The 54,263-nt window shown below is 62.9% G+C and carries 59 protein-coding genes, 1 tRNA gene, 1 other RNA gene and 2 pseudogenes (1 of these 63 only partly in view); 20 read left to right on the forward strand and 43 right to left on the reverse strand.

The features are described from left to right. A partial coding sequence (locus AC0L3I_RS01155; protein ID WP_473525683.1) for an ABC transporter transmembrane domain-containing protein occupies window positions 1-562 on the reverse strand: 562 nt, incomplete at its 3' end. A 204-nt stretch (window positions 563-766) separates the two neighbouring features. Between AC0L3I_RS01155 and rpmE the strand changes: the two genes are divergently transcribed. Next, window positions 767-988 (forward strand): 50S ribosomal protein L31, encoded by a 222-nt coding sequence (gene rpmE, locus AC0L3I_RS01160; RefSeq protein ID WP_006327661.1) that lies wholly within the window; start codon window positions 767-769, stop codon window positions 986-988. Between the two features lie 66 nt (window positions 989-1,054). Here the strand turns inward: rpmE and AC0L3I_RS01165 are convergent, their stop codons facing one another. Further along, window positions 1,055-1,696 (reverse strand): TetR/AcrR family transcriptional regulator, encoded by a 642-nt coding sequence (locus tag AC0L3I_RS01165; RefSeq protein ID WP_473525684.1) that lies wholly within the window; start codon window positions 1,694-1,696, stop codon window positions 1,055-1,057. Between the two features lie 112 nt (window positions 1,697-1,808). On the opposite strand from AC0L3I_RS01165, the gene AC0L3I_RS01170 reads away from it, so the two are divergent. Both AC0L3I_RS01170 and AC0L3I_RS01175 read left to right on the forward strand, forming a co-directional pair. Then, complete coding sequence (locus AC0L3I_RS01170) at window positions 1,809-2,642, forward strand: Rossmann-fold NAD(P)-binding domain-containing protein (protein ID WP_473525685.1); 834 nt, start codon at window positions 1,809-1,811, stop codon at window positions 2,640-2,642. Window position 2,643: 1 nt separating this feature from the next. Next, on the forward strand, window positions 2,644-3,123 hold the full coding sequence (locus AC0L3I_RS01175) for an anthrone oxygenase family protein (protein ID WP_473525686.1): 480 nt from the start codon (window positions 2,644-2,646) through the stop codon (window positions 3,121-3,123). 29 nt (window positions 3,124-3,152) lie between these two features. Here the strand turns inward: AC0L3I_RS01175 and AC0L3I_RS01180 are convergent, their stop codons facing one another. From AC0L3I_RS01180 to AC0L3I_RS01190, 3 genes are all read right to left on the reverse strand, one after another. Beyond that, window positions 3,153-3,485 (reverse strand): Rdx family protein, encoded by a 333-nt coding sequence (locus AC0L3I_RS01180; RefSeq protein WP_473525687.1) that lies wholly within the window; start codon window positions 3,483-3,485, stop codon window positions 3,153-3,155. Between the two features lie 17 nt (window positions 3,486-3,502). Next, a complete protein-coding gene (locus tag AC0L3I_RS01185) occupies window positions 3,503-4,252 on the reverse strand; it encodes a YebC/PmpR family DNA-binding transcriptional regulator (RefSeq protein ID WP_023800014.1) in 750 nt (249 codons plus the stop codon). Window positions 4,253-4,480: 228 nt separating this feature from the next. Further along, on the reverse strand, window positions 4,481-4,804 hold the full coding sequence (locus tag AC0L3I_RS01190) for an ArsR/SmtB family transcription factor (RefSeq protein WP_029348930.1): 324 nt from the start codon (window positions 4,802-4,804) through the stop codon (window positions 4,481-4,483). 51 nt (window positions 4,805-4,855) lie between these two features. Here AC0L3I_RS01190 and AC0L3I_RS01195 point away from each other — a divergent pair, with 51 nt between their 5' ends. The 3 genes from AC0L3I_RS01195 to AC0L3I_RS01205 are packed head-to-tail and all read left to right on the forward strand — an operon-like array spanning window position 4,856 to window position 6,212. Beyond that, window positions 4,856-5,338 (forward strand): SRPBCC domain-containing protein, encoded by a 483-nt coding sequence (locus AC0L3I_RS01195; protein ID WP_473525688.1) that lies wholly within the window; start codon window positions 4,856-4,858, stop codon window positions 5,336-5,338. A 16-nt stretch (window positions 5,339-5,354) separates the two neighbouring features. Further along, a complete protein-coding gene (locus AC0L3I_RS01200) occupies window positions 5,355-5,717 on the forward strand; it encodes a hypothetical protein (RefSeq protein WP_292576361.1) in 363 nt (120 codons plus the stop codon). 27 nt (window positions 5,718-5,744) lie between these two features. Further along, the gene (locus tag AC0L3I_RS01205; RefSeq protein ID WP_473525689.1) at window positions 5,745-6,212 is read left to right on the forward strand and encodes an SRPBCC family protein; all 468 of its coding nucleotides are present in this window, start codon (window positions 5,745-5,747) and stop codon (window positions 6,210-6,212) included. Between the two features lie 293 nt (window positions 6,213-6,505). Here AC0L3I_RS01205 and AC0L3I_RS01210 read toward each other — a convergent pair whose 3' ends face one another. The 6 genes and pseudogenes from AC0L3I_RS01210 to ssrS form a co-directional block, all read right to left on the reverse strand. Beyond that, window positions 6,506-7,273 carry a TerC family protein gene (locus AC0L3I_RS01210; protein ID WP_473525690.1) on the reverse strand — a complete coding sequence of 256 codons (768 nt, stop codon included), beginning with the start codon at window positions 7,271-7,273 and terminating at the stop codon, window positions 6,506-6,508. 72 nt (window positions 7,274-7,345) lie between these two features. Then, a complete protein-coding gene (locus AC0L3I_RS01215; protein WP_292160016.1) occupies window positions 7,346-8,170 on the reverse strand; it encodes a TIGR00282 family metallophosphoesterase in 825 nt (274 codons plus the stop codon). An 83-nt stretch (window positions 8,171-8,253) separates the two neighbouring features. Beyond that, window positions 8,254-8,340, reverse strand: a pseudogene (locus tag AC0L3I_RS01220) (5-formyltetrahydrofolate cyclo-ligase); the annotation flags it as partial. A 29-nt stretch (window positions 8,341-8,369) separates the two neighbouring features. Then, on the reverse strand, window positions 8,370-8,819 hold the full coding sequence (locus AC0L3I_RS01225; RefSeq protein WP_473525691.1) for a DUF3592 domain-containing protein: 450 nt from the start codon (window positions 8,817-8,819) through the stop codon (window positions 8,370-8,372). A 69-nt stretch (window positions 8,820-8,888) separates the two neighbouring features. Beyond that, entirely contained in the window at window positions 8,889-9,473 is a 585-nt protein-coding gene (locus tag AC0L3I_RS01230) for a 5-formyltetrahydrofolate cyclo-ligase (protein ID WP_473525692.1), read from the reverse strand. Window positions 9,474-9,569: 96 nt separating this feature from the next. Next, a non-coding RNA gene (gene ssrS / locus AC0L3I_RS01235) (6S RNA) lies at window positions 9,570-9,725 on the reverse strand. A 157-nt stretch (window positions 9,726-9,882) separates the two neighbouring features. Between ssrS and AC0L3I_RS01240 the strand changes: the two genes are divergently transcribed. From AC0L3I_RS01240 to msrB, 6 genes are all read left to right on the forward strand, one after another. Then, on the forward strand, window positions 9,883-10,722 hold the full coding sequence (locus AC0L3I_RS01240) for an AAA family ATPase (RefSeq protein ID WP_292576373.1): 840 nt from the start codon (window positions 9,883-9,885) through the stop codon (window positions 10,720-10,722). Window positions 10,723-10,898: 176 nt separating this feature from the next. After that, entirely contained in the window at window positions 10,899-11,345 is a 447-nt protein-coding gene (locus tag AC0L3I_RS01245; RefSeq protein WP_473525693.1) for a GNAT family N-acetyltransferase, read from the forward strand. Between the two features lie 46 nt (window positions 11,346-11,391). After that, window positions 11,392-11,796: a type II toxin-antitoxin system HicB family antitoxin gene (locus tag AC0L3I_RS01250; RefSeq protein WP_473486313.1), complete on the forward strand. Its 405-nt coding sequence runs from the start codon at window positions 11,392-11,394 to the stop codon at window positions 11,794-11,796. A gap of 10 nt (window positions 11,797-11,806) precedes the next feature. After that, the gene (locus AC0L3I_RS01255) at window positions 11,807-12,997 is read left to right on the forward strand and encodes a vWA domain-containing protein (protein ID WP_473525694.1); all 1,191 of its coding nucleotides are present in this window, start codon (window positions 11,807-11,809) and stop codon (window positions 12,995-12,997) included. Next, window positions 12,998-13,819 (forward strand): MBL fold metallo-hydrolase, encoded by an 822-nt coding sequence (locus AC0L3I_RS01260; RefSeq protein ID WP_473525695.1) that lies wholly within the window; start codon window positions 12,998-13,000, stop codon window positions 13,817-13,819. Window positions 13,820-13,929: 110 nt separating this feature from the next. Continuing rightward, window positions 13,930-14,334 carry a peptide-methionine (R)-S-oxide reductase MsrB gene (msrB, locus tag AC0L3I_RS01265; RefSeq protein WP_473525696.1) on the forward strand — a complete coding sequence of 135 codons (405 nt, stop codon included), beginning with the start codon at window positions 13,930-13,932 and terminating at the stop codon, window positions 14,332-14,334. A gap of 60 nt (window positions 14,335-14,394) precedes the next feature. Here the strand turns inward: msrB and AC0L3I_RS01270 are convergent, their stop codons facing one another. Next, window positions 14,395-14,739 carry a hypothetical protein gene (locus tag AC0L3I_RS01270; protein ID WP_473525697.1) on the reverse strand — a complete coding sequence of 115 codons (345 nt, stop codon included), beginning with the start codon at window positions 14,737-14,739 and terminating at the stop codon, window positions 14,395-14,397. 216 nt (window positions 14,740-14,955) lie between these two features. On the opposite strand from AC0L3I_RS01270, the gene AC0L3I_RS01275 reads away from it, so the two are divergent. Further along, the gene (locus AC0L3I_RS01275; protein WP_473525698.1) at window positions 14,956-15,465 is read left to right on the forward strand and encodes an arsenate reductase ArsC; all 510 of its coding nucleotides are present in this window, start codon (window positions 14,956-14,958) and stop codon (window positions 15,463-15,465) included. 129 nt (window positions 15,466-15,594) lie between these two features. Here the strand turns inward: AC0L3I_RS01275 and AC0L3I_RS01280 are convergent, their stop codons facing one another. From AC0L3I_RS01280 to AC0L3I_RS01335, 12 genes are all read right to left on the reverse strand, one after another. After that, window positions 15,595-16,050: a hypothetical protein gene (locus AC0L3I_RS01280; RefSeq protein WP_473525699.1), complete on the reverse strand. Its 456-nt coding sequence runs from the start codon at window positions 16,048-16,050 to the stop codon at window positions 15,595-15,597. A gap of 51 nt (window positions 16,051-16,101) precedes the next feature. Continuing rightward, a complete protein-coding gene (locus AC0L3I_RS01285) occupies window positions 16,102-16,362 on the reverse strand; it encodes a DUF2312 domain-containing protein (protein WP_023800031.1) in 261 nt (86 codons plus the stop codon). Between the two features lie 270 nt (window positions 16,363-16,632). Continuing rightward, complete coding sequence (gene pyc, locus AC0L3I_RS01290; protein ID WP_473525700.1) at window positions 16,633-20,091, reverse strand: pyruvate carboxylase; 3,459 nt, start codon at window positions 20,089-20,091, stop codon at window positions 16,633-16,635. A gap of 235 nt (window positions 20,092-20,326) precedes the next feature. Next, complete coding sequence (locus AC0L3I_RS01295) at window positions 20,327-21,457, reverse strand: branched-chain amino acid ABC transporter substrate-binding protein (RefSeq protein WP_473525701.1); 1,131 nt, start codon at window positions 21,455-21,457, stop codon at window positions 20,327-20,329. A gap of 139 nt (window positions 21,458-21,596) precedes the next feature. Then, entirely contained in the window at window positions 21,597-21,944 is a 348-nt protein-coding gene (locus tag AC0L3I_RS01300) for a DUF6867 family protein (RefSeq protein WP_352955213.1), read from the reverse strand. A gap of 17 nt (window positions 21,945-21,961) precedes the next feature. Continuing rightward, window positions 21,962-22,690, reverse strand: coding sequence for an ABC transporter ATP-binding protein (locus AC0L3I_RS01305; protein ID WP_192361325.1), 729 nt, complete (start codon window positions 22,688-22,690; stop codon window positions 21,962-21,964). Beyond that, the gene (locus tag AC0L3I_RS01310; RefSeq protein ID WP_473525702.1) at window positions 22,690-23,853 is read right to left on the reverse strand and encodes an ABC transporter ATP-binding protein; all 1,164 of its coding nucleotides are present in this window, start codon (window positions 23,851-23,853) and stop codon (window positions 22,690-22,692) included. The genes AC0L3I_RS01305 and AC0L3I_RS01310 overlap by 1 nt, the downstream gene beginning before the upstream one ends. Beyond that, window positions 23,853-25,448, reverse strand: a complete 1,596-nt coding sequence (gene livM, locus AC0L3I_RS01315) for a high-affinity branched-chain amino acid ABC transporter permease LivM (protein WP_473525703.1) — start codon at window positions 25,446-25,448, stop codon at window positions 23,853-23,855. The genes AC0L3I_RS01310 and livM overlap by 1 nt, the downstream gene beginning before the upstream one ends. Window positions 25,449-25,452: 4 nt before the next feature. Then, window positions 25,453-26,355 (reverse strand): branched-chain amino acid ABC transporter permease, encoded by a 903-nt coding sequence (locus tag AC0L3I_RS01320; protein ID WP_192361331.1) that lies wholly within the window; start codon window positions 26,353-26,355, stop codon window positions 25,453-25,455. A gap of 336 nt (window positions 26,356-26,691) precedes the next feature. Continuing rightward, window positions 26,692-27,693: a 4-hydroxyproline epimerase gene (locus AC0L3I_RS01325; protein ID WP_473525704.1), complete on the reverse strand. Its 1,002-nt coding sequence runs from the start codon at window positions 27,691-27,693 to the stop codon at window positions 26,692-26,694. A 12-nt stretch (window positions 27,694-27,705) separates the two neighbouring features. Then, a complete protein-coding gene (locus AC0L3I_RS01330) occupies window positions 27,706-28,956 on the reverse strand; it encodes an NAD(P)/FAD-dependent oxidoreductase (protein ID WP_473525705.1) in 1,251 nt (416 codons plus the stop codon). A 196-nt stretch (window positions 28,957-29,152) separates the two neighbouring features. Beyond that, window positions 29,153-30,046: a dihydrodipicolinate synthase family protein gene (locus tag AC0L3I_RS01335; RefSeq protein WP_473525706.1), complete on the reverse strand. Its 894-nt coding sequence runs from the start codon at window positions 30,044-30,046 to the stop codon at window positions 29,153-29,155. Between the two features lie 69 nt (window positions 30,047-30,115). Here AC0L3I_RS01335 and AC0L3I_RS01340 point away from each other — a divergent pair, with 69 nt between their 5' ends. Next, window positions 30,116-30,808, forward strand: coding sequence for a GntR family transcriptional regulator (locus tag AC0L3I_RS01340; protein ID WP_473525707.1), 693 nt, complete (start codon window positions 30,116-30,118; stop codon window positions 30,806-30,808). 81 nt (window positions 30,809-30,889) lie between these two features. Here AC0L3I_RS01340 and AC0L3I_RS01345 read toward each other — a convergent pair whose 3' ends face one another. The 3 genes from AC0L3I_RS01345 to AC0L3I_RS01355 all read right to left on the reverse strand — a co-directional run bounded on the left by AC0L3I_RS01345 (window position 30,890) and on the right by AC0L3I_RS01355 (window position 33,586). Further along, on the reverse strand, window positions 30,890-31,204 hold the full coding sequence (locus AC0L3I_RS01345) for a hypothetical protein (RefSeq protein WP_473525708.1): 315 nt from the start codon (window positions 31,202-31,204) through the stop codon (window positions 30,890-30,892). 275 nt (window positions 31,205-31,479) lie between these two features. Further along, a complete protein-coding gene (locus tag AC0L3I_RS01350) occupies window positions 31,480-31,779 on the reverse strand; it encodes a hypothetical protein (protein WP_473525709.1) in 300 nt (99 codons plus the stop codon). Between the two features lie 310 nt (window positions 31,780-32,089). After that, window positions 32,090-33,586, reverse strand: coding sequence for a CoA-acylating methylmalonate-semialdehyde dehydrogenase (locus AC0L3I_RS01355; protein ID WP_473525710.1), 1,497 nt, complete (start codon window positions 33,584-33,586; stop codon window positions 32,090-32,092). A 380-nt stretch (window positions 33,587-33,966) separates the two neighbouring features. Between AC0L3I_RS01355 and AC0L3I_RS01360 the strand changes: the two genes are divergently transcribed. After that, window positions 33,967-34,848 (forward strand): LysR family transcriptional regulator, encoded by an 882-nt coding sequence (locus AC0L3I_RS01360; RefSeq protein ID WP_473525711.1) that lies wholly within the window; start codon window positions 33,967-33,969, stop codon window positions 34,846-34,848. Window positions 34,849-34,944: 96 nt separating this feature from the next. On the opposite strand, the gene AC0L3I_RS01365 is transcribed toward AC0L3I_RS01360, so the two are convergent. The 8 genes from AC0L3I_RS01365 to rsfS form a co-directional block, all read right to left on the reverse strand. Further along, window positions 34,945-36,201, reverse strand: a complete 1,257-nt coding sequence (locus tag AC0L3I_RS01365; RefSeq protein ID WP_473525712.1) for a D-amino acid dehydrogenase — start codon at window positions 36,199-36,201, stop codon at window positions 34,945-34,947. Window positions 36,202-36,360: 159 nt separating this feature from the next. Beyond that, on the reverse strand, window positions 36,361-37,512 hold the full coding sequence (gene alr, locus AC0L3I_RS01370; protein ID WP_473525713.1) for an alanine racemase: 1,152 nt from the start codon (window positions 37,510-37,512) through the stop codon (window positions 36,361-36,363). Window positions 37,513-37,601: 89 nt separating this feature from the next. After that, entirely contained in the window at window positions 37,602-38,123 is a 522-nt protein-coding gene (locus AC0L3I_RS01375; protein ID WP_473525714.1) for an RNA pyrophosphohydrolase, read from the reverse strand. 2 nt (window positions 38,124-38,125) lie between these two features. After that, a complete protein-coding gene (locus tag AC0L3I_RS01380) occupies window positions 38,126-39,295 on the reverse strand; it encodes a divergent polysaccharide deacetylase family protein (RefSeq protein ID WP_473525715.1) in 1,170 nt (389 codons plus the stop codon). Window positions 39,296-39,427: 132 nt separating this feature from the next. Then, a complete protein-coding gene (locus tag AC0L3I_RS01385; RefSeq protein WP_095495435.1) occupies window positions 39,428-40,753 on the reverse strand; it encodes a S41 family peptidase in 1,326 nt (441 codons plus the stop codon). 1 nt (window position 40,754) lies between these two features. Continuing rightward, a complete protein-coding gene (locus AC0L3I_RS01390) occupies window positions 40,755-42,131 on the reverse strand; it encodes a murein hydrolase activator EnvC family protein (protein ID WP_473525716.1) in 1,377 nt (458 codons plus the stop codon). 136 nt (window positions 42,132-42,267) lie between these two features. Beyond that, a complete protein-coding gene (rlmH, locus tag AC0L3I_RS01395; protein ID WP_473525717.1) occupies window positions 42,268-42,750 on the reverse strand; it encodes a 23S rRNA (pseudouridine(1915)-N(3))-methyltransferase RlmH in 483 nt (160 codons plus the stop codon). A gap of 82 nt (window positions 42,751-42,832) precedes the next feature. Continuing rightward, the gene (rsfS, locus tag AC0L3I_RS01400) at window positions 42,833-43,210 is read right to left on the reverse strand and encodes a ribosome silencing factor (protein WP_023800052.1); all 378 of its coding nucleotides are present in this window, start codon (window positions 43,208-43,210) and stop codon (window positions 42,833-42,835) included. A gap of 240 nt (window positions 43,211-43,450) precedes the next feature. On the opposite strand from rsfS, the gene AC0L3I_RS01405 reads away from it, so the two are divergent. Next, the gene (locus tag AC0L3I_RS01405; RefSeq protein ID WP_473525718.1) at window positions 43,451-44,305 is read left to right on the forward strand and encodes a mechanosensitive ion channel family protein; all 855 of its coding nucleotides are present in this window, start codon (window positions 43,451-43,453) and stop codon (window positions 44,303-44,305) included. Window positions 44,306-44,328: 23 nt separating this feature from the next. Here the strand turns inward: AC0L3I_RS01405 and AC0L3I_RS01410 are convergent, their stop codons facing one another. The 5 genes from AC0L3I_RS01410 to obgE form a co-directional block, all read right to left on the reverse strand. Further along, entirely contained in the window at window positions 44,329-45,624 is a 1,296-nt protein-coding gene (locus AC0L3I_RS01410) for an MFS transporter (protein WP_473525719.1), read from the reverse strand. A 95-nt stretch (window positions 45,625-45,719) separates the two neighbouring features. Further along, window positions 45,720-46,307, reverse strand: coding sequence for a nicotinate-nucleotide adenylyltransferase (locus tag AC0L3I_RS01415; RefSeq protein ID WP_473486382.1), 588 nt, complete (start codon window positions 46,305-46,307; stop codon window positions 45,720-45,722). A 266-nt stretch (window positions 46,308-46,573) separates the two neighbouring features. After that, a complete protein-coding gene (locus AC0L3I_RS01420) occupies window positions 46,574-47,860 on the reverse strand; it encodes a glutamate-5-semialdehyde dehydrogenase (RefSeq protein WP_473525720.1) in 1,287 nt (428 codons plus the stop codon). A 3-nt stretch (window positions 47,861-47,863) separates the two neighbouring features. Beyond that, on the reverse strand, window positions 47,864-49,027 hold the full coding sequence (gene proB, locus AC0L3I_RS01425; protein WP_473525721.1) for a glutamate 5-kinase: 1,164 nt from the start codon (window positions 49,025-49,027) through the stop codon (window positions 47,864-47,866). A gap of 2 nt (window positions 49,028-49,029) precedes the next feature. Beyond that, entirely contained in the window at window positions 49,030-50,058 is a 1,029-nt protein-coding gene (obgE, locus tag AC0L3I_RS01430; protein WP_473525722.1) for a GTPase ObgE, read from the reverse strand. Window positions 50,059-50,172: 114 nt separating this feature from the next. On the opposite strand from obgE, the gene AC0L3I_RS01435 reads away from it, so the two are divergent. After that, the gene (locus AC0L3I_RS01435; RefSeq protein ID WP_473525723.1) at window positions 50,173-51,042 is read left to right on the forward strand and encodes an endonuclease/exonuclease/phosphatase family protein; all 870 of its coding nucleotides are present in this window, start codon (window positions 50,173-50,175) and stop codon (window positions 51,040-51,042) included. A 10-nt stretch (window positions 51,043-51,052) separates the two neighbouring features. Here the strand turns inward: AC0L3I_RS01435 and AC0L3I_RS01440 are convergent, their stop codons facing one another. The 3 genes from AC0L3I_RS01440 to AC0L3I_RS01450 form a co-directional block, all read right to left on the reverse strand. Continuing rightward, window positions 51,053-51,640 carry a GNAT family N-acetyltransferase gene (locus AC0L3I_RS01440; RefSeq protein WP_123151138.1) on the reverse strand — a complete coding sequence of 196 codons (588 nt, stop codon included), beginning with the start codon at window positions 51,638-51,640 and terminating at the stop codon, window positions 51,053-51,055. A 118-nt stretch (window positions 51,641-51,758) separates the two neighbouring features. After that, complete coding sequence (rpmA, locus tag AC0L3I_RS01445) at window positions 51,759-52,028, reverse strand: 50S ribosomal protein L27 (protein WP_023678077.1); 270 nt, start codon at window positions 52,026-52,028, stop codon at window positions 51,759-51,761. Window positions 52,029-52,127: 99 nt separating this feature from the next. Next, entirely contained in the window at window positions 52,128-52,778 is a 651-nt protein-coding gene (locus AC0L3I_RS01450; RefSeq protein WP_473525724.1) for a 50S ribosomal protein L21, read from the reverse strand. A 336-nt stretch (window positions 52,779-53,114) separates the two neighbouring features. Here AC0L3I_RS01450 and AC0L3I_RS01455 point away from each other — a divergent pair. The 3 genes and pseudogenes from AC0L3I_RS01455 to AC0L3I_RS01465 all read left to right on the forward strand — a co-directional run. Beyond that, window positions 53,115-53,204 (forward strand) — tRNA-Ser (locus AC0L3I_RS01455). A gap of 86 nt (window positions 53,205-53,290) precedes the next feature. Next, window positions 53,291-53,473 (forward strand): annotated as a pseudogene (locus AC0L3I_RS01460) (DUF6538 domain-containing protein); the annotation flags it as partial. A 27-nt stretch (window positions 53,474-53,500) separates the two neighbouring features. After that, a protein-coding gene (locus tag AC0L3I_RS01465; protein WP_473525985.1) for a site-specific integrase crosses the window boundary here: on the forward strand, window positions 53,501-54,263 show its 5' portion. 722 nt of this gene lie beyond the right edge of the window; 763 of the gene's 1,485 nt are visible here — the first part of the coding sequence; it begins with the start codon at window positions 53,501-53,503; its stop codon lies off the right edge, out of view.

Raw genomic sequence — 54,263 nt, forward strand, 5'->3', positions numbered from 1 at the left:
CCAGCGCCACCACTACCCCGGGGTGGGCGGCTATCACAACCCCCCCCAGCTGGGGGTTGTTCAACACAATCACCCCCCGGGCGCCGCCCCCCTTTTTGCCGTGGCCCCGCGCCCCGGGGGGGGGGGCCCCGACCGCCGACTTGACCTGCGTCGTGTCGGCGGCGAGGCGCGAGACGATCTCGCCCGACTGGGCGGTGTCGAAGAAGGATGGCGACAGCGTCGTGACATGGCGGAACACATCGCTGCGGATGTCGGCGACGACGCGCTCGCCCAGCGTGATGACGAAATAGTAGCGGCTGGCTGACGCCGCAGCGAGCAAGGCAGCCATCACCACCAGCATGGCGAAGTACTCGGCGATGAAACTGGAATTGGAGGCGGAAAAGCCGTGATCGATCATCCGCCGTACGGCGAGCGGCAGCGCCAGCGTTGTCGCCGCAGCAATGGTCAGCGAGACGACCGCGCCAATGATCATTTTCCGGTAGCGGGTGATGTAGGGGAACAGGCGCCGCAGCGGCTTGAGCGAGCGCCTACGCTCGTCTGCATCGCCGCTGGTGTGCGCCATGACCGTTTCCTCTGGCTCTTCTGGGCATGCGCCTCAATATGCGCTTACCGCGGCCTTGTGATTCAATTCCGGCTGATGTATAGGCTCGCCGACCGTTTTTAAAAGCCGTGGCTCCTCAATAGCTGCGGCTTCGAGTTTTAAAAAGGGGCGCATCGACGCAGGCTTTATGCCCGTCAGCAGCCCCAGCGAACCAGGAATAGCACAATGAAGACCGACATCCATCCCGACTACCACACCATCAAGGTCGTCATGACCGACGGCACCGAATACATGACCCGTTCGACCTGGGGCAAGGAAGGCGATACGATGAACCTCGACATCGATCCGACCACCCATCCGGCCTGGACCGGCGGCCAGCAGACCCTGCTCGACCGCGGCGGCCGCCTGTCGAAGTTCAAGAAGCGTTTCGAAGGTTTTGGGCTCTAAGCCGCAGGCCTTTCGTAGATCAAGAACCCGCCCTCGTGGCGGGTTTTTTGTTGCCGGAATGCGGCTCTATTCGTCGACCAGCTCGCGCAGCGCCATGCGCTTGTAGGCGGCGACCAAGTCGTCGCCTTCCTTTCGACCGACCGAGATCGCCAGCCGCATGGTGGCCTCGCCCATCTGCCAGATGAGAAGCGCCGTCGTTTCCAGCGCCGCCGGATCGGCGGCAGGCCGCAGCCGCTTCAGCACCGCTGTGAGGAATTCGGCATTGGCCCGGCTGTCCGCAAGCTCGAGTTCGCGCAGCGCCTTGTCGGCTTGTGTACCCGACCAGATGTCGCGCATCACCGGCTCCGCCAGGAACAGCCCATAATAAATATCCACCAGCTCGGAAAATGCCCGCCGCAGCCCTTCGGCGTCGCTAACCTGTGCAAGTGCTGCCGCGATGCAGGCCTGGCTTTGAACGGTGTAGCGCTCGGCCAGTGCCCAGATGATCGCCCGCTTGTCCGGGAAGAACTGGTAGAGTGAACCGATCGACACGCCGGCCCGTTCCGCCACTTCGCCCATGCGCATGGCATCGCTGCCTTGCTCGGCGATCAGCGCGGAGGCGGCAGCCAGCATCCGCTCGACCCGCTCGCGGCTGCGCTGCTGGCTTGGTGCCCGGCGTGGCGATGCGATCTGACCATCCTGTGAACTCGATAAGGTCGAGCCTTCCATCACTGTCTCCTGACGAACAATCAACAAATTAGCTTGACTCACAAAATACGAGGGTTTATCACGTTTTGCAAATGTGAGGATTGCTCATGTTTGTAAACAAAGGAAAATCACCATGATCGACACAGCAAGGAAACCGACTTTGATCCTCGGCGGCACCGGCAAGACCGGCCGTCGTCTCGCGGACAGGCTGACGGCGCAGGGCTTGCCGGTACGCATCGGCTCGCGCTCGGGCACGCCGCCCTTCGACTGGGAAAACGACGCGACCTGGGCCCCCGCACTTGACGGTGTCGGCGCCGTCTACATCAGCTACTATCCTGATCTTGCGGTGCCCGGTGCGGCCGAAGCGGTCGGCGCCTTCGCCAACCTTGCCGTGGCAAGCGGTGTGCGCCGGCTGGTGCTGCTGTCGGGGCGCGGCGAAACGGAAGCGCAACGCGCCGAAGAGATGCTGAAAGCCTCAGGCGCCGACTGGACGATCCTGCGCTGCGCCTGGTTTTCCCAGAACTTCAGCGAGAGTTTTTTGCTTGATCCGCTTCTCGCCGGTGAGGTGGCTTTGCCGGTCGGCACTGTCGGAGAACCGTTCGTCGACGCCGACGACATTGCCGACGCCGCCGTGACGGTGCTTACCCGGCAAGGCCATATCGGCCAGCTTTACGAGTTGACGGGACCACGGCTGCTGAGCTTCGCCGACGCGGTCGCCGAGATCAGCAAGGCGAGCGGTCGTGACATCCGGTTCAAACGGATTTCGCATGCCGAGTTCACCGCCGCAGTAGCCGGGTACGAGTTGCCGGCCGAGTTCGCCTGGCTGCTCAACGAACTGTTCACCGAGGTGCTCGACGGCCGCAACGAGGCGCTGACCGACGGCGTCGAGCGGGTGCTCGGCCGCGCGCCGAAAGACTTTTCCGCCTATGCAACCGAAACCGCCGCTACGGGCACCTGGAGTGACTGACATGATCATGAAGCTGCTCCCCACCCTCACCTTCATCGCCGCGCTCGGCTCGGGCGTCGTCGCTGGTGTCTTCTTCGCCTTTTCCAGCTTCGTCATGCCGGGCCTCGCCCGCATGCCGGCCGCGGGCGGCATCGCCGCCATGAATTCGATCAACGTCACTGCGGTGACGCCGATGTTCATGACCGCGCTTTTCGGCACCGGGCTGGTCTGCCTTGTCCTCGCCGCCGGCGCTGTCATCGGATGGGGCCAACCGGGCTCGTTGTGGCTTCCCGCCGGCGCCCTGATCTATCTCGTCGGCAACCTGATCGTGACGATGATTTTCAACGTGCCGCTCAACAACGCGCTGGCCGCCGTCGATCCGGCAAGCGCCAACGGCGCCGCCGTGTGGGCCACCTATCTCAGGGACTGGGTGATGTGGAACCACGTCCGCACCATCACCGCCATCGTGGCGCTGGGCTGCTTCATCGTGGCGTGGCGGTGAATTAGGGCAGAAATCTAAGAGACCTTGCGTCAGGCAGGGTCTTTTGACTTGTGGCCCTTACGATCGGCATGGCCGAGATCGCGATCCGGATCAATCACGTCGCGAACCAGTTGCTTGAGCCTTGCGGCATCGGGAAAGCCGCCATCGCGCTTGCGGTCCCAGACCAGCGTGTCGTTGCAGGAAATGGTGAAAATGCCGCCGGTGCCCGGCACCAGCGTGACCTCGCCCAGATCCGTTCCGAAGGTCGACAGCAGCTCCTGCGCCATCCAGCCGGCCCGCAGCAGCCACTGGCACTGCGTGCAATAAGTGATGCGGACGCGGGGCAGCGCCTGTCCGCTCATGTCGGACTGAGCTCCGCTCATGTCTGGCTGAGCTCCGCTCATGCCGCGCTGAGCTTCGCCATGGTCTCGTCGTCGACCTCAAAATTGGCGTAGACGCTCTGCACGTCATCATCGTCCTCGAGCGTGGCGACCAGCTTCATCAGCGACTGTGCCCGCTCCTCGTCGACCGCGATGTTGGTTTGCGGCTTCCAGATCGGCTTCACCGATTCAGCCTCGCCGAGCGCGCCTTCCAGCGCCTTCGACACCTCGCCGAGGTTCTCGAACGCGCAATAGATCGTGTGGCCTTCCTCGTCCGACTGGACGTCGTCGGCCCCGGCCTCGATCGCCGCGTCCATGACCTTCTCGGCGCTGCCGACTGACGCCGGATAGAAGATCTCGCCGACACGGTCCCACATGAACGACACCGAGCCAGTTTCGCCCATCGCCCCGCCAGCCTTGGTGAAGGCGGCGCGCACATTCGACGCCGAGCGGTTGCGGTTGTCGGTCAGCGCCTCGACGATCAGCGCAACGCCACCCGGCCCATAGCCTTCGTAGCGCACAGCTTCGTAAGTCTCGGCGTCGCCCATCGACGCCTTGTTGATGGCGCGCTGGATATTGTCCTTCGGCATCGACACCGCCTTGGCGTTCTGCACGGCAAGACGCAGGCGCGGGTTCATCGACGGATCCGGCGTGCCGCTCTTGGCGGCGACGGTTATTTCGCGCGCCAGCTTGGAAAACATTTTCGACCGCACCGCGTCCTGGCGGCCCTTGCGGTGCATGATGTTCTTGAACTGTGAATGGCCAGCCATGGCACCCCTGTCGTCTTCTCGGCTAGAGCATCCTGCAGCGAAGTAATTACCTCGCCTTTTGCCAAAATGCTCGAAGTCAAAATTTCAGAACGTCCCTGGTGCGTCCGGATGGACGTACGGCGCTCTATGTCGGAATGGCCGGCTTATAGATAAATCGGCTCAATTCGTCCAGCCGCGCCGTGAGGGTGGTGCGGCAACGTAACCGCCAGCTGCTTTCCTGCGGCCATTTCACCCCTCCAGATCGGATTTCAGCCGGTCGAGAATGCTGATCGCATGCGTGGCGTACTGGCTGATCCAGCGGTCGTGGATCTGCTTGATCGGCAGCGCATTGAGATGGTTCCAGCGCTCGCGCCCCTCGCGCCGCGCCACCACCAGGTCGGCTTCCTCCAGCACTTTCAGATGCAGCATGACGGTGCAGCGGTCCATGTCGGGAAAGGCATCGCACAGCATGCCGGTGGTCCGCGGCGCGTCTTTCAACTCGTCCAGCAGCGCACGCCGGCGCGGATGCGCCAGCGCCTTGAAAACATTGTCGTCCTGCGCTTTGCTTGACATGTTATATTTTTATAACACAATATCGATCCGATCAAGGAAGGAGCTGTGGATATGTCTCTTGGATTCAGAGTTTCGGGCCGCATCGGCAAACCGGTCGCCGAAGTTTTCGACGCGGTCGTCAACCCGAACAAACTCAGCGGCTATTTCACCACAATCGGCGGCGCCAGTGCCCCGCTGGTGGCCGGCGCCAAGGTCGTCTGGTGGGGCAAGGTCCCGGTCGAGGTCGACGAAGTGGATAAAGACATCCGCATCGTGCTGCGCTGGGACGCCACCGACGCCGACGGCAAGCCGGCTTACAAGACGCGCATCGAGATGAATTTCGAGCCGCTAGACGACGGCGGCACCTTCGTCACCATCGCCGAGGCCGGCTGGCACGAGGACGCGGTCGGCCTGAAGAAGTCCTACCTCAATTGCGAGGGCTGGTCGCAGATGCTGGCCTGCATGAAGGCCTATGTCGAATACGGGATCAATTTGCGCGACGGCTACTATCGCAGCGAGATGAAGGGCGAGCCGGCGAGCGAAGACAATATCTGAGAAGACGGAGGAAAGAATGGCTGCGAAGATCAACGGCGGCATCAACATCGCCATGAAGGTGCCGCCACACCAATACCAGGAGACGATCGCCTTCTACCGCGATGTCGTCGGCCTGAAGCCGTTCACGGCCAAGGCGCCGGCGATCGGTTTCGAACTCGGTCCCAATCGCCTGTGGATCGACGAGGCGCCGATGCTGAGCCAGGCCGAGGTCTGGCTGGAGCTGTTCACCGATGATTTTCCGGCCGCCGCCGATCATCTCGCCAAGGCCGGCGTCGTGCGCTGCGACGCCATCGAGGCGCTCGGCGAAGGTTTTCGCGGCGGCTGGATCACCAATCCGGCCAACATCATTCACCTGGTGCGCGAACCCGACGCATGGTGACGGAGACCTGTTCGGAAGGAGGACGAAATGGACATCCGTGAGACACCGACCGCCGAAGCCGGCATGCTGATCCGGCGGCCGGTCGCAGAAGTGTTCGAAGCCATCGTCGATCCGGCGATCACGACGAAATTCTGGTTCACCCATGGCAGCGACAGGTTGGACAGCGGCAACGAGGTTCGCTGGGAATGGCGCATGTATGGCGTCTCGACGCCGGTCACGGTCAGCGAGATCGTCCGGGACGACAAAATCGTCATGCAATGGAGCGATCCGCCGACAACGGTGGTCTGGACCTTTACCGAGCTGCCGGGCGGCACGACCTTTGTCGAGGTTCGCAATTTCGGTTTTGCCGGCAGTGCCGACGAGCAGGTCAAGCAGGCGATCGGCTCGACCGATGGCTTCGCGCTGGTGCTCGCCGGCGCCAAGGCGTGGCTGGAGCAAGGCCTGACGCTTGGCTTGATCGGCGACCGTCACCCGAAGGGCGTGCCGACCGACTAAGGTCTTCGGGTGCCAAAAGCCATTCTGCAGCGATCCTTCCCACCCCCCTCTGTCCTGCCGGACATCTCCCCGATGAGGGGACCCGCAAGGGGGGATTGGATATCACTTCGGCTTTCGCCAGTCTCCAACGCTGCAGGACGAGCGGAGCGCTAAAGCTGCCAATCTCCCTCCTTGCGGGGGAGATGTCCGGCAGGACAGAGGGGGCTGTCCCTCCGACGTCTCAAAGGTTCTGCATGGCCGCGACAATTGAGGCAGAGCTCAGGCCTTCGCGCCGTCGCTTCGCTCCGCCAACTTCAGTGCCCCGCGCCCGCCTTTGCCCTCCTCCGACGCCGCGCCAGCATGTTGAAGCCCTCGACAAGGGCGGAAAAACCCATGGCGGCGTAGATGTAGCCCTTCGGCACATGGAAGCCCATGCCGTCGGCGATCAGCGTCATGCCGATCATCAGCAGGAAGCTCAGCGCCAGCATGACAATGCTGGGGTTCTTGGCGATGAAATCGGCGAGCGGCCCGGCCGCCAGCATCATCACGCTGACCGCCACGATGACGGCGATGTACATGATGGCGATCTCGTCGGTCATGCCGACCGCGGTGATGATCGAATCGATCGAAAAGACGAGGTCGAGCAGCAGGATCTGGAAGATAGCGCCGGCCAGCGAAAGCTGCAGCGTCGAGCCCATCATCGTATCCTGGTGATCCTCGAGATCGACCGTGTGGTGGATCTCCTTGGTCGCCTTCCAGACGAGGAACAGGCCGCCGGCGATCAGGATCAGATCGCGCCAGGAAAAGCCATGGCCGAAAGCAGTGAATACCGGCGCCGTCAACTGGACGATGATCGAGATGGTGGCAAGCAGAACCAGCCGCATGATCAGCGCGGCAGAAATGCCGAGCCGCCGGGCGCGGGCCCTTTGTGCCTCCGGCAATTTGTTGGTGAGGATCGAGATGAAGATCAGATTGTCGATGCCGAGCACGACCTCCAGCACAATCAGCGTCAGCAACGCTACCCATGCGGTCGGATCGGAGACAAAGGCGAAATGCGGCGCCAGGAATTCGATGAGCTGCATGGAGGTCGTCCCCTCTTACGATCTGAAGCAGGCGTAGCCGGCAATTAGGTAGTACAATCGCTTACATCAATGTCATGACCAGAACGATGGCGCCGTTTCCTCCAGCCGCGGTCCGCGACGAAACGGCGCAATCCGCTCGGTCAGGCCGCTGCGATCCGAAATGTCGACGCCGACGCCGCACAATGTCGCCGGGCCGGTCGCCGCCTCGAAGCGCCCTTTCGGCACCTTCGACAGAAACCGGTTGAGCGGCTCCTCCTTGTCCATGCCGAGCGAAGAATCGTAGTCGCCGCACATGCCGGCGTCGGAGATATAGCCGGTGCCGCCATTGAGGATCTGGTGGTCGCCGGTCGGCTGGTGCGTGTGGGTGCCGACGACCAGGCTGGCGCGGCCGTCGACGAAATGCGCAAAGCACATTTTTTCAGAGGTCGCCTCGGCATGGAAATCGATGACCACCGCATCGGCCTGCTCGCCGAGCGGGCAGGCGGCAAGCTCGCGCTCACCGGCCTGGAACGGATCGTCGAGTTCAGGATGCATGAACACCCGGCCCATGATGTTGGCGACCAGAACGCGTGCGCCGTTCCTGGCGATATAGACGCCGGAGCCCCGCCCCGGCGTGCCCTTGGGGAAATTGGACGGACGCAGGAACCGTTCCTCCCGCGGCGCGAAAGCCAGCGCATCGCGCTGGTCCCAGACATGGTTGCCGGTGGTGACGACATCGGCTCCCGCCGAGATCGTCTCGCGAAAGATCTCTTCGGTGATGCCGAAGCCGCCGGCGGCGTTCTCGCCGTTGACGATAACGAAGTCGAGTTTGAAATCCGAGATCAGGCCGGGCAGTTGTTCCCACACCGCCGTGCGTCCAGTCTTGCCGACCATGTCGCCGAGGAAGAGAAGTCTCATCTATGCATGATCCCGAACCGAAAGTCAGCGAAGCAAAAGCTGCATGACTTTCCGCAAAAGATCATGCGTCCATTGACGTGTATCTATAATTGCAGCGCGAACCGACGCAACCCGCTCTCGGTGAGTATTTCCGGAATGATCACGTCGTGATTCTCATCCGGCACCTGCGCGCCCGCAACGCGATCGGGCTAGGCAACGTCTACGGCGCGTTCCGTCGGCGTAGCCAGAAGAACCAGACGTAGAAGGCGGTGAAACCACCGGTAGCGGCAAGGAGCAACAGCGCGCCGCGCCAACCCTTGGCTGCGGCGGAATCGAGGTTCGACGGATCGGCAGGGTCGTAGTACAACTCTACCTTGTCGCCTATGGACACTCCATAAAGACCGATAACCTTTTCCTTTCCGGACCAAGTCATCGGCGCGTCGTTAGCCATATAGCTGACGGCGACATTGATGCCATCTTTGGTGAGGCCGTTTTTCTGCATTTCAGTGTAGGGATTGACATCCGTCACGGTGGCGACCGTCTGATACCAGACGGCCTGATGATACAGAGAGGTTCCGATGATGTGCAATCCCATCGCAAACAGCGCTGCCGTGATCAGGGCGAAAGGCATCAGAAGGAAACGCATAAAGACAAAAACCTTTGCCGCCATCGCACCAGATTGTATTGCAGAAAGACTATTTGATATTTCTTAGAAACGTGTCAAGCAGATCGTGATATTTTAAGGGATATCGAAGCAGCGTAGCCCGCTCTCGGTGAGTATTTCCGGGATGATGACGTCATGGTTCTCGTCCGGCACCTGTGCCACCTCCTGGCAGTCGAAGGCGATGCCGATCAGCCTGGGCGGCTGCCCCTTGTTGACCAGCTTGGCGATCGCGCGGTCGTAGTAGCCGGCGCCGTAGCCGATACGGTGGCCACGCGCGTCGAAAGCGGCGAGCGGCACCAGCATCACCGCCGGATCGAGCACCGCAGCCTCCTCATGCGGGCCGACCGTGCCGAACCCCATCTCGACCATCGGCGCGCCCCGCACCAGCTCACGAAAGACGATGGTGGTCTTGTCGAGGATCGCCGGCAGGCAAAGCCTTGCGCCCTTTTCGCGCAAGGCGAACATCAGCGGCCGGACATCGACCTCCGAACGCATCGGCCAGAAGCCGGAGATGATCTGGCCCGGTTCGACCGCGATCTGGTCGCGCGCGGTCTCGGCCATTTCGAGCGCGATTTCCACGCGCCAGAATTCGTCGAGCGCATCACGTCGCCCGAGCGCTTCCTTGCGAAGATGTTTTTTCAGGTCTCTCGAAGATGTCATGCGCCAAGGTAGAAAAGGTCAGATTGGAGATGAAGTTTTGGGAGCGACGTTTTCCACCTTATGATCCACCGGAATGCGTGGATGCCTTGCGAAAAATGACGATCCACACAACCGGTGGAGAAGTCGATCCCGGGTGCCTACAAAGTAGGTGGGCGCCGTGTGAGAAAACCCACGGGTCTTCCCAGGGACAGCTCCCTAAGGATCGTTAAGGCCCCGGGGAAAAGTGTCTCCTGCCGGGAAGCGCAGACCGCCGACCCCAATATAGGCCGATGGCCGGCCAAGCGCCAGAGACACGGCATGGTTGGCGGCTTTATCATTCAGAATTTCCGCCATACGCAGCGCCCGAGCTCGTGCTTGCGCCGGCGTGGCCGCATCCTTACGGTCGGCTCGATCGAACCGAGGAGCAAAAATGCGTTTCGAAGGCACGGCGGCCTATGTCGCCGACAAGGATCTGATGGTGGCGGTCAACGCGGCGATCGCGCTCGAGCGGCCATTGCTGGTTAAGGGCGAGCCCGGCACCGGCAAGACCGAACTGGCCAGGCAAGTGGCGGCCGCGCTCGGCCTCGAGCTGATCGAATGGCACGTCAAGTCGACGACAAGGGCGCAGCAGGGCCTCTACGAGTATGACGCCGTCTCGCGGCTGCGCGACAGCCAGCTCGGCGACGAGCGCTTCAACGACATCAGGAACTACATCAAACGCGGCAAGCTGTGGGACGCCTTCGCCGCCGGCAAGAAGGTGGTGCTTCTGATCGACGAGATCGACAAGGCCGATATCGAATTCCCCAACGATCTGTTGCAGGAACTCGATAGGATGGAGTTCTTCGTCTACGAGACCGGCGAAACGGTCCGCGCCGCTGTGCGCCCCATCGTCATCATCACCTCCAACAACGAGAAGGAGCTGCCGGACGCCTTCCTGCGCCGCTGCTTCTTCCACTATATCCGCTTTCCCGACGTCGAGACACTGCACAGGATCGTCGACGTGCACTATCCCGGCATCAAGCAGAACCTGGTGCGCGCCGCACTCACGCAGTTCTACGAGATCCGCGATGTGCCGGGTCTGAAAAAGAAGCCGTCGACCTCCGAGGCACTGGACTGGATCCGCCTGCTCGTCGCCGACGACATCGCGCCCGAGGATTTGCGCGCCGACCCGAAGAACGCGCTCCCCAAGCTGCACGGCGCGCTTTTGAAGAACGAACAGGACGTCCATCTGTTCGAGCGCCTGGCATTCATGGCGAGAAGGCAGGGGTGAGGAGCGGGCGGCCAAAGCCGACGAAAAGCCAACGATTTGGCTTTTCGAGCGACGAACGCCCGGAGCCGTAGCGGAGGGCCGGGCATGCGGCGGCGGACAGCGCTTTCCCGTTGCTGGACCGTTGCCGCCAGCCGGGCAACGAGGCAGCTTGGCCCGAAGCTTCGGAAGGAAACGAAATGACCGAGATCACCGTCCGCCCACTGGCACAATCCGACCACGCCGACTGGCAGCGTCTGTGGACTGCCTACCTCACCTTTTACGAAACCAAGCTGCCGGAAGAGGTCTACGCCGTCACCTGGAAGCGGCTGTTCACGGCGGGTGAGTTCGAACCGAAGGGTTTTGTCGCCACCCTGGACGGCAAGGCGGTCGGCCTGACACATTATCTCTATCACCGCTCCTGCTGGTCGCAGATGAACAACTGCTATCTGCAGGACCTGTTCGCCGACCCGGATGTGCGCGGCAAGGGCGTCGGCGCCGCCCTGATCGAGGCGGTCAAGCAGGAAGCCGGCAAGATCGGCGTCAGGAATGTCTACTGGATGACGCACGAGACCAACACCACCGCGCGCAAGCTCTACGATCACGTGGCGCGCAGGACCGGCTTCATCGAATATGATTTGATGTGATGAACGGTCGATCGCCCGGCCTGCCAGATGGATTTGAGGACAAATCATGATTCACTATGTCGGAATTCTTGACGGCGCAGATGATGTCTGGGGAGTGCGGGTGCCCGAGCTTCCCGGATGTCACGGCGGTGGCGCAAGTCCCGAGGACGCGATAGCCGATGCGACCTCCGCCGTTCGTGAATGGGCTGAGGCACGGATGGCGAAGCACTTGCCCTTGCCCGGCTCGCGCACGGTGGCAGATATGCTCAGACTGGGCGAAATCGATAGCGCTGCCGGCGAATCTGCCGTGATGATTCCCGTGCTGATCGATTCCGGACGGCCTGTCCGGGCCAATCTGTCGCTCGACGCAGGCCTTTTGGCGGCAATCGATGCCGAAGCGAGCCGACGCGGCCTCACGCGTTCCGCCTTCATCGCCAGCGCCGCACGGGAGAAGATTGAAGGGCACAGATAAAAGTCGGACCATGTTCATCCCCTTCTTCCTCGAACTGAAGGCTGCGCGGGTTCCGGTCTCGCTCCGAGAATATCTGTCGCTGCTGGACGGGCTGGAGGCAGGGCTGGTCGACTATGACGTCGAGGGGTTTTACTATCTTGCCCGCGCCGCACTGGTGAAGGATGAGCGCCACATCGACCGTTTTGACCAGGTCTTTTCACACATTTTCAAGGGCGTTGAAGCGCTGGCTGGCGAAAACCCGGTCGACGTCGAAAACATCCCGGAGGAATGGCTGCGGCGGCTTGCCGAAAAGCACCTGACCGAAGAAGAGAAAAAGCTGGTCGAGGCCCTGGGCGGTTTCGAAAAGCTGATGGAAACGCTGGAAAAGCGGCTGGAGGAACAGAAGGGCCGCCACCAGGGCGGGTCGAAATGGATCGGCACCGGCGGCACCTCACCGTTCGGCGCCTATGGCTACAATCCCGAAGGCGTTCGCATCGGCCAGCACGAAAGCCGCAACCGCCGTGCGGTGAAAGTCTGGGACAAGCGCGAGTTCAGGAATTTCGACGATGCCGTCGAGCTCGGCACCCGCAACATCAAGATCGCGCTGAAGCGTTTGCGCCGTTGGGTGCGCGAAGGCGCCGAGGAGGAGTTCGACCTGCCCGGCACCATTCACGCCACGGCCGAACATGGCTATCTCGACGTGCAGACACGGCCCGAGCGGCGCAATGCGGTGAAGCTGCTGATGTTCTTCGATGTCGGCGGCTCGATGGACGACCACATCAGGAGCGTCGAGGAGCTGTTTTCGGCCGCCCGCGCCGAATTCCGCCAGCTCGAATATTTTTACTTCCATAACTGCCTCTACGAGGGCGTATGGAAGGACAATCGCCGTCGCCATGCGGAGGTAATCCCGACCTTCGATCTGCTCCACAAATACGGTCCGGACTACAAGGTGATCGTCGTCGGCGATGCCTCGATGAGCCCCTATGAGATCGCGCATCCCGGCGGCTCGGTCGAGCACTGGAATCCGGAGGCCGGCGTCGTCTGGCTCGGCCGTCTGCTGCAGCAATGGCCGGGCGCGGTGTGGCTCAACCCGGAAAATGAGAAACACTGGGGCTATACTCATTCGATCGCCATGATCCGCGATATCTTTGGCGGCCGCATGTTTCCGCTGACGCTCGCCGGGCTCGAAGCCGCGACGAAGCAACTTTCAAGGAAGCACTGAATGGATCCACGCAAAACAGGACGGCCGACCTGTTTCCTCTGCCTGCAATGTGGCGTCCAGTTCGCGGCGGCAACGACGCCGCCGCAACATTGCCCGATCTGCGAGGACGAGCGGCAATATGTGCGCTGGGAGGGCCAGGCCTGGATCACGCCGGAAGAGCTCGCCGCCGGGCATCGGATCGTGATGAAAGACGATGCCGGCGTGCTCGCCTTCGGCATCGAGCCGCGCTTCGCCATCGGTCAGCGGGCGCTGCTGGCACAAACCCCGCACGGCAATGTGCTGTGGGACTGCATCTCGATGGTCAGCAGCGAGGCGGTGGCCGAAATCAACCGACGGGGCGGCCTCACCGCGATCGCCATTTCGCACTGCCATTATTATTCGGCGATGGTCGAGTGGAGTGAGGCGTTTGGCGGCGTGCCGATTTATCTGCACGCCGATGACCGTCAGTGGATCATGCGGCCGCATCCGGCTGTTATCAGTTGGGAGGGCGAGACGCGCGCCCTAAACCCCTCGCTGACACTTATCCGTTGCGGCGGTCACTTTGCCGGGGGCCAGGTGCTGCACTGGAAGCGCGACGGCGGCGACGCCATCCTGGCCGGCGACATCTTGCAGGTGACCCCAACGCGCCGCCATGTCAGCTTCATGTACAGCTACCCGAACTACATCCCGCTCAATGCGGCGAAAGTGCTCGGCATCGAGGCTGCGCTGGAGCCTTTCGCGTTCGACCATATCTACGGCGCATGGTGGAACCAGAACGTCCTCGGAAATGCAAAGACGGTATTTGCAGGGTCGGTTGCGCGGTATCTCGCGGCGATCGCCTGAGGAATTCTTCGCGGCAGCATCGGAAATACCGGCAAACGCCGTAACAAATGCCTATTTTAGGCGAACTTGGGAAGACAACCCCAATAGCGGCATGAACTAAGAGGCAAAAAATGGATAGTCACACCTACCCAGTCACCCGCACCGATGCCGAATGGCGCGCCCGGCTGACGCCGGAGCAATATGCGGTGATGCGCAACCACGGCACCGAGCGGCCGGGCAGCTGCGCCCTGCTCCACGAGAAGCGCGCCGGCACCTTTTCCTGCGTCGGCTGCGACCAGCCTTTGTTCGAATCCAAGCTGAAGTTCGAGAGCGGCACCGGCTGGCCGAGCTTCAACGATCCGGTGCCCGGTTCGGTCGAGACGACTGTCGACCGCAGCTATGGCATGGTCCGCACCGAATGCCACTGCGCCCGCTGCGGCAGCCATCTCGGCCACGTCTTCGAGGACGGCCCGCCGCCGACCGGCCTGCGCTATTGCATGAATGGCGTCGCGCTGAAATTCGAGCCGGCCACCTAACAGAGATTCGAGGTTGGCAAAGGACGGCTTCGGCCGGCCTTTGCCGGCAGCGCTGTCCTCTCAGATCACCACCACTAGTATCAGCCACAGCACAGCCCCCAGCGTCATCAGCGAAGCCTTGACGCCGCCGGATTTCTCGGCTGTCCGCCACACCGCAAAAGTCAGAAAGAAATTGTACGGCACCGGCGCGAAATGCACCGCCAGAACGAGAGCGAGCGGCAGCTTCAGCCCGAGCAGGATCAGCGCCAGCACCGACAATGCGATATTGATCGCCGTGCCGACAAGGACAAGATCGCGCCAGAACAGCCGGTCAAGCGGGACCGTGCCTTGCCAGCGCGAGCGGAAGAAACCCGCCGCACGGCCTGCCTTACCGTCTTCGCCTTCGAAAGTCTCTGGCGCACTCATCGATGCGGCTTTCTCTCATTCGATAGCCGCAGAGATGTCCAAAGCAGCAAGCCCGTCAACGCAAGTCGATCATCGGCACGCAAGCGTATGATTTGGAAGATTGTCATCAAACGGTCGTGAAACCTTTCTACGTCGCCCTTGTCGGCATCTCGGCAAAGACACCTTGCCGGAATCTGCTGCCCCCATCATCCAGTCGCCTGCCAAGGAGGTCTTGAGATGAGCGATAATGTCTACAACGTGCTGTTTCTTTGCAACGCCAATTCGGCGCGATCTATCATCGCGGAAGCCATCCTCAATCGGATCGGTGCCGGCAGGTTCAAGGCCTTTTCCGCCGGTTCGCAGCCGAAGGGCGAGGTCAATCCCTACGCACTGCAGCTGCTCGAGAGCCTCAACTACGATACGAGCTTCGCCCGCTCGAAGGGCTGGGACGAGTTTGCCGAGCCCGATGCGCCGGAAATGAACTTCATCTTCACGCTTTGCGACAGCACCGCAAACGAATCCTGTCCGATCTGGCCAGGTCATCCGATGACCGCGCTCTGGTCGATACCGGACCCAGCCAAGGCAGACGGCACCGAAGCCGAACTGCACCTTGCCTTTGCCGATGCCTATCGCATGCTCAACAACCGCATTTCGCTGTTCACCAATCTGCCGATGGATGCGCTCGACCATCTGGCGCTGCAACACCATCTCGATGCGATCGGCGGCGACACGGAGAAGCCGAACTAATGCATGTCGCCCAAAAGTGCGCAGCGGTTTTGGGGTAACGACATGCATAAAAGCAAAACTAAAGCGCGTCGCACGAATCCCTTCAGACGCGACGCGCTTTAGGCTCAAGCGGCCGACAGGCCGGCGAATTCACGAACCGGCTTCGCCACCCTCGCCCAGAACCTCGGCAACGGCACGCTCGAAACGCGATGCTTCCGTCACCAGCCAGTCGGCCATGGCCGGCCAATTGTCCTCGGCAAAACAGTTCACCCGCCATAGCGAATTGATGCCGAGGCCCTCGCAGCTCTGTTCCGGCCTGAGCTTCAAACTGTCTTCGATCGCCGGCTGGAAAGGCTTCAACCGCGACCAGGCTTCCGTGGCACCGAACTTCTCGTTGCGGCCGAAGAAGACGCCGACATGGTTCTGCGCCGGCGCGACATACATGGAAAGGACCAAGGCGAAGTCGGGCAGCCCGCGCTGCCAGAACCAGGGTCCGCGCCGCGCCATCAGAGCCCTTTCTTCCGGATGCCGCTCCGCGAACAGCGTCCAGAAGCCGCGTTGGCGGAATTCAGAGGCGCGGCGGACGCCAAAGTCGAATTCGCTCATGGTTCGACCCGTTGAGGGCGCCGCAACCGGCGCCCAGGGCTGTTACCAGCCTTACACCATGCCGAGCGCGGCTTTGTAGAGGTCGAGGATGGTTTCCTCCTCTTGCCGCTCGGCCTGGTCCTTCTTGCGCAGACGGATGATCGACCGCATCGCCTTGGTGTCGAAGCCGGTGCCCTTGGCTTCGGCGAACACTTCCTTGATGTCGTCGGCGATCGTCTTCTTCTCTTCTTCGAGCCGCTCGATGCGCTCGATGAAGGCACGCAGCTGGCCGGCGGCAACAGTCTGGCTGGTTTCGGTGATGTCGTCGGCCATTTTTTCTCCGCGTCGTTTTCCATGCCGCGACTCAGGAACTGTCGCGGCGAATTTGCAGCGGTTCGATGCCCGACCGGGGGCGGCGGGTCAAGCTGTTATCGATGCGGCATGAAGGGTGGGCAGGACCTAAGGTGTGTTGAGATTCAGGTCAGGCCGAGTCGAAAACGCCGGCTTCCGAGAACCGGAGCGGAGCGTACTTAAAGTACGTGAGCACCGGAAGCGCAGGAGGCCGGCGTTTGCAGGCCGGCATCACCTGAATATCAACGCACCTTATCCGAATGCGATCAGCAGATCCTTGGCGTCAATCTGGTCGCCGGCCTTCACCAGCACTTCGGCGATTGTGCCATCGCGCTCGGCATGCAATGCCGTCTCCATCTTCATCGCCTCGATCGACAGCAGCACGTCGCCGGCCTTGACCGCTTGGCCGGCGGCAACGGCAAGCGCCGAGACGACGCCGGGCATCGGCGCGCCGACATGCGCCTCGTTGCCCGGCTCAGCCTTGCGCCGTGCCTTGGCGGCGGAAGCGCCATGCGCGCGGTCCGGCACTTTGACCCGGCGCGGCTGGCCGTTGAGCTCGAAGAACACGGTGACCATGCCCTTCTCGTCGACATCGCCGATGGCCAGGCAGCGCACCACCAGCGTCTTGCCCTTCTCGATGTCGACAAAGATCTCGTCTTCCGGCTTCATGCCGTAGAAATAGGTTGGCGTCGGCAGCACACTGACCGGCCCGTAGGTTTCCTGCGCTGCGGTAAAGTCGGAGAAAACCTTCGGATACATCAGCCAAGAGGCGAATTCGAATTCGCTGAGCTTGCGCTCAACCTTATCTTCGATCTCCTTGCGGCTGCCCTTGAGATTGGCCGCTTTCAACAGCGAGCCAGGTCGCACGGTGATCGGCTTGTCGCCCTTAAGCACCTTCTTCTGCAGTGCCTCCGGCCAACCGCCGGGCGACTGGCCGAGATCGCCGCGCAGCATCGACACGACCGAATCCGGGAAGGCGATATCCCTGGCCGGATTTTCGACATCGGCGACCGTCAGGTCCTGGCTCACCATCATCAGCGCCATGTCGCCGACGACCTTGGACGACGGCGTCACCTTGACGATGTCACCGAACATCAGATTGACGTCATGATAGGTCTGCGCCACTTCGTGCCAGCGTGTCTCCAGACCGAGCGAGCGCGCCTGTTCCTTGAGATTGGTGAATTGCCCACCCGGCATTTCGTGCAGGTAGACTTCCGAGGCCGGCCCCTTCAGGTCGCTCTCGAAGGCGGCATACTGGTTGCGCACCGCCTCCCAGTAGAACGAGATGTTCCTGATCCATTGCGGGTTGAGGCCCGGATCCCGCTCGGTGCCTTTCAGGGCCTCAACGATCGAGCCAAGGCAAGGCTGCGAGGTGTTGCCCGACAAGGAATCCATCGCCGCGTCGATGGCGTCGACGCCGCTGTCCACCGCAGCCAGCACCGTCGCCGCCGAGAGGCCTGACGTGTCGTGCGTGTGGAAATGGATCGGAAGGTCGGTCGCTTCGCGCAGCGCCCTGAACAGCACTCGTGCCGCCGCGGGCTTTAGGAGGCCGGCCATGTCCTTGACCGCGACGATATGGGCGCCGGCCGCCTGCAACTCCCTGGCCAGCGTGACATAGTATTTGAGGTCGTATTTGGCTCGGGCCGGGTCGAGTATATCGCCGGTGTAGCAGATCGCTGCTTCGATCAGCTTGCCTTCGGCGCCGACCGCGTCCATGGCGACCCGCATGTTATCGACCCAGTTCAAACAGTCGAAGACCCGGAACAGGTCGATGCCGCCGGCGGCTGCCTGTTTGACGAAATGCTGGACGACATTGTCGGGATAGTTGGTGTAGCCGACGCCGTTGGCGCCGCGCAAAAGCATCTGCAGCAACAAATTGGGCGCTGCCTCGCGCACCAGCGACAGCCGTTCCCAAGGGTCTTCGGTGAGGAAGCGCATGGCGACGTCGAACGTCGCCCCGCCCCAGCATTCGAGCGACAAAAGCTGCGGCAGCGCGCGCGCATAGGTGCCGGCAATGCCGGCGATGTCATATGTGCGCACCCGCGTCGCGAGCAAGGACTGATGTCCGTCGCGCATCGTCGTGTCGGTGACCAGCACCTCTCTCTGCGCGCGCATCCAGGCCGCGAATTTCTCCGGCCCAAGCGCGTCGAGCTTCTGCTTGCTGCCATCGGGCACATTGCCGTTGAGATAGGGCACCATAGGTGCCGCCGCATCGGCCTTCGGCTGCGGCCGGCCACGAGTCTCGGGATGGCCGTTGACGCTGACATCGGCGAGGTAGTTGAGCAGCTTGGTCGCGCGGTCCTGCCGCTTCACGCTGGCGAACAGCTCCGGCGTCGTGTCGATGAACTTGGTCGTGTAGGAATTATCGGCGAAACTCGGGTGATTGATGATCGCCTCGAGGAAGGTGAGATTGGTCGCCACGCCGCGAATGCGGAACTCGCGCAATGCCCGGTTCATCCGGGCGATGGTCTCGGCCGGCGTCGGCGCCCAGGCCGTCACCTTCTCCAGCAGCGGGTCGTAAAAACGGGTGATGACCGCGCCCGAATAGGCTGTGCCGCCATCGAGGCGGATGCCGAAACCGGTGGCGCCGCGATAGGCGGTGATACGACCATAGTCGGGAATGAAATTTTGCTCGGGATCTTCCGTGGTGATGCGGCACTGCAGCGCGTGGCCGTTGAGCCTGATATCCTTCTGCGCCGGCACGCCCGATTCCGGCGTGCCGATGGCGAAACCATCGAGGATGTGGATCTGCGCCTTGACGATGTCGATGCCGGTCACCTGCTCGGTAACGGTGTGCTCGACCTGGATGCGCGGGTTGACCTCGATGAAGTAGAATTTGCCGGTGTCGGCATCCTGCAGGAATTCGACCGTGCCGGCGCCGATATAGCTCGTCTCGCGGGCGATCTTTAGCGCATGACCGCAAAGCTCTTCGCGCTGCGACATTTCGAGATACGGCGCCGGCGCGCGCTCGACCACCTTCTGGTTGCGGCGCTGGATGGAGCAATCGCGCTCGAACAGGTGCACGGCATTGCCGTGTATGTCGCCCAGCACCTGCACCTCGACATGGCGGGCGCGCTCGATCAGCTTTTCGAGATAGACCTCGTCCTTGCCGAAGGCGGCTTTCGCTTCGCGCTTGCCCTCCGTCACCTCGCGGGCGAGATCGGCTTCCGAGCGGATAGCGCGCATGCCGCGGCCGCCGCCGCCCCACGATGCCTTCAGCATCACCGGATAGCCGATCGTCTTGGCGAGTGCCTTCACCGCTTCCATGTCGTCCGGCAAGGGATCGGTAGCGGGAATTACCGGCACGCCGACCTCGATCGCCAGGTTGCGTGCAGCGACCTTGTTGCCGAGCCTGCGCATCGTATCCGGCTTGGGCCCGATGAAAATGATGCCTGCGCCGGCGCAGGCTTCGGCGAACTCAGGGCTTTCCGACAACAGCCCGTAACCCGGATGGATGGCATCGGCGCCCGAAAGCCTGGCGACGCGGATCACTTCCTCGATCGACAGATAGCTTTCGATCGGCCCCATATCCCTGGTCAGATGCGGCCCGCGCCCGACCTGATAGCTTTCGTCGGCCTTGAAGCGATGCAGCGAGTATTTGTCCTCCTCGGCCCAGATCGCAACGGTTTTGAGGCCGAGTTCGTTGGCCGCGCGGAAGACGCGGATGGCAATTTCGGAGCGGTTGGCGACAAGGATCTTCGAGATTGCCAAGGACAAGGCTCCGGACGCGAACGGAAGGGAACTGACGACATGATTAACGCGAAAATGCTGCAGTGCAAACAAAATCGAAGGAAGCGATTAAACCGATTTAGTTTGATCTATGGAGCGTTGACACATTGCGTGTCGGTCCCGGACGACGCCTCGCAGTCCCGATCCGGGCTTTCGGGAAACTCCCATGAAAAATGCCCGGCGCGGGGCGCCGGGCATTTTATGTAGCAGCGTCCGGTTATTTGCCGGGCGCGTTCTCGACGTAGGTGTACTTGCCGTCGTCACCCTTCTTCCAGGTGTACATGACGTAATCCGGACGGGTGATGTCGCCTTTCGCATCATAGCCGATCTCGCCGATCGTGGTCTTCCAGGGGCCGGCCGACTTGATGGTCTCGGCTACCTTCTGAGCGTCATCGGCTGAACCGGCCTTGGCGATGGCGGCCGCGATGATTTCCATCGCCGCGTAGGAGTAGAGCGTATAGGCCTCAGGCTCGAAGCCGGCCGCGCGGAACTTCTCGACGAGTTCCTTGGCGTTCGGATTCTTGCGCGGATCCGGAGCGAACGTCATCAGGGTGCCGTCGACGGCGTCGCCGGCGATGGAGGCCAATTCGTTTGACACGATGCCGTCGCCGGACATGAAGGTTGCCTTGAGGCCCTGGTCGGCGAGCTGGCGTATGATCAGGCCGGCTTCGGTGTGCAGGCCGCCATAGTAGACGACGGAGACGCCCGCGTCCTTCATCTTGGCGATAAGGGCCGAGAAATCCTTGTCGCCGACATTGATGCCTTCATACATGGCCTCGGTCACGCCACTGGCTGCAAGCGCCTTCTTGGTTTCGTCGGCGAGGCCTTGGCCGTAAGGCGTCTTGTCATGGATGACAGCGATCTTGGCATCCTTGAAGTTCGCGGCGAGATAGTCGCCAGCAACCTTGCCCTGCTGATCGTCGCGTCCGCAGGTGCGGAAGGTGTTCCACATGCCGCGTTCGGTGAACTTCGGATTGGTCGCAGCCGGCGTGATCTCGAGAATACCGTTCTCGGCGTAGACTTCCGATGCCGGGATCGAAACGCCCGAGTTGAAGTGGCCGACCACGTACTTGACGCCGTCGGCGACGAACTTGTTGGCGACCGAGATGCCCTGCTTCGGATCGGAGACGTCGTCGCCGACCGTGAGCTTGATCTGCTCGCCGTTGATGCCGCCGGCCGCATTGATGTCGGCGACAGCCTGTTCGGCGCCCTTTTGCAGCTGCGCGCCGAAGGCGGCGTTCGGACCGGTGATCGGACCGGCAACGCCGACCATGATGTCAGCCCACGCGCTTCCGCTGAACGCGACAAGCGCGGTCAGGGCGACGGCGGACAAAAGTGATTTTCTCATGTAAAACGCTCCCATTTACAGAGTGGGCGTGGATGATGCTTTCATGCGATGCCCACTTTTACTCGCAGAAAACGTACTTTGCCGATTTTCAGGCACTTGTCACGCCGATTCATCCCCGGAACGGCGTTAATTGTGAACGTCAACCTTTTGGTTTCCAGCTCAAAAGCGATGCTCTTTCGTAGAGCCAGTTATACTGTGTCACCATCTGGTTGGTGCGCGTGTATTGATAGCCGATGAAGCCCAATATCATCAGGACAATGGTGTCGACGATGTAGTACTGCAGCGAGAACATCGTGCCGCCGAACAGTGCGTGATGGATGAACCTTACGGCGATGCCGAGGCCGAGCAAATAGGCGAACAATTGGACGAAGCTGCGCCATGTTTGGGCGCAGGCCTTGCCCGTCATCCATGCCGCCCAGCCGCCAAGCAGGCAGGTGACGAAGAAGAACTGCCAGACGGAGGGTTCCTCATAGAGAATGCCCTGCATGATGAAGACTCCTGAACTCAGTGATGGCCGCCTTCGAGATAGGCGGCGCGCACGTCCGGATCGGCGAGCAGCTCCTTGCCGGTGCCGCTCATCGTCACATTGCCGTTGACCATGACATAGCCGCGCGTGGCGAGCTTCAGTGCCCCGAAGGCGTTCTGCTCGACCAGGAACACTGTCAGCCCCTGCGTGCGGTTCAACTCGCGGATGGCGTCGAAGATCTGCTTGACGATCAGCGGCGCCAGGCCCAGCGACGGCTCGTCGAGCAGGAGCAGCTTCGGCCGCGCCATCAGCGCACGTCCGATCGACAGCATCTGCTGCTCGCCGCCCGACAGCGTGCCGCCGCGCTGGGCAATGCGTTCCTTCAGGCGCGGAAACAGCGTGAACACCTTCTCGACGTCCTCGTCGTAGTGCTGGAGGTTGTCGAGGCTGGCGCCCATCTGCAGGTTTTCCATCACCGTCATGCGCGGGAAGATGCGCCGGCCCTCCGGCGACTGGGCGATGCGCATGCGCGCGATCTCATGCGTCGGCAACTGGGTGATGTCGGTGCCAGCAAAGGTGATGGTGCCTGCCCGCGCCCGTGGAGCACCAAAAATGGTCATCATCAGCGTCGACTTGCCGGCGCCGTTGGCGCCGATCAGCGCCACGATCTCGCCCTGCTTGACGGTGACATCGACGCCGTTCAGCGCCCTGATGTTGCCGTAGTAAGTCTGGACGCCCTTGATATCGAGCAGCGTTGTGCCGGCCATTATTTACGCCCTCCGCGCCGGTCGGAGACGCCCGGTGTCTTCGGCTTTACCGGAGCCTTGGTGGCCGGCTTTGCCGCTGAGGATTTCGCGGCAGAGGGTTGCTTGGCTGCCGCCGGGGAGGCTGCCTTGCTTGCCGCGGCGCTCGACCTTGCGTCGACCCGCCCGGCTTTCGAGGCGCCCTTCGACACCGTGACCCGTTCGCCCTCGCTGTGGCCGACCGTGTCGGTCACCGGTCCGGCGAGATACGAAGATGATGTGCCCGGGCCGTGCGCCGAATCCGGGCCCGTATCCAGTTGCTCGATGACGTCTTCGTCGCCGACCTCGGTCAGCACCGTCTCGACGTCCTCGTCTTCGACGCCGAGATAGGCGGCGATGACGCGCGGGTCGGTGCGTACCGCCTGCGGACTGCCGTCCGAGATCTTGCGCCCGTATTCGAGCACCACGATATGGTCGGAAATCTGCATGACCACCGCCATGTCGTGCTCGATCAGCAGGATCGACGTGCCGGTGGTATCCTTGATGTCCATCAAAAGCGCGTTGAGCGCCATTGATTCCTTCGGATTGAGGCCGGCGGCCGGTTCATCGAGGCAGAGCAGTTCCGGACCCGTGCACATGGCCCGTGCGATCTCCAGGCGCCGTTGCGCGCCATAGGGCAGGTCGCCGGCCGGATCGTCGGCTCGGTCGACGAGGTTGGCCTTCTCCAGCCAGTGCTTGGCCAGGTCGATCGACTCGGCCGATGCTGTCCGGTAGCCGCTGAAGCCGAACAGGCCGAGGATGGTGTAGCCGGATGCCTTCATCAGCTTGTTGTGCTGCGCCACCAGCAGGTTCTCCAGCAGCGTCATGCCCGAGAACAGACGAATGTTCTGGAAGGTGCGCGCCACCTTGGCGCGCGCCGGAATCTCGTGGTTCGGCAGGCGTTCGAGCAAGAAGCTCGAGCCGTCGCGCCGGCTGAGCGTGATCATGCCTTCCGACGGCTTATAGAAGCCGGTGATGCAGTTGAACACGGTGGTCTTGCCGGCACCGTTCGGCCCGATCAGCGCGGTGATCTCACCGCGCCTGGCCTGGAAGGACAGGTCGCCAATGGCGACTAGGCCACCGAACTTCATCGACATATGCTCGACCTGCAGGATGGCATCGTTCATGGATAGGCCCGCATCACTCATCAGCCGTGGCCCTCCTTGGTCAAGGAGCCGGATACGGCCCTGCGCTCCTTGAGGAAGGCTGTCGGTTCACGGCTGCCGACAAAGCCGCGCGGCTTCCACACCATGACGATGACCATGGCTATGCCGAACAGCAGCATGCGGTAGAGTTCCGGCGTGAAATCTGGGCCGAAGACCTGCTTCAGGAAATCGAGTTCGCGCAGCGCCTCGGTGCCGCCGATCATCACTAGGGCGGCGACGGCAATGCCGACAAGCGAGCCCATGCCACCGAGCACGACGATGGCGAGGATAATCGCCGATTCCAGGAAGATGAAGGATTCGGGGCTGACGAAGCCTTGCCTTGCGGCGAAGAACGAGCCGGCGAAGCCGCCGAACATGGCGCCGGTGGCAAAGGCGGTGAGTTTGGTGGTGGTGGTGTTGATGCCGAGCGAGCGGCAGGCGATCTCGTCTTCACGCAGCGCTTCCCAGGCGCGGCCGACCGGCATGCGCCTGAGCCTTATGGTGACAAAGGCCGTCAGCAGGCAGAGCCCAAGGATCAGGTAGTAGAGGAAGATCTTGTAGTAGGCGCCAGATTGGGCGATGCCGAGAACCTTCGAGATGTAGTTCGGATCCGACACGTTGAACGATATCAGGCCGAAGAAAGAGACCTTCGGGATACCGGAAATGCCGGCCGAGCCGTTGGTCACTTCGCGCCAGTTGATGATCACCAGCCTTATGATCTCGCCGAAGGCGAGCGTCACGATCGCCAGATAGTCGCCGCGCAAGCGCAGCACCGGAAAGCCGAGCATGACGCCCCAGAACGCGGCCATGGCGCCGGCAGCCGGCAGCAGGATCCAGAACGACAGGCCGAAATGGGTACCGAGTAGCGCGTAGGCATAGGCGCCGACGGCGTAGAAGGCGACATAGCCGAGGTCAAGCAAACCGGCGAGGCCGACGACGATATTCAGTCCCCAGGCCAGCATCACATAGATCAGGATTTGGATGCCGAAATTGTCGACCCATTTCAGCGAGCCCTGGAAGCCGCCCACCATCGATCCCGTATAGAGGGCAAGCACCAGCACGACGACGATCGGATAGAGCGCCAGCGCGGTTATGCCCAGGCCCGAGAAATGCGCAAGAATGAAGGCCCGGAAATAATAGATCACCCAGGCCAGTGCATAGATGATCGCCAGCGCCCGCACGAACCGTGCATAACCGGCAAGAGCCGGCCCCAGCAAACCATCGAGGGAGCCGGCCAGAAGAACCAGCACGGCCACTATGGCGATGGCCGCGATGAAATACGGCAACCGGAAGAACCGCGTCGCGACGCTGGCTGGCAACAGGCCGGTGGCGACATCGGCGATCTTCTGTTTGGCCAGGAAGGGCTGGCCATAGGCGACGTAAAGGAAGCGGCCGACCATCGTGGCGATCATCACCACGGCGAGCAGGCCCCAGCGCTGCACCAGGATCAGCTCGTTGCTGATGTTCTGATCGGTCTTCAGCCCAATGAACAGCACGAACAGGCCAAGCACGATGGCGCCCGCGTAAAGCGCCTCGCGCGTGGCGCGCTGGACGGGGGTGGCGACGACGTCGCGTTCCGGAGATGCGGTGACGGCCATGGTCTCAGACCTTTTCGACTTCTGGCCGGCCCAGAATGCCGGAAGGCAGGAAGATCAGCACGATCGCCAGGATGGAGAAGGCGGCGACGTCCTTGTAGTCGATCGAGAAATAGGCCGACCACATGCTCTCGATGAAGCCGATCATCAGCCCGCCGAGCACGGCGCCGGGCAGCGAGCCGATGCCGCCGAGCACCGCGGCAGTAAATGCCTTCACACCGGGCGTAAAGCCATCGGAAAACACCACGACGCCGTAATACATCAGGAAGAGCGTGCCGGCGACGGCGGCAAGGGCGGCGCCCATGATGAAGGTGATCGAGATGGTGCGATCGACGTCGATGCCGAGCAGTGCGGCCATCTTGCGATCCTGCTCGCACGCCCTTTGCGCTCGACCCAGCGAGGTCTTGTTGACCAGGTACCAGAACAGCGCCAGCAGGACTATGGTGACCAGAACGATGATGATCTGCTTCAGCGACACGCTGATGCCTTCGATGTTGTAGACCTTGGACACCATCGGCGGGACCGGCTTGTTGCGCGGCCCTTGCGTCACCTGGACGAAATTGGAAAGCACGATCGACATGCCGATCGCGGTGATCAGCGGCGCCAGCCGGAACGAGCCGCGCAGCGGCCGGTAGGCCACTTTCTCGATCGTCCAGTTGTAGAGGCTGGTCAACAGCATCGCCACGATCATCATGATCAGCAGCGCGATGACGATCGGCACCGAATAGAACATCGCGCCGAGGATGAGGAAAACGATGAGGGCGGCGAAGGCGCCGACCATGAAGATGTCGCCATGGGCGAAATTGATCATGCCGATGATGCCGTAGACCATCGTGTAGCCGATCGCTATCAGCCCATAGATCGATCCCAGCGTCAGCCCATTGATAAGCTGCTGGACAAAGTACTGCATGCTGTCGTGGCTCCCCTGGAATGTCGCCCATGCAGACGCATTCCTTTTCGTATTTGCCCTAGTCGTAAAGTTTCGAGCCCGGATTGCAACGTGATTTTTCGATCAGAACGCGTGTTTTCGCCGCACGCTGCCCGATCGCCCATTTTTTTTCATATCCGGCCTCTGGACTATCGTGGACCCTACCATTGGCATAACGCAATGTCTTTGACGATTCGGCCTCAACATGCACCCCGTTTCGAAGGAATCGCCGTCAAAATAAGTTGATGAGCAGGATCGTTGCGCCGCCGAAGCAACCAGTTTTTGCCTTCCTTTCGTTTCCCCTGGGTCAGGATCCTCTCATTTGACGACGAATCCGTGCGCGAACGGATCGCGGTCGTCGATGAAGATCGTGTTCAATCCGGTCATGCGCGCCCAGCCGCCGATCGAGGGAATGATGGCCGGCTTGTCCGCCACCGTGACCTCTTCCTCGACCCTGCCCTTGAACAGCGAGCCGATGATCGATTCATGGACGAAATCGTCGCCGGCCCTAAGCTTGCCCTTGGCGTGAAGCTGCGCCATCCGCGCCGAAGTGCCGGTGCCGCAAGGCGAGCGGTCGATCGCCTTGTCGCCGTAGAAGACGGCGTTGCGGGCATCCGCTTGGCTGTCAGTCGGCGCACCCGTCCACAGCATATGCGACAGCCGGTCGATGCCGGGATTCTCCGGATGCACGAAGGAGTACTTCTCGTTGAGCCGCTGCCGCACCACCGGGCTCCAGGCGATGAGGTCGCCGGCAGAATGGTCGGCCATGTCGCGATAGTTCTTCTGCGGCTCGACGATGGCGTAGAAATTGCCGCCATAGGCCACATCGACGCTGATCTCGCCGAGTTGCGGACATTCGACCGTCAGACCCTCGGCATGGAGGAAGGACGGCACATTGGTGATGCGCACCTCCTCGACATATTCGCCGACCTGTTTGTACTCGGCGGTGACCAGGCCGGCCGGCGTGTCCAGCCTGAGCAAACCCGGCGTCTTCGGCTTGATCAGCCCGTGCCCGATGGCCATCGTCACCGTGCCGATGGTGCCGTGACCGCACATTGGCAGGCAGCCCGAGGTTTCGATGAACAGGATGGCGATGTCGCAATCGGGCCGCGTCGGCGGGTAGAGGATCGAGCCGGACATCACATCATGGCCGCGCGGCTCGAACATCAGCCCGGTTCGGATCCAGTCATATTCGGCCAGGAAATGCGCGCGCCGCTCCATCATTGTCGCGCCCTGGAGCAGCGGTCCGCCGCCGGCGACAAGCCGCACTGGATTGCCGCAAGTGTGGCCGTCGATGCAAAAGAAGGAGTGGCGCGCCATTTCTAGATCCCGTCAGAAGCGGTTCGGAGAAAACGGAGAAAGATCAAACACCGGATTTTGGCCGAGAATGAGATCGCGGACCAGGCGTCCGGTGGCAGCCGCCTGGGTCAGGCCGAGATGGCCGTGGCCGAAGGCATAGACTATCGTGCCGGCCTGCCTGGCGCCACCGATCACCGGCAGCGAATCCGGCAGCGACGGCCGGAACCCCATCCATTCGCGGCCACCGGCCGTATCAAGCCCCGGCAGGAAGCTTTTGGCCTTTTCGAGCAGCGCCTTCGAGCGGGCGTAGTTGGGCGGCCGCTCGATGCCGCCGAGTTCGACCGCGCCGCCGACGCGCACGCCGGTTTCAAGCGGCGTGACGACGAAGCCGTGGCCGGAGAAGATCAGTTGCCGCTTCACGTCGAAGGCGGTCTTCGGCAGCGTCGTGTTGTAGCCACGCTCGGTTTCTAGCGGGATGCGATCGCCGATATGTTTCGCTAGGAGATGCGACCAGGCGCCGGCGGCGATGACGAGGCATTTTGCTTGCCGCACCGTGCCGTCGGCCAGCGTCAATGTCGCGCCTTCCTGCCCTGCCCCGACATGGTCGATCCGAGCCTTTTCGAAACGCGCACCGTTCTTCTCGGCATAGGCCCAGATCGCCTTGCCCAATAATTTCGGATCGGCAACGGTCTTCCATCCCGGCACGAAAGTGCCCTTGACGAAGCGCGACGACAGGCCCGGCTGCAAGGCGGCGAGAGCATCGCCCTCGACATGGCTGAAGCCGATGCCGAAGCGCTGCCTCGCCGCCCAGCCGGGCAGTGACGCCTTGAACTCGGCCTCGCTCTCGTAAAGTTCGAGCGAGCCGTCCTCGCGCAGCATGTTTCCGTTGCCCGAGCGCGCCATCAGCCCGGCCCATTCGGCCTCGGCGAGCCGCATCATGCCTGCCTGCGCCGCGAGGCTGGCCTCGTAGCGGTCGCTTCGTCCGGCGCGCCAGAAGCGGACAAGCCACGGCAGCAGTTTCGGCAGGTAGGCGGGCGGGATGCTGAGCGGGCCGAGCGGATCGGCGAGCCATTTCGGCAGATGCCTGATCATGCCCTTGTGGGCCAGCGGCAGTACATCGGAAAAGGCCAGGGCGGCGGCATTGCCGGAACTCGTCTCCTCGCAGATCCCCGTCCGGTCGAAGATCGTGACGTTTCGTCCTGCCTCGGCCAGATAGGCGGCGACACAGATGCCGATGATGCCGCCGCCGATAATGGCGATGTCGATTGCAGCATCGCTATTCATGGCTGCGCGCCACGCTGCATGGCTCGACCTCCGCATCGCTCGGTACCTTGTAGCCAGCCCCCTCATCCGGCCCTTCGGGCCACCTTCTCCCCGTCGGGGAGAAGAGACTGACGCCAGCGTTGGCGACCTCTTCTCCCCTCGGGGAGAAGGTGGCCGCGAAGCGGCCGGATGAGGGGGTCTGCGACATTGCCACCCCTTAGAATTGTGGCAGCACCGGCCGCACCGCCAGCGCATCCCTGACGATCTTTTCGACCATCTTGCGGCGCTCGCCCGACAGCGCCTGGCGCGGCATGCGCACGCGGTCGTTGGTGTTGATCGCCAAGACTTCGGCAAGCTTGATGTTCTGTACCAGATAGGTCGACACGTCGAGGTCGAGCAGCGGCCGGAACCAGCGGTAGATTGTCAGCGCCTCCTCGCGGCGGCCCTGCTTCATCAATTGGAAGATCGCGACCGTCTCGCGCGGAAACGCGGTGACCAGCCCCGCCACCCATCCGATGGCGCCGACCGACAGCGCCTCGAACGCCAGATTGTCGACGCCGGTGAACAGGTCGTAGCGGTCGCCGAGTCGGTTGATGATTTCGGTCGAGCGGCGGATGTCGTCGGAGGATTCCTTGATGGCGACGAAACGCTTGTCCTTCGCCAGTTCCTCCATCTGGTCGACGGTGACGTCGACGCGATAGGCAAGCCGATTGGAGTAGATCATCACCGGCAGGTCGCCGGCCTCGGCGACAGCGCGCAGTGCAGCGACCGTCTCCTCAGCATTGGTGTGGTAGATCGGGCTCGGCACCACCATCAGCCCGTTAGCGCCCTCTTTGGCGGCGCGGCGCGCGATCGCCGCCGCCTCGCGGGTGCCGGCTTCGTTGACCGTCAGCAGAACCGGCTTGTTGCCGGCGATCTTCTGCGCGGTCTTCAGCACGTCGATCTTCTCGTCATGCGAGAGCATCGGCCCCTCGCCGAGCGAGCCGCAGACGATGATGCCGTCGCAGCCGGCCTCCATCTGCAGCGCAAAGCAGCGCTCCATCTCGCCGTGGTCGAGGCGGTCGTCCTCGGTGAATTTGGTCGTGACGGCGGGGAAAACTCCAGTCCACATGGCGGTCGCTCCATCTGATATATCAGTCGTATATTTATTAACAAACCGACTGTCAACACGGATTTCGCTATGATATATCAAAAATATATCAGGAGCTCGCCTTTGATATTCAATGAAACAAGCCCGGCATTCGAGCCAGTGGCGGCGAAAGCCTACCGCCTGCTCGAGCACATGATCGTGACGCTCGAACTGGCGCCTTCAAGCTTCATCACCGAGGGCGCGCTGATCGACAGGCTGGGGCTCGGCCGCACGCCGGTGCGCGAGGCGATCCAGCGGCTGGCGTGGGAGGGACTGCTGGATGTCCGGCCGCGTGCCGGCATCGCCATTGCCCCGCTGCATCCCGGCGACTGGTTGCGCGTTCTCGATGCACGGCGTGGCGTCGAGGTGGTTCTTGCCCGCTCGGCCGCTCGCTTCGTCACCCGTGACGCCGCCGATCTGTTTCACGATGCGGCACTGGCGATGCAGAAGGCGGTGATATCAGGCAATGTGCTGGCCTTCATTCAGGCCGACAAGGCGCTCGACGAGGCGCTGGCGCTGGCGGCCGACAACCCCTTCGCCGCGCGGCTGGCAGCCCCCTTGCAGACCCACAGCCGCCGCTTCTGGTTCCGCTACAAGGCCGAAACCGGGCTGGCGGAATCGGCAGAGCACCACGTCGCGCTGATCCGCTCGATCCTCGCCGGCGACGAAGATGCCGCCGCTAAAGATGCCAAGCGCCTGATGGCGCTGCTGCGCGGCCATGCCGAGACGGCTGCGACGCGCTAGGAGATCGGCAGCAACCTTCGGCCGGCTCTTTGAGTTCCGTGCATCCGGCGGCTGCCAGGCGCTGAGCATCGCTCAATTCGGTCATGCGTCCTGGTCGGTCGGGATCACCACGTTTTCCCAATGTTCGCCGGCCGCGACGATGCAGCTTCTGCCGGTGACATCGGTGACGATGATCGTCCAGCTTCCGCTGTCGGCGACATAGACTTCCATAATCGCCATCTGGCCGATCAGCCCGAAAGCAAATTGTCTTTCCTGGAACTGCTCGCTCAGGTGAGCTACGAGATCGCCATGTTCGACGCAGTATTGATATTGGGCGCTTGCGGCGTTCGTACCCACCGCCAGTGCCCCAGCAAGCACCACGGTTTTCACCCAGACGAACAGCGATTTGCGTGCCATAGGGCACCTCCTTTGCCATCAGTCCGGCAAAGGGGACGCCTCATTTTGCCGGAACGATCCAGGCCGGTTCCGACGTCATCGCGTCGTTCCTTTCTGTGTTCCGGTCTGTCAGCGGGACGATTCCAAATGTTCCCACTATGTTCCATATATGGTGTCGGCAACGAAAAGCGCAAGCAGGCGCCCGCTGGGGCGCCCGTGGATCCGTTTCAAGGTCGTCGCCGAGAACCGCGGCCTGCGCGCGGCTATGCTGAGGCGGCTGCCACCCGCTCGGCGGCTCAGGTACCTGGCAGCGCCGCAGTCGTCATCGCGCTCTCCCAGCCTTCACCCACCGAAACCACGCAGCTTTGACCGCGTGTGTCGCTGGCGAGGATGGTCCAGGTGCCCTGGTCGGAAACGAAGACTTCAACAATCACATTCGGATTGACGACGCCGAGCGCGGTCGGATTTTCCCGAAACTTCTCGCCGAGCGCCTTGATCATGTCGGCTCGTGGCGCGCATTGGTCGGCCGCTGTTGCCGGGGCGGCGGAAAGCGCCGCGACCGCTACGCAAAGTGTCGTCACCATTAGACGCGTCATCTGACACCTCCTTGCGCCAGCCGCCCCCGAGACTGTCGCCAACGCCGTTGGTTGGTCTGCCGCGCCTGCTTCGCGGCAGGATTGCAATTTTAAAGACTTCTGCTGCCGCCTGGTTCCATCACATTAGCCTTCACGCAGATACGGGCCGAGACCGGCCAACAAAAAGACCCGGTTTTCTGGCCGGGCCTTTTTCGCTCAATCTTTAATCGTCCGGCTAGTTCATCGTCGGGATGACGAATTCGGCACCGTCCTTGACGCCTGCCCGCGCCCGCAGCCAAAGGCGAGGGCGCGCAAACAGGGAACCGTCCGGCTAGTTCATCGTCGGGATGACGAATTCGGCACCGTCCTTGACGCCGGACGGCCAGCGCGAGGTCACCGTCTTGGTCTTGGTATAGAAGCGGAACGCGTCCGGTCCGTGCTGGTTGAGGTCGCCGAAGGAAGACGCTTTCCAGCCGCCGAACGTGTAGTATGCGATCGGCACCGGGATCGGCACATTGATACCGACCATGCCGACCTGGACCCTCGAGGCGAAGTCGCGCGCCGCGTCGCCGTCGCGGGTGAAAATGGCGACGCCGTTGCCCATTTCGTGGTCGTTGGCGAGCTTGATCGCGTTCTCGTAAGTCGGCGCGCGCACCACGGAGAGCACCGGCCCAAAGATCTCTTCCTTGTAGATGCGCATGTCGGCGGTCACGTGGTCGAACAGGCAGCCGCCCATATAGTAGCCGTTCTCGTAGCCCTGCATGGAGAAGCCGCGGCCGTCGACGACCAGCTTGGCGCCTTCCCCGACGCCGGTGTCGACATAGCCCTTGACCCGCTCCAGCGCCTGCGCCGTAACCAGCGGGCCGAAATCTGCGGACGAATCCGTCGATGGGCCGACCTTCAGGCTTTCGACACGCGGCACCAGCTTGTCCATCAGCCGGTTGGCGGTGTCGTTGCCGACCGGGACTGCCACCGAGATCGCCATGCAGCGCTCGCCGGCTGAGCCGTAGCCGGCGCCGATCAGCGCGTCGACGGTCTGGTCCATGTCGGCGTCGGGCATGATGATCATGTGGTTCTTGGCGCCGCCGAAGCACTGCACGCGCTTGCCGGCCGCGCAGCCGCGCGAATAGATGTACTGGGCGATCGGCGTCGAGCCGACGAAGCCGATGGCCTTGATATCAGGGTCGTCGAGGATGGCGTCGACCGCGTCCTTGTCGCCGTTGACGACGTTGAGGATGCCCGCCGGCAGGCCGGCCTCGATGAACAATTCGGCGATGCGCATCGGCACGCCTGGATCGCGCTCCGAAGGCTTCAGGATGAAGGCGTTGCCGCAAGCGATAGCCGGCGCGATCTTCCACAAGGGGATCATCGCCGGAAAATTGAATGGCGTGATGCCGGCAACGACGCCGAGCGGCTGGCGCATTGAATAGACGTCGATGCCGGGGCCGGCGCCGTCGGTGAACTCGCCCTTCATCATGTGCGGTGCACCGATGCAGGCCTCGACCACTTCCAGGCCGCGCTGGATGTCGCCCTTGGCGTCGGCGATGGTCTTGCCGTGTTCGCGAGCCAGAATGTCGGCCAGCGCATCATACTCCCTGGCGACCAGTTCGAGGAACTTCATCAACACGCGCACGCGCCGCTGCGGGTTGGTCGCCGCCCAGCCGGGCTGCGCTGCCTTGGCGTTTTCCACCGCTGCGCGCAGTTCCGCCTGCGAAGCCAGTGCCACGGTGCCGCGTACCGTGCCGTCCATTGGCTGCATGACGTCCTGCTTGCGGCCGCTGGTCCCAGCGACACGCTTGCCGCCGATGAAATGACCGTATTCGATCATGGTTTCTCTCCCTGTATTTGTGATGCAGCATTGTCCGCCTTTGTGCGGCCGATGGCAACGCGAGCGAACACGCAACCGTTGTGCGGAAAATAGATAGCGGACGGCGCCTGTGCATCAATTGCCGCAAATGATAGGGTGCCGGTTCATCGCTGCAGGGATTGAGAGATTGCGTTCCTTCACACCCCCCTCTGGCCTGCCGGCCATCTCCCCCTCAAGGGGGGAGATTGCGCTGTCATCTTTGCCTTCGCCAAACATCGACGCTGTTAAGGAAGAGCTGTCAGCGGAGCTGCCAATCTCCCCCCTTGAGGGGGAGATGTCCGGCAGGACAGAGGGGGGTGCCACGGAACGCAACGTCGACGATTGTCATCCGGACCCTCCTCATGAACTGGGATGACGTCCGCATCTTTCTGGCGGTGGCGCGTGCCGGCCAGATCCTTGGCGCGGCCAAGCGGCTGGAGCTCAACCACGCCACCGTCTCGCGCCGCGTCGCCGCACTCGAGGATGCGCTGCGCGCAAAACTCTTTCGCCGGCTGACCACCGGCAGCGAGTTGACGCCGGCGGGCGAGCGTTTCCTTGACATCGCCGAGCGCATGGAAGGCGACATGATCGCCGCGCGCTCGATCGTGGCGGGCGAAGGCGACGATGTCTCCGGCACCGTGCGCATCGGCGCGCCTGATGGTTTCGGCGTCGCCTTCCTGGCCAAACGCCTCGGCGCACTGACGGCGCTTCACCGCGAACTCACCATCCAGCTGGTGCCGGTGCCGCGTTCCTTCTCGCTGTCCAGACGCGAGGCTGACATCGCTATCACCGTGGAGCGGCCGACCGAAGGCAGGCTGGTGGCGGGAAAGCTGGTCGATTACACGCTCCGCCTGTTCGCGTCCCGCGCCTATACCGAAGCGCATGGCCTGCCCCAGACGCCGGCCGAGCTCGGCCGGCACGCACTGATCGGCTATGTGCCGGACCTCATCGTCAGCCCCTCGCTCGACTATGCGGCCGAGTTCAGCGCCGACTGGCGCACGAGCTTCGCCATCTCCTCGGCACTCGGCCAGGCCGAAGCGGTGCGCTCCGGCGCCGGCATCGGCATCCTGCACACCTTCGTCGCCCGTTCGATGCCGGAACTGGTGGCTGTCGACATTGTCGCGCCCATCCGCCGCGCCTACTGGCTGGTCTATCACGAATCCGTCAGACCGCTGCGCCGCGTCCAGATCGTCGCGAGCTTCATCACCAAGGCGGTGGAACGGGAGCGAAGCCTGTTCGTCTGACGATATTCATCTGACGCGGCGAAGTGTATTGACCTTGATCCCAAATTGCGCGGCAAGTTTCTCACCCCGCTCAAATGGATGAAGCACCTTCCGATCCTACCGCTGGTACCGCTCCGGTCCAAGATCGCGGACATTGATGTCCGGCACCCGGCTGGAAATGATGTCGGCCAGGACCTTGGCCGAGCCGCAGGCCATGGTCCAGCCGAGCGTACCGTGGCCGGTGTTGAGATAGAGGTTGGAAAACTCGGTGCGGCCGATTAGCGGCGGCCCGTCCGGCGTCATCGGCCGCAACCCGCACCAAAAGGTCGCCGACCGCATGTCGCCGCTGCCTGGAAATAGGTCGCCGAGCGAATGTTCGAGCGTGCGCCGCCGCGATTCATGCAACGTCAGGTCGAAGCCGGAAATCTCCGCCGTGCCACCGACCCGGATGCGGCCGCCGAGCCTGGTGATCGCCACCTTGTAGGTCTCGTCCATCACCGTCGACACCGGTGCTGCGGCAGCATCCTTGATCGGCACGGTGATCGAATAGCCCTTGACCGGACAGACTGGGATGGGTCGTTTCAGGCTGCGCATGAACTTGGCCGAATAGCTGCCCATCGCCATCACATAGGCGTCGGCAGCCTTCCAACCCTTGCTCGTATTGATGTTGGCGATACGGTTGCGCTTGCGGACAATCCGCCTGATCGACGTGTCGTATTCGAAGGTAACGCCGCGCGCCGCGCAGAGCTCGGCCAGACGGTCGGTGAACATTTTGCAGTCACCGGTTTCGTCGCCCGGCAGTCGCAGACCTCCGACAAATTTTTCACGCACGCCTGCCAGCCCCGGCTCGGCCGCGATGCAGCCGTCGGGATCGAGAATCTCGTAGGGAACCCCGTATGTCTTCAGCACCTCGACATCGCCGGCAGTGCCGTCGAGCTGCTGTTGCGTGCGAAAAAGCTGCAGCGTTCCCTTGGCGCGCTCGTCATAGGCGATGCCGGTCGCCTCGCGCAGCGCTTTCAGCGTGTCGCGGCTGTATTCGGCCAAAGGCACCATGCGCGCCTTGTTCACCGCATAGCGCTCGGCCGTGCAGTTGCGCAGCATCCTGACCAGCCACACCCACATATGCGGATCGAGAGTCGCCCGCACCACCAGCGGACCATGCTTCATCAACAGCCATTTGATCGCCTTCAACGGGACGCCGGGACCGGCCCAGGGCGAGGCGTAGCCGGGCGAAATCTCGCCGGCATTGGCAAAACTGGTTTCCAGCGCCAGGCCCTTCTGGCGGTCGATCACCGTCACTTCATGGCCGGCCTCGGCGAGATAATAAGCGGTGGTGACCCCGATAACGCCGCCGCCAAGCACGAAGATCTTCATCGCATAGTTCTCCAGAACGACGTCTTGTCAGGGGTTTTGGGGCGGGGCATCGTGGCTTTCTGTCTGCCGGATTTTACGGCGTCCGCCAAGTGCTCAAGCATGTCGCCCAAAAGTACGCAGCGGTTTTGGGACAACGACATGCCTAAAAAAGCCCGCGCGCTATCCATTTACATAGCGCCGGTGAAAGCGGTGTCCGAGGCTGGTCAGGATTTCATAACCGATGGTGCCGGCATGGCCGGCCGCCTGGTCCACTGTCTGCGACGGTCCGATCAGTTCGACGAGATCGCCCGCCTTCAGCCTGTCGGGCGGCAGGGCCGAGATGTCGAGAACGATCGAATCCATCGATACACGGCCAAGGAACGGCAAGCGCACATTTTCGAACCAGGCGGCTGAGGCCGCGCGTCGATGCCAGCCATCGGCATAGCCTAGCGAGATCGTTGCGGCGACCAGCGAATCGGTCACGTGAAAAATATGGCCATAGCCAACGCCGGCTCCCCTATCGAGGCTGCGCGTCTGGATGACCTTTGCCTGAAGCCGCACCACCGGCAGCATCGGATTTTCCACCGCTGGCGCCGGATTGATGCCGTAGAGCGCCGCACCGGGCCGGGCGAGGTCGTAATGAAAGGGCTGCCCAAGAAAGATGCCGGAGGAGTTGGCTAGCGAAGCCGGCGCCGGTGGCAGCATCCTGCGCAGCCGCTCGAATTCCAGCCGCTGCTGCTCGTTGGCCGGATGCTCGGGCTCGTCGGCGCGAGCGAGATGGCTCATCACGAAGCTGACGTCGATACCGTCGAAAGCCTGCGGATCGGCATTGACGGCTGCCACCTCGGCTGCCGCCATGCCGAGCCGCGACATGCCGCTGTCGACCTGGATTGCAGCCTTGAGCTTGCGGCCGGCCCGCTGCGCCGCCGCGCGCCAGGCGGCGAGTTGGTCGGCGCTGTTGATGACGGCGCCCAGCTCCGCGTCGACGGCTTCGCTTTCGGCGCCCGGCTGAATGCCGTTCAGCACATAGATCGCTGGCCGTGCGCCGAGCGCCTGGCGCAGCAAGACCCCTTCGGTCGGATGCGCGACGAAAAAAGTAGCGCAGCCTTCGGCCGCCAGCGCCACCGCCACTTGGGCCCCGCCGAGCCCGTAGCCGTCGGCCTTGACGACACCCGCGCAGCCGACGCCACCCAAGCGCGCCTTTAGCCGCCGGTAATTTGTGCGGATGGCGCCGAGATCGACGGTCAATATGGCGCCGGCCGCCGCTTCGCTGATCGGCGCGGCTTTGACGGCGACCCTTTCAGAAAGGGATTTTTTGGAGGCCTCGTTCATGCCAACCCCGTCTGCAGCGGATTGGCCATCAATAAAGCCACCGCGCTGACGCGGCAACCGTGGTCGGCGCGAGCGCGGCTTGCGCCAAGCTACGCAACCAGATGCCGGAACGCCGCAACCACGTCCTCATAGACCTGACGCTTGAACGGCACGATCAGGTCGGGCAATTCCTGCATCGGCCGCCAAGCCCATTTGTCGAACTCGGCGGTGTGGCCGCCCGGTGGCGGATTGATCTCAATCTCGCTGACGTCGCCGTGAAAGCGGAAGGCGAACCATTTTTGCGTCTGGCCGCGATATTTCCCCTTGAAGGCGATGCCGACCAGATGGGCCGGCAGGTCGTAATATATCCAGTTCGGCGCCTCATCCAGCAACGAGACGCTGCGCATGCCGGTTTCCTCGTAGAGTTCCCGCTGCGCCGCCTGCAGCGGCTCTTCGCCCTTGTCGATGCCGCCCTGCGGCATCTGCCAGAGCTGCGTCGTGCCGGCGAATTCGCTGTCCGGCTCGGCAATGCGATGCCCGACCCAGACCAGCCCATCACCGTTGAGGACCATCAGTCCGACACAGCGACGATAAGGCAGCGTCTCGGGGTCGACCGGTTTTTTCTTCGTCATGCTCAACCTTTTTCCGGATCCACCGCCACTGCCGAAATCGGCACGATCTCGATGCCGCGTTTCTTGGCCTCGCTCACCCAAAACGACACGGTGTCGACCGTCAGGTCGAAGGCCGAGCCGATGCCGACAGCAAAGCCTTTCGCCCGCGCGGTGGCTTCCAGTTCGTCCAGCTTCTTCAATATGGCGCCGCGATCCCGCACGGCGTCGATCGACGTGTCACCGGCGGCGAACGGCACGCCGTTTTTCAACGCCAGGTCGGGCGCCAGGCTGCGCGCCGACGAACCGTCGTCGACATAAGCCAGGCCGCGCGTGCCGAGTTCGGCCATCAGCGGCCCCATCGCCGCCGCATCGGCCGAAAAACGCGCGCCCATATAGTTCATGACGCCGGTGTAGTTGGTCGTCCGCGACAGCGCCCAGCGCAAATTCTTCAAATTCTCATCCGCCGTCGCCGCGACCGTCAGCGTGTTGCGGCCGGGATTGACGTTCGGATAATCGAACGGTTCGAGCGGCACCTGCATGACGATCTCATGGCCTCTCTGCCGCGCCGCCTGCATCCATCGGCCGATGCTGTTGCCCTGCGGCGCAAAGCCCAGCGTCACTTCGGCCGGCAGCTTGGCGATGGCCGACTGCGTGCCGGTCTGCGACACGGCTAGCCCGCCGATGACAATCGCCACACGCGCACCGCGCGCACCGGACCACGGCCGCGCATAGACATCGAACGGCCGCCTGCCGTCAGCGGCACGAACCGGCAATGGGCCGGTTTCGCCGGCCTCGACCAGCGCCTTGTCGGGAATATGCGCGATCCTCAGGTTCTGGCCGATCGTCGAAGGGTCGCGAATGACAATGGCCGCCTTGGGCGGACCACCGTCAACTTCGGTCGGCATATGGATGATCTGCGGCCCGCCCATCTTGGATGCTGCTTCCGCCTTCGATGCCGGCTCCTTGGCCGGCACTGCGGGTTCGACCACCGCTGTCGTCTTCGGTGTCGAAACGGCGATTTCTTCCGGCTTTCGAAACGGCCTTTCGCGCAGCGCAATCGCGCCGGAGACGCCGATTACGGCCAGCACCAGAAGCGTGGCCGCGACCACACCGGCGCTGATCCTGCGGGCCGCGCGCGGCGGCCGGACTGCCTGCCCTAGCGGGCGTTCGATGTCGTTGCCGATGTCAGCCAAGCCGCATCCCCAGCCGCGGTTCCCCCGAATCAAACTGCCGGGGCCTTGCAGCCCCGGCAGCATTACATCGCTTCGATCAGGCAGCCAGACCTGTTGTCCGGCTGATCGACCTTTACCGGTTCAGCACTGCCCCTACTGGTTCAGCACTGCCTTGTCCGGATTCGGCGGGAACGCCGGATCGGTCTTTTCGCCGCGCAGCAGCTGCTCGGCAAAGATGAGCTGCAGGTCGTCCTTCGGCTCCGGCGGCACATAGGCTGCCGAGCCCGAACCGGTATCGCCCTCGTCGCTGCCCTTGATGTGGCCCTTGAGGTCCGACTCGCCGCGCGTCAGATCCCTGCCCTGCAGGTCCGGCGGCAACGGCTGGTCGACCTTGATGTCGGGCGTGATGCCCTTGCCCTGGATCGACTTGCCGGATGGCGTGTAATAGAGCGCCGTCGTCAGGCGCAGCGCGCCGTTCTCGCCGAGCGGGACGATGGTCTGTACCGAACCCTTGCCGAAGGACTGCGTGCCGACCACCGTGGCGCGGCGCAGATCCTGCAGCGCGCCGGCGACGATTTCGGACGCACTGGCCGAGCCGCCATTGACGAGCACGACCAGCGGCTTGCCGTCGATGTCGTCGCCCGGCCGCGCGTCGAAGCGGGTGACGTCCTTCGGATCGCGGCCGCGCGTCGAGACGATCTCGCCACGGGTGAGGAAGGCGTCGGACACGCTCACCGCCTGGTCGAGCAACCCGCCCGGATTGAGGCGCAGATCGAGCACGTAGCCCTTGAGCTTTTCGTTCGGCACCTGCTTCTTGATGGTGTCGATGGCGTTCTCGAGGTCGTCATGGGTCTTTTCGGTGAAGGAGGTGATCTTCATGTAGCCGATGTCGTTCTCGACTCGGAACTTGACCGCCTTGACCTTGATGATGTCGCGCACCACCGTCAGCTCGATCGGCTTGTCGGCGCCCTGGCGCAGGATAGTGAGCTTGATCGGCGTGTTGACCAGCCCGCGCATCTTCTCGACCGCGTCGTTGAGGCTCAGGCCGCGAACCTCCTCGCCGTCGATCTTGGCAATATAGTCGCCGGCAAGCACGCCCGCCTTGGCGGCCGGCGTATCGTCGATCGGCGTGATCACTTTGACCAGGTCGTTCTCCATGGTGACCTCGATGCCGAGGCCGCCGAACTCGCCCTTGGTCTGCACGCGCATGTCCTGCGCCTCTTCGGCGTTCATATACGAGGAGTGCGGGTCGAGCGAGGTAAGCATGCCGTTGATGGCGTTTTCGACCAGCGACTTGTCGTCGGGCGGCGTCACATATTGCGCCCGCACCCGCTCGAAGATGTCACCGAAGATCGCCAGCTGCTTATAGGTCTCGGAGCCCGCAGCGTTCGCCGTCGAGCCGGGGGCGCCATAGACCAGGCTCATCGCGGATGCGCCCATCAGCGCACCGGCAAACAGAAGCGAAAGTTTCCGCATCATCTCACGTCCTTCCAGAGAAACGGTCCGCCCACCATGGGGTCGGATCGACGGGTTTTCCATCCTTGCGGAACTCAACATAGAGTTCCGGCGTGGCATTTCCATTCTTCGATGCCGAGGTGCTCGCCACCCGGGCCTCTCCCATCGCGCCGACCGGCTCTCCTGCGAGCACCGACTGGCCAGACGCGACGCTGATTCTGCTCATCCCCGCGAGAACGACATGATAGCCGTCACCCGCGTTCAGGATCAAGAGTTGACCATAGGAGCGAAAAGGTCCCGCATAAAGCACATTTCCGTCCGCTGGCGCGGTGACGATGGCTCCCGATTGTGTCGCAACCATGTCACCGAGCATCACTGCGCCGTTACCGTCGCTGGCCCCGAACCGCCGCTTGATCTTGCCGGTGACGGGCAGCGCGATCTGCCCCAGAAGCGCCGAAAACGGTGCAGCGGCGGTGAGCCGGTTGGCCTCCGGCACCGGCAGGGCCGCCAGTTCCGTCTGTTCCGGGGCCTTCTGTGCCGGAGCCGTCTGCGCCGGAGCCTTGTCGGCGCCCGCTGCCTTCTGCTCTGCGGCCTTCTGCTCGGCTGCCTTCGCCGCGGCCGCCGCCTTGCGGGCCTTGTCTGCCTCGAGCGAGGCGATCAGTTCCTTTAGGCTGCCGGCCTTGGCCGCCAGTGCTTCGGATCGCTGCTTTTCCGCCGCCAGCGCCGTTTGCGTCTCGGCTTCGAGTTTCTGCTTGGCTTCGAGCAGCATGCCGAGCCGCTTCTTTTCCGCCGTCTGCTCGCCGACTGCCGCCGTCAGCCGCGCCCGCTCCGCCTCGATCGAGGCGGTCACCCGCGACTGCTCCTTGAGGTCCGCCAGCAATATCTCGGTCTGCAGGCGCAGTTCCGGCACCACGGCGCCGAGCAGAATGGCGCTGCGCACCGACGACAGCGCGTCCTCCGGCTTGACCAGGATGGCCGGCGGCGGATTGAGCCCCATGCGCTGCAGCGCGGCCAGCACCTCGGCCAGAACGTCGCGTCTGGCGGCCAGCGAGGCGCGGATTTTCTGCTCCTCGCCCTTCAGCCCTTCCAGCTTGGCACCGATGTCCTCGATGTCCTGGCCGAGCTTCTGTTCGGTCATTGCCGACTGGATCAGCGCCGCGGTGATCGAGGCATGGTCCTTCTTGACCGTCGCCATGTCGGCGGCGAGCTTGGCCAGCCGCTCGGACGACAGCGTGATCTCCTTCGACACCCGTTCGTATTCGGCGCGGCTCTGGTCCGGGTCAGGCGCCATGTCGAGCCTGTTCTGCGCCCACGCAGCGCCGAGCGACAGCATAAGCGCCGCCGCTGCCAAGCCGCAGCGCGCGCGCCAAAAGCCCGTTCGCGATTTCCAATCTTCAGACATTGAAGCCAGACCCTATGCGTGGCTTCGTTAACGAACCATCAACCATGTTCGAAGCCTCGCCAATCTAGCATAAACTCCCAGGCCTGGGACCAAAATCCCCGCGGCTGGGCCCTCGGTTCACCGGTTTTGGTTGGGTTCATGAACGATGGTAGGGATGACCCGAAAGAATAGTGGCGGCCCGGTAGAGCTGCTCGCCCAACATGACACGGACCAGTTGGTGCGGCCATGTCAACGCGCCGAACGACACCATCAGATCGGCCTGATCGCGCAGCGACTGATCGTGACCGTCGGCACCACCAATGGCAATGACAAGTGCCCTGCGCCCGCCATCACGCAACAGGCCGATGCGCCCGGCGAAATCCTCGGATGAAAAACTCTTGCCGCGTTCGTCGAGCAGCATCAGCGCGGTACCAGGCTGCAACTGCGTCTGCAGTTTCTGGCCTTCTTCGCGGCGACGCTCGTTGGCGGTCTGGGCGCGGCCCTCAGGAATCTCGACAACCCCTGAGAATTCGAGCCCCACGGCCGGCCCGCTCTTGGCGAAGCGCTCGAAATACCGGTCGGCGAGTTGCTTCTCGGGGCCGGCTTTCATCCGGCCCACGGCATGAACGGTAATTTTCATCCCTGCCTCGAAGAGCCGCTAATGCATGTCACCAAAAGTGGTCACCGGTTTTGGGAAACGACATGCATCAATCAAATGCGGCTCAGTGGAGGGTCTCTTCCTCGAGGTCCGGCGCTTGCCACATCTTTTCGAGATTGTAGAAGTCGCGGACTTCGGGACGGAAGACATGGACGATGATGTCGCCTGAATCGATCAGGACCCAGTCGGCGCCGGCCAGTCCCTCGACGCGCGCCGTGCCGAGCCCGGCATCCTTGAGCGCCTTGAGGAGATGATCGGCGACAGCCGAGACATGACGGTGCGATCGGCCGGACGCGATGACCATATAGTCACCGAGGCTCGATTTTCCCTGAATGTCGATTGAGACGATGTTTTCGGCCTTGGAGTCTTCCAGACTGGCAAGGACTGTCTTGATGGCGCGGGACACGGCGTCGTTTACGCTGATCCCGGCCGGCGAAGGCACGATGTCGGCCTTCTTCCAAAGTGCTGTTCTCAGTGTATTTCCTTTCGCAGCAAGAACAACCAAATCACCCTTCAAAGCAGGTGACACCCCTTAGATAGGCAGAGTTGCGTTGCAGTTTCAAGACTGCAGCCCTGCTGTAGCCAACGAAGAACCGTTCTTCCGGTTCCGCAGTTGAAGAAAAATCGGAACTCTTGTCGCCTGGCCTGGGTTATCGGCGCATTGACCAACCGGATCCCCCTCATGCCTATCGACCCTCAGAACGCTCTCCTCACCGTGCAGTCCGGCCTTGCGCAGCTCAGCGCGCTGATCCTCTCGTACTCCTTCTCGGCCATCGGCGCCGTCATCCTGCTGGTCCTCGGCTATACCATCGCCGGCCTTGCCCAGCGCTCGATCTATGCCGGCCTCGGCCATATCCATGGCTTCGACACGACGCTGCGCCACTTCTTCTCGAGGATCGTCCGCTACGCCATACTGATCCTCGTCGTCGTCATGGTGCTCGGCCAGTTCGGCGTCCAGACGACCTCGATCATTGCCGCCATTGGCGCCATCGGCCTAGCCATCGGCCTGGCGCTGCAGGGCACGCTGCAGAACATTGCCGCCGGCATCATGCTGCTGGCGCTGCGGCCATTCCGCATCGGCGAATATGTCGAGGTCGGCGCCATCGCCGGGACCATCGAGGAAATCGGCCTGTTCGCCACCACGCTGAGAACGGTCGATGGCGTCTACATCCTCGCCCCCAATTCGACGCTGTGGAACCAGCCTGTCCGCAACTATACGCGCAACGGTGCCCGCCGTGGCGACATCACGCTGACCATCGGCTCCTGGAACGACATCGATTTCGCGCAGAAGACCATGCTTGACGTCGCCGCCACCGAGCGACGCGTCAGGCGGGAGCCGGCGCCGATTGCCTTTGTGGCGACCGTCGGCGACAGCAACGTCGCCATCACATTGCGCTACTGGACCTCGGCTGCGGATTTCTTCGCCACCCAGATCGATCTCACCAAACGCGCCAAGCAGGCTTTCGACAGCGAAGGCATTTCTATACCCGCGCCACCACCGGAAGCGCCACGGCAGGAAGCCGCCACCAGACAGTGAGATAATCAATTGCCGGCGTAGGTCTACTTGGACGCGCGACGCTGCTCTTCGGATGGGAAAGCGAGGTCGACTGGCAGCGGTGCCTGCGCCGTCATCGGCGCGAAATTGCCGGTCTCGGCAGCGGGAACAGGCGACATCGCCACCACACGCCACAGCACGAACAAGCAAAAGGCAGCGGCAATTACGATGGCCACATAGATGAAAGCCTGCGTTCCGTAGACAGCGGAAAGCCCGGTCACGATGCCGGGCACGATGAAGCCGGACAGCGACCACGCAAACAGCAGCGAACTGGACAGCGCCACCATGTCGTCCTTGCCGGCGCGGTCGGCGGCATGCGCGCTGGCCAGCGAATAGATCGATTCCGATGCGCCGTCCCAGACCACGTAGATGACGACCAGCGCCGCCAGCGCTCCACCGTCGAAGCCGAGGGCGAACAGGCCCGCCACCGTGGCAAGCGCCGAAGCGGCGGCCAGCACAAAGCGCCGGTCGGTGCGGTCGGAAATCCAGCCGAGCGGGATCTGCAGGATCAATGTGCCGACAGGCATCGCCGACAAAAGCAGCGCCACATCTGCCTGGCTGTAGCCCCTGGCCGTGGCATGGATCGGCGCGAAGCCCGAAATCGTCATCGACAGGCCACCGACGGCAAGCATGCCGGCCACGCCCACCGGCGAAATCCGCCAGGCCCGGCCAAGCGCGACCGACGCCGCCTGCGGCGGCGGTGGCTGGGCGAGCCGCGTCAGCCCAACAGGAAGGATCGACAGCGCGGTGAAGGCGATGCCGATCAACGGCGCGTCCGCAGCCCTTATGTCGATCAGCGCCAGTGTGGAGTAGCCGACACCGAGCCCGGCGACATAGGCGACGTAGAAGAAGGCCATGACCCTGCCGCGTATGGCGTTGGCGACGACGTCGTTCAGCCAGCTTTGCGCAACGATGAACAAGCCGCATATGGCAAAGCCATAGAGCGCGCGTGCTGCGATCCACGACAGCGGGTGCGGCCCGGCCCCGACGGCGGCGTTCGACAGCACGATCAAGGCCGACAGCGCCATGAACGCGCGAGCATGGCCGACGCGCCGCACCAGCGGACCGGTCAGGATGCAGCCTGCCAGGCCGCCGGCCGAAAGGCCGGTGACGATCAGCCCGGCCCAGGTCGGATCGAAGCCCTCGGCGCCGAGCCGGACCGGGATATAGGCGAACATCAGTCCGTTGCCGACCGCAACCAGCGCCATCGATAGGAGGACGCTGGCAATGGCGATCGCCGGGGCTGGCGGACTGCCCTGCGCCGGATCGCGTCTGGTCTGGTTTCGCTCGAGAATCGCCATGCCGGCGCAGGATCGCCCACGGATCGGGGAAAAGCAGCCGCAAATGCGACATCAGCGGTCTTCCCTTCTCCCACAACAAGGGGAGAAGGAGACTCCTATCCGTTCGCCGAATTGCGGATCGCGGTCGACGACAGCGACGAGCGCGGACCGTGGATGAAGGTCCAGGCCGGCGCCTTCATGCGGGCGAGCCGCGGCGCGTCGCCTTCGTCGACACGCGCGTAATCGAAGGTCTTGGCGACGACGGACGACAGGAACGACAGCGTCGCGCCAGGGCGGTCGATCACCGCGATCGGAAACGTCATCACGATCTGACGCCAGCGCTGCCAGCGGTGGAAATCACGAAGCGAATCGGCGCCCATGATCCAGACGAAGTCGACGCCCGGGTTGCGCGCCTTGACCAGGGCCAGCGTGTCGGCGGTGAAGCGGACATAATGGGTCGCCTCGAAGGCGGTGACCTTGACCTTCGGGTTCCGGGCGATCTGCTCGGACAGGCGCAGCCGCTCGGCCAGCGGCGCCAGTTCCCGCGCGCTCTTGAGCGGATTGCCCGGCGTCACCATCCACCACAACTGATCGAGCGCCAGACGTCTGAGCGCGACCTCGGCAACCAGTGCGTGGCCGGCATGGGCAGGATTGAACGAGCCGCCGAACAGCCCGACGGCCAAGCCCTTTCCGGCATGCGGCATGTGAAGGTAGCGAGAGGGGACGGGTTGTTCGGAAGGGGAGAGCATCGTGCTAAGCACCCCCCTCTGTCCTGCCCTCTTTGCCAAAACTTGGCATCTCCCCCGCAAGGGGGGAGATTGGCGGCTTCATCGCAGCCGCAAATCTTGCAGCGTCGGCGATTGGCGAAAACAGAAACGACATCCGATCTCCCCCCTTGCGGGGGAGATGTCCGGCAGGACAGAGGGGGGTGGCTGGGCGCACGCCTCTCAGGCTCTAACCGCGAATAGCTTCAAGGCCTCACCTGTCCGGTCCCACGCACGCGGTACTTGAACGAGGTCAGTTGCTCGACACCGACCGGGCCGCGCGCATGCATTTTGCCGGTGGCGATGCCGATCTCGGCGCCCATGCCGAATTCGCCACCATCGGCGAATTGGGTCGAGGCATTATGCAGAAGGATCGCCGAATCGATCTCATTGAAGAACCGTTCGACCGCGCTGGCATCCTCGGCGACGATCGCCTCGGTGTGGTGCGATGAAAAATTCTCGATATGCTCGATCGCGCCGGCAACGCCGTCGACTAGTTTTGCCGCGATGATGGCATCGAGATATTCGCTCACCCAGTCGGCGTCGGTCGCCGGCTGGGCGTCGGCGAACACTTTCAGCACCTCGGCGTCGGCGTGGATTGCGCACCCTGCCGCGCGTAACGCCTCAAGGATCGGCACCAAATGGGTGGAGGCAACAGCGCGGTCGACCAGCAGCGTCTCCGCCGCGCCGCAGACGCCGGTGCGCCGCATCTTGGCGTTGACCGCGATGCTGACCGCCATGTCGAGATCAGCCGAGCGGTCGATGTAGAGATGGCAGATGCCTTCGAGATGAGCGAAGACCGGCACCCGCGCCTCGTTCTGGACGCGTTCGACCAGGTTCTTGCCGCCGCGCGGAATGATGACGTCGATATTGCCGGAAAGCCCTTTCAGCATCTCGCCGACAGCGGCGCGGTCGGCGGTCGGCACCAGCTGGATGGCATCCTCCGGCAGCTTGGCCGTCTTCAGCCCTTCGACCAGGCAGGCATGGATAGCCGCCGAGGAGTAGAGCGAATCCGAGCCGCCGCGCAGGATCACCGGATTGCCGGCCTTGAGGCAAAGCGCACCGGCATCGGCCGTCACGTTCGGCCGGCTCTCATAGATGACGCCGACGACGCCGAGCGGTGTGCGCACGCGCTCGATATGCAGGCCGTTCGGCCGGTCCCATGCGGCGATGACATCGCCGATCGGATCGCGCAATTCGGCGATTTCGCGGATTCCGTCGGCCATTGCGCGAATGCGGGCAGGATCGAGCTTCAGCCGGTCCATGGACGAGGCGGAAAGCCCCGACTCGTGGCCGTTCGAGATGTCGATGGCATTGGCGTCGAGAATATCCTGCTCGCGGCGGATAATCGCCTCCGCCATGGCGATAAGTGCGGCGTTCTTGGCGGCGGTCGTGGCGATGGCCAGCGGGCGGGCAGCAGCGCGGGCGCGGCGGCCGATATCGGCCATCAGCGCTACCGTGTCGTCCCGGGATTTTTCATGCAGCTTCAGCATGGCTCATCCTCCGCAATGTGCCTGGTCACCGGCCACTACTTGGTCACCCGAATGGTTCACCACAAGGTCGTCGCGGTGGATCATCGCCGAGCGCGCTTCGTAGCCAAGCACGGTTTCGATCTCAGCTGTTTTCAAGCCTGCAATCCTTACGGCATCGGCGGCATCGTAGGCAACCAGTCCGCGCGCGATCTCGCGGCCTTCGGGCGACAGGATCGCCACTGTGTCGCCGCGCGAGAAATTGCCGCTGACCAGCTTGACGCCGGCCGGCAGCAGCGACTTGCCCGACAACAGCGCGCCGATGGCGCCGGCATCGACGGTCAGTCGACCGGCCGGTTCGAGCTGCCCGGCGATCCACGTCTTATAGCCTTTGACCGGGTTAGCGCTCGGCCGGAAGAACGTCGCCCGCTCGCCACGCTCGATCGCCAGCAGCGGCGACAGGCGGGTGCCTGATGTGATGATCATGGCAGTGCCGGCGGCGGTGGCAATCTTGCCGGCGTCGAGCTTGGTGCGCATGCCGCCGCGCGAAAACTCCGAAGCGGCCGCACCTGCCATCGCCTCGATCTCGGCGGTGATGCGGTCGACGATCGGAATGAACCGGGCTTGCGGGTCGCGCGCCGGCGGCGCGGTGTAGAGCCCGTCAATGTCGGAGAGCAGCACCAAGAGATCGGCGCCCATCATCGTGGCGACCCGCGCCGCCAGCCGGTCATTGTCGCCATAGCGAATTTCGGAGGTTGCCACCGTGTCGTTCTCGTTGATGACCGGCACCGCCTTCATCTTCAGCAGCGTCGAGATCGTCGCGCGCGCATTGAGATAGCGGCGGCGCTCTTCGGTGTCGCCGAGCGTCAGGAGGATCTGGCCCGATTTCAGGCTGCCCTTGCCGAGCGCATCCGACCAGGCGCCAGCCAGGGCAATCTGCCCGACGGCGGCCGCCGCCTGGCTCTCCTCGAGCTTTAGCGCCCGCTTGCCGAGGTCTAAAATGGTGCGACCAAGCGCGATGGCGCCGGACGACACGACGAGGATCTCTGCGCCACCTTCGGCCAGCACTGAGATGTCGCCGGCAAGCGAGGCCAGCCAGTCGCGCTTCAGGCCTGTCGTGCGGTCGACAAGCAGCGCCGAACCGATCTTGACGGTGATGCGCCGGTATTTTCTCAGCGACTGCGCGGCCATCGCTATCTCCAGCGCGTCTCGACCGGAGTGGCGACAGCTTCGCGCGCCTCCGCCACGACCGCCATCAGCGCCCGCAGAACGGCTTCGACGCCTTCGCCGGTGACGGCGGACAAAAGCATCGGCGCGCGGCCGGCGGCGCGTTTCAGCGAAGCGACCTTCTTCTTGCGTGCGTCGGCATCGAGCGTGTCGACCTGGGAAAGTGCTACGATCTCGACCTTCTCGACCAGCCCATGGCCATAGGCGTCGAGTTCGGCGCGAACGGTTTTGTAGGCCTTCCCCGGATTTTCTTCCTGCGCGGAGACGAGGTGCAGAAGGACGCGCGTGCGTTCGACATGTCCGAGGAAACGGTCGCCGATGCCGACGCCTTCATGCGCGCCTTCGATCAGGCCGGGAACATCCGCGATGACGAACTCGCGCCCGTCGATGCGGGCCACACCGAGACCCGGATGCAGCGTGGTGAAGGGATAATCGGCGATCTTCGGCTTGGCTGCGGTGACGGCGGCGAGAAAAGTCGACTTGCCGGCATTGGGCAGGCCAACCACGCCGGCATCGGCGATCAGCTTGAGCCTGAGCCAGATGTTGAGCTCTTCGCCCGGCTGGCCGGGGTTGGCGCGGCGCGGCGCCTGGTTGGTCGAGGTCTTGAAATGCTGGTTGCCGAAGCCGCCATTGCCGCCCTTGGCCAAAAGGAAGCGCTGGCCGACCACAGTCAGGTCGCAGATCAGCGTCTCGTTGTCCTCAGCAAAGACCTGCGTTCCCGCCGGCACTTTCAGCGTGACGTCGGCGCCTTTGGCGCCGGTCATGTTGCGGCCCATGCCGTGCGTACCGGTCTTGGCCTTGAAATGCTGCTGATAGCGATAATCGATCAGCGTGTTCAGCCCATCGACCGCCTCCACCCAGACATCGCCGCCACGGCCGCCGTCGCCGCCATCGGGGCCGCCGAACTCGATGAACTTTTCGCGCCGGAACGACACCGAACCGGCGCCGCCGTCGCCGGAGCGGATGTAGACCTTGGCTTGATCGAGAAATTTCATCGGATTGCTGAGTTTCTGCTAGTGGCCTTGCGGCATTGCTCTAAACCTTCGGCACTGCTCTAAACCAAGGCGGGGCGAAGGGCGAGGCTGTTTATGAACATGGCCGGAGTCGCAATGAAGCTCGTAACCTACAACATCCATTACGGCGTCGGTCTTGACGGCCGCTACGATGTCGGCCGCATCGCCGATGCCGTGCGCGGCGCCGACGTGATCGCGCTGCAGGAGGTCTCGCGCAACAACCCCAACAATGGTGGCCGCGACATGGTGGCCGAGCTCGGCGAGGCGCTGCCCGAATACTTCGCCGTCTACGGCAGCAATTTCGAGGCCAATATCGGCTCGCGTCTGGAAAACGGCCGCGCCATCACCACCACCTTCCAGCTCGGCAACATGGTGCTGTCGAAAACGCCCGTTCATCTGTCGCGCAATCTCCTCTTGCCGCGCAGCCGCAGTTTCGAAGTGATGAATTTCCAGCGCGGCGCACTGGAGGCGCTGATCGAGACGCCGCTTGGTTTCATCCGCTTCTATTCCACCCATCTCGACCATCGCAGCCCGGTCGAACGCGCCAGCCAGATCCGGTTTCTGCGCCAGCGCCTGTTGAACTATGCGATCGAGGGCGGCGCGCTGTCGGGCGTCGCCGAAGTTGGCCTGCCAGACCTGCCTTGTCCCGAAGGCTTCGTCGTCATGGGCGACTTCAACATGCTGGCCGGATCGCCGGAATATGTCGAACTCACCGGCCGCCTGGATCACGAATTCGGCATGCCGGTGACCGCCGATCTTGCCGTCGATGTCGCCCTGCGCCTTGCCGCCACAGGCGCCGATCTCGTCACCTGGGTCGACCCCAAGCGGCCTGACAATGCCAGCCGCCACAAGCGCATCGACTATGTCTTCACCAGCGCCTCGCTCGCCAAATCGCTGAAGCGCCTGTGGGTCGACCGGCAAGCAGTCGGCTCGGACCACCTGCCGGTCTGGGTCGAGATGGCCTGACCGGCGTCCATCAGAAATGCACCCAGTTCCGCAGGCTGGTCCAGGTCTTGCGATCGAGACGGTAGCGCTCGACGGGCACCTGGCCAGCGACGATCGAGTTCAGCATGCCCTGGCCGGCATATTGGAAGCCGCATTTGTGAATGACCCGGCGCGAGGCCGGATTGATGACCCGCGTCGAGGCATGCAGCACCTGGATCGCCGTCTTCTGGAAGGCGAGGTCGACCAGCGCATGCGCGGCTTCCGTCGCATAGCCGCGCTTCCAGTAGGGCTCGCCGATCCAGTAGCCGAGCTCCAGCCCGCGATCGGTGGTGTTGAGGCCGGCGCAACCGACGAACGTTTCAGTACCAGCCAGCGTCAAGGCATAGGCAATCCCGGCCCGGCGCGATGCCGTCATGGCGAGGAAGGCGCGTGCTTCGGCCTCGCCATAGGGGTGCGGCATACGGGCCAGCATCTCGGCGACGTGGCGGTTGTCGGCGAGCACCACCAGTTGCTCGATATCGCTTTCGCGCGGCGCCCGCAGGACCAGCCGCTCGGTCACCAGGACCGGGCAATCTATCGCGTAACTTTCACCGTCTGTATCTTCCGCTTCGGCAACCATGTCAGTCCTCCAGGCACAAGAAAAAGGGGAGATGGAAACCCATCTCCCCTGATCCATTTCCTGGCTTGGCCAGACACCGGTTCCCGAGATGGGTGCCGGTGTTCTCGTACGGAACCGGCTACTCCGCGGCCTTCGTCATCGGGTTCACCGATACGTAGGTTCGGCCATTGGCTTTTTTGTTGAAGGTGACTGCGCCAGCTTCGAGCGCAAACAGCGTGTGATCCGTGCCAATGCCGACATTGGTACCGGGATGCCACGTCGTGCCGCGCTGACGAATAATGATGTTGCCCGGAATCACGGCTTCGCCGCCGAACTTCTTCACGCCGAGCCGCTTGGAATGGGAGTCGCGACCATTGCGCGACGAACCGCCAGCTTTCTTGTGTGCCATCTAACTAACTCCGATGCGCCGCACGGGCGCTTAAAGGTCTTATGAACGCGTTCGCGTTCCGTTTCAAGTCCGAACCGGCGACGATCGCGCCGGGCCGCTTTACTTCTTTGCTAATTCCTTGGCCTGCTCGCGCCAGTCCATGATCTGGTCGGCGCTGAACGGCATATGCTCGTCGATCTTGGCGACATCCTTATCGGACAGCTTGGCGATCTGGGCGAAGGTCGTGATGCCCTGTTCGTTCAACTGGCCGGCCGCGACCGGGCCGATGCCCTTGATCACGGTCAGATCGTCCGGCTCGCCCTTCGGTGCCTTGAACAGCGGAGCGGCGGTTTCGCTTGCCTTGGCTTCCTTCTTCGGCGCAGCCTCTGCCTTGGCTTCCTTCTTCGGAGCAGCCTTTGCCTCGGTCTTGGCCGCGGCCTTTTTCGTCGGCTTGGCACCATCCAGCAGGATCTCGGCGATCCGCACGGTGGTCAAAAGCTGGCGATGGCCGATCTTGCGGCGCGAATTCTGCCGGCGGCGCTTCTTGAAGGCGATGACCGTGCGGTTCTTGCCCTGTTCGACGACTTCGGCGGTGACCAGGGCGCCGTCGACGAACGGCGCGCCGAACGTGACATTCTCGCCCTCGCCATGCGCGAGCACGTGGCCAATCTCAACGATATCGCCGACCTGGCCTTCGACTTTTTCGATCTTCAGGAGATCGTTGGCGGCGACGCGATACTGCTTGCCGCCCGTTTTGATGACTGCGAACATTTTTTGCCTTTCGCTGTTCGGTCGGCCTTGATGAACCGCTTCAGGCGGTTCGGCCGTCTTTTTGTCAGTCTGCGGGTTCAAAAAACAAGCGGCGCGGAAGAACCCTCCACGCCGATTGCGCGCTGTCCCTAACCGAAGGTTCGGCGCGAGTCAAGGCAAACGGCCAGGCAACGGCCAGTAGCGAGCAGCCGAACGTTCAGGCCTAGCGCGCGGCAACACCGAGAGCCGGGCGGCAAGCCCGACAAGAAGCCGGATCGCCGGGCAGATTGGCCCTTGTAACCTGTCCGTCCAGCCGTTATCTAGTGCGCCGCGCCGGCAACGGCGGACCATGACCGCGGAGAGGTGGCAGAGTGGTCGAATGCACCGCACTCGAAATGCGGCATGGGTGCAAGCCCATCGGGGGTTCGAATCCCTCCCTCTCCGCCAGAAAGCCGCTAAATAACTGCTTTCACTACGCTTTTTCGGCCCAATTTTAGGCAGCTCTCCGACCTGGTACAGAAACCTGGGCCAGAATGGAGGATGGCGTGCCACGATCCACGCCACGTGTCGTCAGACGGGCACATACCTACTACTTCCGGATGGCGATACCACGGCACTTGACGCATCGGCTGACAGGGCATGAGATCAAGGTCTCGCTGCGGACGGCGGACCCTCTTGTCGCAAGGCTGCGAGGGACCAGCCTAAGCAACGCATTGGACACACTTCTGCTTAGGCTGCCCCGTATGCCTGACCTAACCTCCGAAGATATTGACAGTCTCATCAAGGGCTATTTTAGGCATGCTCTTAGCCAGTCCATCGAGCACGCTCACATTCTCCCAAAGGACCATCAATTCGATCAGGCGGGTGAAATCGGTTACCTGATTAGCCGGATGCAGGAATTGGAGGCCAACTTGGCCCATCGGTCATGGCCGGTGTCGGTCCAGTCAGAGGCTCACGCGCTCCTTGGCACCATCCTCCCCGAAAAACTTGCACCCGCGTCAGATCGGTTTCAGCAGCTCTGTCAGGGCATTCTGCGAGCGGACCACGAAAACGCTCGCATTCTCGCTGCCATGCTGGCTGGCAAATATCACGAGGCTGCGCCCAAGGACCCGATGTTCGCCGGCATCATCATAAACGATCCGCCGCCCGTTGCCGGGGAAGAGACGGTGGCACCTCCCGAACAAACGCTCGCGTCCATTGCAGCGCTGTTCCACGCCTATAAGGCCAAGCACGACTGGGTGAAGAAGACGGCAGCCGACGTCAGCCGGGTGCTGTCGCTTGCGAAGTCGATTATTGGCGAGAATAAGCTAATCCAAAAGGTGGGTATCGACGACGTGAAGGCTATGCGCGACGCTCTGGCGTCCCTCCCGCCCAACTACATGAAGATGGCCGCCAATAAGGGCATCAGTCCCAAGGAGGCTATCGCGTCGAACAAAAACGGACCGTCACTGTCGCTAAAGACCCAGGACAAGTATTTCACCATGTTCCGGCAGTTTCTGATCTGGG

The organism is Mesorhizobium sp. WSM4840 (genome assembly GCF_055811755.1).

Excerpts from the sequence above, each read along its gene's own strand:
- AC0L3I_RS01275 (WP_473525698.1), top strand. The coding sequence starts at position 14,956 with ATGAGCGATAATGTCTACAACGTGCTGTTTCTTTGCAACGCCAATTCG.
- AC0L3I_RS01285 (WP_023800031.1), bottom strand. The coding sequence starts at position 16,362 with ATGGCCGACGACATCACCGAAACCAGCCAGACTGTTGCCGCCGGCCAG.
- msrB (WP_473525696.1), top strand. The coding sequence starts at position 13,930 with ATGGATAGTCACACCTACCCAGTCACCCGCACCGATGCCGAATGGCGC.
- AC0L3I_RS01335 (WP_473525706.1), bottom strand. The coding sequence starts at position 30,046 with ATGTGGACTGGAGTTTTCCCCGCCGTCACGACCAAATTCACCGAGGAC.
- AC0L3I_RS01320 (WP_192361331.1), bottom strand. The coding sequence starts at position 26,355 with ATGCAGTACTTTGTCCAGCAGCTTATCAATGGGCTGACGCTGGGATCG.
- AC0L3I_RS01420 (WP_473525720.1), bottom strand. The coding sequence starts at position 47,860 with ATGCTGAAGCTGCATGAAAAATCCCGGGACGACACGGTAGCGCTGATG.
- AC0L3I_RS01345 (WP_473525708.1), bottom strand. The coding sequence starts at position 31,204 with ATGGCACGCAAATCGCTGTTCGTCTGGGTGAAAACCGTGGTGCTTGCT.
- AC0L3I_RS01365 (WP_473525712.1), bottom strand. The coding sequence starts at position 36,201 with ATGAAGATCTTCGTGCTTGGCGGCGGCGTTATCGGGGTCACCACCGCT.
- AC0L3I_RS01245 (WP_473525693.1), top strand. The coding sequence starts at position 10,899 with ATGACCGAGATCACCGTCCGCCCACTGGCACAATCCGACCACGCCGAC.
- proB (WP_473525721.1), bottom strand. The coding sequence starts at position 49,027 with ATGGCCGCGCAGTCGCTGAGAAAATACCGGCGCATCACCGTCAAGATC.
- AC0L3I_RS01180 (WP_473525687.1), bottom strand. The coding sequence starts at position 3,485 with ATGAGCGGAGCTCAGTCCGACATGAGCGGACAGGCGCTGCCCCGCGTC.
- AC0L3I_RS01185 (WP_023800014.1), bottom strand. The coding sequence starts at position 4,252 with ATGGCTGGCCATTCACAGTTCAAGAACATCATGCACCGCAAGGGCCGC.
- AC0L3I_RS01310 (WP_473525702.1), bottom strand. The coding sequence starts at position 23,853 with ATGAGTGATGCGGGCCTATCCATGAACGATGCCATCCTGCAGGTCGAG.
- AC0L3I_RS01415 (WP_473486382.1), bottom strand. The coding sequence starts at position 46,307 with ATGCCGCATGCCGGAAAGGGCTTGGCCGTCGGGCTGTTCGGCGGCTCG.
- AC0L3I_RS01165 (WP_473525684.1), bottom strand. The coding sequence starts at position 1,696 with ATGGAAGGCTCGACCTTATCGAGTTCACAGGATGGTCAGATCGCATCG.
- AC0L3I_RS01240 (WP_292576373.1), top strand. The coding sequence starts at position 9,883 with ATGCGTTTCGAAGGCACGGCGGCCTATGTCGCCGACAAGGATCTGATG.
- AC0L3I_RS01205 (WP_473525689.1), top strand. The coding sequence starts at position 5,745 with ATGGACATCCGTGAGACACCGACCGCCGAAGCCGGCATGCTGATCCGG.
- rpmA (WP_023678077.1), bottom strand. The coding sequence starts at position 52,028 with ATGGCACACAAGAAAGCTGGCGGTTCGTCGCGCAATGGTCGCGACTCC.
- AC0L3I_RS01225 (WP_473525691.1), bottom strand. The coding sequence starts at position 8,819 with ATGGCGGCAAAGGTTTTTGTCTTTATGCGTTTCCTTCTGATGCCTTTC.
- AC0L3I_RS01305 (WP_192361325.1), bottom strand. The coding sequence starts at position 22,690 with ATGGCCGGCACAACGCTGCTCGATATCAAGGGCGTCCAGACTTACTAC.
- AC0L3I_RS01405 (WP_473525718.1), top strand. The coding sequence starts at position 43,451 with ATGCCTATCGACCCTCAGAACGCTCTCCTCACCGTGCAGTCCGGCCTT.
- AC0L3I_RS01200 (WP_292576361.1), top strand. The coding sequence starts at position 5,355 with ATGGCTGCGAAGATCAACGGCGGCATCAACATCGCCATGAAGGTGCCG.
- AC0L3I_RS01355 (WP_473525710.1), bottom strand. The coding sequence starts at position 33,586 with ATGATCGAATACGGTCATTTCATCGGCGGCAAGCGTGTCGCTGGGACC.
- AC0L3I_RS01195 (WP_473525688.1), top strand. The coding sequence starts at position 4,856 with ATGTCTCTTGGATTCAGAGTTTCGGGCCGCATCGGCAAACCGGTCGCC.
- AC0L3I_RS01250 (WP_473486313.1), top strand. The coding sequence starts at position 11,392 with ATGATTCACTATGTCGGAATTCTTGACGGCGCAGATGATGTCTGGGGA.
- AC0L3I_RS01360 (WP_473525711.1), top strand. The coding sequence starts at position 33,967 with ATGAACTGGGATGACGTCCGCATCTTTCTGGCGGTGGCGCGTGCCGGC.
- AC0L3I_RS01330 (WP_473525705.1), bottom strand. The coding sequence starts at position 28,956 with ATGAATAGCGATGCTGCAATCGACATCGCCATTATCGGCGGCGGCATC.
- AC0L3I_RS01170 (WP_473525685.1), top strand. The coding sequence starts at position 1,809 with ATGATCGACACAGCAAGGAAACCGACTTTGATCCTCGGCGGCACCGGC.
- AC0L3I_RS01215 (WP_292160016.1), bottom strand. The coding sequence starts at position 8,170 with ATGAGACTTCTCTTCCTCGGCGACATGGTCGGCAAGACTGGACGCACG.
- AC0L3I_RS01450 (WP_473525724.1), bottom strand. The coding sequence starts at position 52,778 with ATGTTCGCAGTCATCAAAACGGGCGGCAAGCAGTATCGCGTCGCCGCC.
- AC0L3I_RS01210 (WP_473525690.1), bottom strand. The coding sequence starts at position 7,273 with ATGCAGCTCATCGAATTCCTGGCGCCGCATTTCGCCTTTGTCTCCGAT.
- rlmH (WP_473525717.1), bottom strand. The coding sequence starts at position 42,750 with ATGAAAATTACCGTTCATGCCGTGGGCCGGATGAAAGCCGGCCCCGAG.
- AC0L3I_RS01435 (WP_473525723.1), top strand. The coding sequence starts at position 50,173 with ATGAAGCTCGTAACCTACAACATCCATTACGGCGTCGGTCTTGACGGC.
- AC0L3I_RS01175 (WP_473525686.1), top strand. The coding sequence starts at position 2,644 with ATGATCATGAAGCTGCTCCCCACCCTCACCTTCATCGCCGCGCTCGGC.
- AC0L3I_RS01410 (WP_473525719.1), bottom strand. The coding sequence starts at position 45,624 with ATGGCGATTCTCGAGCGAAACCAGACCAGACGCGATCCGGCGCAGGGC.
- alr (WP_473525713.1), bottom strand. The coding sequence starts at position 37,512 with ATGAACGAGGCCTCCAAAAAATCCCTTTCTGAAAGGGTCGCCGTCAAA.
- AC0L3I_RS01350 (WP_473525709.1), bottom strand. The coding sequence starts at position 31,779 with ATGACGCGTCTAATGGTGACGACACTTTGCGTAGCGGTCGCGGCGCTT.
- rpmE (WP_006327661.1), top strand. The coding sequence starts at position 767 with ATGAAGACCGACATCCATCCCGACTACCACACCATCAAGGTCGTCATG.
- livM (WP_473525703.1), bottom strand. The coding sequence starts at position 25,448 with ATGGCCGTCACCGCATCTCCGGAACGCGACGTCGTCGCCACCCCCGTC.
- AC0L3I_RS01230 (WP_473525692.1), bottom strand. The coding sequence starts at position 9,473 with ATGACATCTTCGAGAGACCTGAAAAAACATCTTCGCAAGGAAGCGCTC.
- AC0L3I_RS01270 (WP_473525697.1), bottom strand. The coding sequence starts at position 14,739 with ATGAGTGCGCCAGAGACTTTCGAAGGCGAAGACGGTAAGGCAGGCCGT.
- AC0L3I_RS01190 (WP_029348930.1), bottom strand. The coding sequence starts at position 4,804 with ATGTCAAGCAAAGCGCAGGACGACAATGTTTTCAAGGCGCTGGCGCAT.
- AC0L3I_RS01340 (WP_473525707.1), top strand. The coding sequence starts at position 30,116 with ATGATATATCAAAAATATATCAGGAGCTCGCCTTTGATATTCAATGAA.
- AC0L3I_RS01325 (WP_473525704.1), bottom strand. The coding sequence starts at position 27,693 with ATGGCGCGCCACTCCTTCTTTTGCATCGACGGCCACACTTGCGGCAAT.
- AC0L3I_RS01255 (WP_473525694.1), top strand. The coding sequence starts at position 11,807 with ATGTTCATCCCCTTCTTCCTCGAACTGAAGGCTGCGCGGGTTCCGGTC.
- AC0L3I_RS01385 (WP_095495435.1), bottom strand. The coding sequence starts at position 40,753 with ATGATGCGGAAACTTTCGCTTCTGTTTGCCGGTGCGCTGATGGGCGCA.
- AC0L3I_RS01295 (WP_473525701.1), bottom strand. The coding sequence starts at position 21,457 with ATGAGAAAATCACTTTTGTCCGCCGTCGCCCTGACCGCGCTTGTCGCG.
- AC0L3I_RS01260 (WP_473525695.1), top strand. The coding sequence starts at position 12,998 with ATGGATCCACGCAAAACAGGACGGCCGACCTGTTTCCTCTGCCTGCAA.
- AC0L3I_RS01390 (WP_473525716.1), bottom strand. The coding sequence starts at position 42,131 with ATGTCTGAAGATTGGAAATCGCGAACGGGCTTTTGGCGCGCGCGCTGC.
- AC0L3I_RS01375 (WP_473525714.1), bottom strand. The coding sequence starts at position 38,123 with ATGACGAAGAAAAAACCGGTCGACCCCGAGACGCTGCCTTATCGTCGC.
- obgE (WP_473525722.1), bottom strand. The coding sequence starts at position 50,058 with ATGAAATTTCTCGATCAAGCCAAGGTCTACATCCGCTCCGGCGACGGC.
- AC0L3I_RS01440 (WP_123151138.1), bottom strand. The coding sequence starts at position 51,640 with ATGGTTGCCGAAGCGGAAGATACAGACGGTGAAAGTTACGCGATAGAT.
- AC0L3I_RS01300 (WP_352955213.1), bottom strand. The coding sequence starts at position 21,944 with ATGCAGGGCATTCTCTATGAGGAACCCTCCGTCTGGCAGTTCTTCTTC.
- AC0L3I_RS01280 (WP_473525699.1), bottom strand. The coding sequence starts at position 16,050 with ATGAGCGAATTCGACTTTGGCGTCCGCCGCGCCTCTGAATTCCGCCAA.